This is a genomic window from Methylobacterium sp. E-016 (assembly GCF_022829745.1).
In the GTDB taxonomy this organism is placed as follows: domain Bacteria; phylum Pseudomonadota; class Alphaproteobacteria; order Rhizobiales; family Beijerinckiaceae; genus Methylobacterium.
In genome coordinates, this window is sequence record NZ_JAKSYF010000156.1 from 165,130 (window position 1) to 221,426 (window position 56,297).

Annotated in this window: 53 protein-coding genes, 2 tRNA genes and 1 pseudogene (1 of these 56 running past the window's edge); 41 read left to right on the forward strand and 15 right to left on the reverse strand. The window is 71.3% G+C overall.

What is annotated here, in order from left to right:
• The first annotated feature begins 6 nt into the window (after window positions 1-6).
• Together MKK68_RS23835 and MKK68_RS23840 are read left to right on the forward strand one after the other, a co-directional pair.
• Window positions 7-219: a hypothetical protein gene (locus MKK68_RS23835; RefSeq protein ID WP_147729058.1), complete on the forward strand. Its 213-nt coding sequence runs from the start codon at window positions 7-9 to the stop codon at window positions 217-219.
• A 320-nt stretch (window positions 220-539) separates the two neighbouring features.
• Window positions 540-740: a hypothetical protein gene (locus MKK68_RS23840; RefSeq protein WP_147729057.1), complete on the forward strand. Its 201-nt coding sequence runs from the start codon at window positions 540-542 to the stop codon at window positions 738-740.
• Between the two features lie 363 nt (window positions 741-1,103).
• Here MKK68_RS23840 and MKK68_RS23845 read toward each other — a convergent pair.
• The 9 genes from MKK68_RS23845 to MKK68_RS23885 form a co-directional block, all read right to left on the reverse strand.
• Window positions 1,104-1,178, reverse strand: a tRNA-Thr gene (locus MKK68_RS23845).
• Between the two features lie 118 nt (window positions 1,179-1,296).
• Complete coding sequence (locus MKK68_RS23850; RefSeq protein ID WP_147729062.1) at window positions 1,297-1,755, reverse strand: NUDIX hydrolase; 459 nt, start codon at window positions 1,753-1,755, stop codon at window positions 1,297-1,299.
• A 379-nt stretch (window positions 1,756-2,134) separates the two neighbouring features.
• A complete protein-coding gene (locus tag MKK68_RS23855) occupies window positions 2,135-3,760 on the reverse strand; it encodes a heme biosynthesis protein HemY (protein ID WP_244033103.1) in 1,626 nt (541 codons plus the stop codon).
• Window positions 3,761-3,877: 117 nt separating this feature from the next.
• Window positions 3,878-6,220, reverse strand: coding sequence for a translation initiation factor 2 (locus MKK68_RS23860; protein ID WP_244033104.1), 2,343 nt, complete (start codon window positions 6,218-6,220; stop codon window positions 3,878-3,880).
• Between the two features lie 157 nt (window positions 6,221-6,377).
• Window positions 6,378-7,085 carry a uroporphyrinogen-III synthase gene (locus MKK68_RS23865; RefSeq protein ID WP_147844693.1) on the reverse strand — a complete coding sequence of 236 codons (708 nt, stop codon included), beginning with the start codon at window positions 7,083-7,085 and terminating at the stop codon, window positions 6,378-6,380.
• Between the two features lie 4 nt (window positions 7,086-7,089).
• Window positions 7,090-7,968: an aldose 1-epimerase family protein gene (locus MKK68_RS23870; RefSeq protein WP_244033105.1), complete on the reverse strand. Its 879-nt coding sequence runs from the start codon at window positions 7,966-7,968 to the stop codon at window positions 7,090-7,092.
• 43 nt (window positions 7,969-8,011) lie between these two features.
• Complete coding sequence (locus MKK68_RS23875) at window positions 8,012-9,763, reverse strand: ABC transporter ATP-binding protein (protein WP_244033138.1); 1,752 nt, start codon at window positions 9,761-9,763, stop codon at window positions 8,012-8,014.
• A 195-nt stretch (window positions 9,764-9,958) separates the two neighbouring features.
• The gene (locus MKK68_RS23880) at window positions 9,959-10,231 is read right to left on the reverse strand and encodes a hypothetical protein (RefSeq protein WP_313898894.1); all 273 of its coding nucleotides are present in this window, start codon (window positions 10,229-10,231) and stop codon (window positions 9,959-9,961) included.
• A 177-nt stretch (window positions 10,232-10,408) separates the two neighbouring features.
• Window positions 10,409-11,089 carry a DNA-binding protein gene (locus MKK68_RS23885; RefSeq protein ID WP_244033106.1) on the reverse strand — a complete coding sequence of 227 codons (681 nt, stop codon included), beginning with the start codon at window positions 11,087-11,089 and terminating at the stop codon, window positions 10,409-10,411.
• Between the two features lie 148 nt (window positions 11,090-11,237).
• Here MKK68_RS23885 and MKK68_RS23890 point away from each other — a divergent pair, with 148 nt between their 5' ends.
• Window positions 11,238-11,903: a response regulator transcription factor gene (locus MKK68_RS23890; RefSeq protein WP_147729022.1), complete on the forward strand. Its 666-nt coding sequence runs from the start codon at window positions 11,238-11,240 to the stop codon at window positions 11,901-11,903.
• Window positions 11,903-13,270 carry a sensor histidine kinase gene (locus MKK68_RS23895; protein ID WP_244033107.1) on the forward strand — a complete coding sequence of 456 codons (1,368 nt, stop codon included), beginning with the start codon at window positions 11,903-11,905 and terminating at the stop codon, window positions 13,268-13,270. The genes MKK68_RS23890 and MKK68_RS23895 overlap by 1 nt, the downstream gene beginning before the upstream one ends.
• A 73-nt stretch (window positions 13,271-13,343) precedes the next feature.
• On the opposite strand, the gene MKK68_RS23900 is transcribed toward MKK68_RS23895, so the two are convergent.
• A tRNA-Asp gene (locus MKK68_RS23900) sits at window positions 13,344-13,420 on the reverse strand.
• Window positions 13,421-13,779: 359 nt separating this feature from the next.
• Here MKK68_RS23900 and MKK68_RS23905 point away from each other — a divergent pair.
• The 26 genes and pseudogenes from MKK68_RS23905 (at window position 13,780) to MKK68_RS24030 (ending at window position 39,281) form a co-directional block, all read left to right on the forward strand.
• Window positions 13,780-14,145 (forward strand): NADH-quinone oxidoreductase subunit A, encoded by a 366-nt coding sequence (locus MKK68_RS23905; RefSeq protein WP_147728471.1) that lies wholly within the window; start codon window positions 13,780-13,782, stop codon window positions 14,143-14,145.
• Between the two features lie 39 nt (window positions 14,146-14,184).
• Window positions 14,185-14,772: a NuoB/complex I 20 kDa subunit family protein gene (locus MKK68_RS23910; RefSeq protein WP_147728470.1), complete on the forward strand. Its 588-nt coding sequence runs from the start codon at window positions 14,185-14,187 to the stop codon at window positions 14,770-14,772.
• A 9-nt stretch (window positions 14,773-14,781) separates the two neighbouring features.
• Window positions 14,782-15,429: an NADH-quinone oxidoreductase subunit C gene (locus MKK68_RS23915; protein WP_244033108.1), complete on the forward strand. Its 648-nt coding sequence runs from the start codon at window positions 14,782-14,784 to the stop codon at window positions 15,427-15,429.
• A 95-nt stretch (window positions 15,430-15,524) separates the two neighbouring features.
• Entirely contained in the window at window positions 15,525-15,854 is a 330-nt protein-coding gene (locus tag MKK68_RS23920; protein ID WP_244033139.1) for a four helix bundle protein, read from the forward strand.
• Window positions 15,855-15,932: 78 nt separating this feature from the next.
• The gene (locus MKK68_RS23925) at window positions 15,933-17,123 is read left to right on the forward strand and encodes an NADH-quinone oxidoreductase subunit D (RefSeq protein ID WP_147728467.1); all 1,191 of its coding nucleotides are present in this window, start codon (window positions 15,933-15,935) and stop codon (window positions 17,121-17,123) included.
• A 21-nt stretch (window positions 17,124-17,144) separates the two neighbouring features.
• Window positions 17,145-18,131: pseudogene (gene nuoE, locus MKK68_RS23930) on the forward strand (NADH-quinone oxidoreductase subunit NuoE); the annotation flags it as partial.
• 67 nt (window positions 18,132-18,198) lie between these two features.
• Complete coding sequence (nuoF, locus tag MKK68_RS23935; protein WP_244033110.1) at window positions 18,199-19,500, forward strand: NADH-quinone oxidoreductase subunit NuoF; 1,302 nt, start codon at window positions 18,199-18,201, stop codon at window positions 19,498-19,500.
• A gap of 5 nt (window positions 19,501-19,505) precedes the next feature.
• Entirely contained in the window at window positions 19,506-19,652 is a 147-nt protein-coding gene (locus MKK68_RS23940) for a hypothetical protein (RefSeq protein WP_187275489.1), read from the forward strand.
• A 9-nt stretch (window positions 19,653-19,661) separates the two neighbouring features.
• Window positions 19,662-21,734 (forward strand): NADH-quinone oxidoreductase subunit NuoG, encoded by a 2,073-nt coding sequence (nuoG, locus tag MKK68_RS23945; protein WP_244033111.1) that lies wholly within the window; start codon window positions 19,662-19,664, stop codon window positions 21,732-21,734.
• 9 nt (window positions 21,735-21,743) lie between these two features.
• Entirely contained in the window at window positions 21,744-22,766 is a 1,023-nt protein-coding gene (gene nuoH / locus MKK68_RS23950) for an NADH-quinone oxidoreductase subunit NuoH (protein ID WP_147726109.1), read from the forward strand.
• Window positions 22,767-22,810: 44 nt separating this feature from the next.
• The gene (gene nuoI, locus MKK68_RS23955) at window positions 22,811-23,299 is read left to right on the forward strand and encodes an NADH-quinone oxidoreductase subunit NuoI (RefSeq protein WP_147726108.1); all 489 of its coding nucleotides are present in this window, start codon (window positions 22,811-22,813) and stop codon (window positions 23,297-23,299) included.
• 143 nt (window positions 23,300-23,442) lie between these two features.
• Window positions 23,443-24,063, forward strand: a complete 621-nt coding sequence (locus MKK68_RS23960) for an NADH-quinone oxidoreductase subunit J (protein WP_147726107.1) — start codon at window positions 23,443-23,445, stop codon at window positions 24,061-24,063.
• Between the two features lie 55 nt (window positions 24,064-24,118).
• Window positions 24,119-24,424, forward strand: coding sequence for an NADH-quinone oxidoreductase subunit NuoK (gene nuoK, locus MKK68_RS23965; RefSeq protein ID WP_147726106.1), 306 nt, complete (start codon window positions 24,119-24,121; stop codon window positions 24,422-24,424).
• Between the two features lie 62 nt (window positions 24,425-24,486).
• Entirely contained in the window at window positions 24,487-26,598 is a 2,112-nt protein-coding gene (gene nuoL / locus MKK68_RS23970; protein ID WP_147726105.1) for an NADH-quinone oxidoreductase subunit L, read from the forward strand.
• A gap of 47 nt (window positions 26,599-26,645) precedes the next feature.
• On the forward strand, window positions 26,646-28,166 hold the full coding sequence (locus tag MKK68_RS23975; protein ID WP_244033112.1) for an NADH-quinone oxidoreductase subunit M: 1,521 nt from the start codon (window positions 26,646-26,648) through the stop codon (window positions 28,164-28,166).
• 14 nt (window positions 28,167-28,180) lie between these two features.
• A complete protein-coding gene (nuoN, locus tag MKK68_RS23980) occupies window positions 28,181-29,635 on the forward strand; it encodes an NADH-quinone oxidoreductase subunit NuoN (protein WP_243950771.1) in 1,455 nt (484 codons plus the stop codon).
• A 4-nt stretch (window positions 29,636-29,639) separates the two neighbouring features.
• Window positions 29,640-30,428, forward strand: a complete 789-nt coding sequence (locus MKK68_RS23985) for a biotin--[acetyl-CoA-carboxylase] ligase (protein WP_244033113.1) — start codon at window positions 29,640-29,642, stop codon at window positions 30,426-30,428.
• 16 nt (window positions 30,429-30,444) lie between these two features.
• Window positions 30,445-32,118, forward strand: coding sequence for a ribonuclease J (locus tag MKK68_RS23990; protein ID WP_244033114.1), 1,674 nt, complete (start codon window positions 30,445-30,447; stop codon window positions 32,116-32,118).
• Window positions 32,119-32,289: 171 nt separating this feature from the next.
• Window positions 32,290-32,694 (forward strand): methylmalonyl-CoA epimerase, encoded by a 405-nt coding sequence (mce, locus tag MKK68_RS23995; protein ID WP_147726100.1) that lies wholly within the window; start codon window positions 32,290-32,292, stop codon window positions 32,692-32,694.
• Window positions 32,691-33,035: a DUF1467 family protein gene (locus MKK68_RS24000; RefSeq protein ID WP_147842749.1), complete on the forward strand. Its 345-nt coding sequence runs from the start codon at window positions 32,691-32,693 to the stop codon at window positions 33,033-33,035. Before mce ends, MKK68_RS24000 begins: the two co-directional genes overlap by 4 nt.
• Before the next feature lie 108 nt (window positions 33,036-33,143).
• On the forward strand, window positions 33,144-34,448 hold the full coding sequence (locus MKK68_RS24005) for a sugar MFS transporter (protein WP_244033115.1): 1,305 nt from the start codon (window positions 33,144-33,146) through the stop codon (window positions 34,446-34,448).
• A gap of 427 nt (window positions 34,449-34,875) precedes the next feature.
• Window positions 34,876-36,201, forward strand: a complete 1,326-nt coding sequence (gene proS, locus MKK68_RS24010) for a proline--tRNA ligase (RefSeq protein ID WP_147843822.1) — start codon at window positions 34,876-34,878, stop codon at window positions 36,199-36,201.
• Window positions 36,202-36,208: 7 nt separating this feature from the next.
• Window positions 36,209-37,507, forward strand: a complete 1,299-nt coding sequence (locus tag MKK68_RS24015) for a lipoprotein-releasing ABC transporter permease subunit (RefSeq protein WP_147727873.1) — start codon at window positions 36,209-36,211, stop codon at window positions 37,505-37,507.
• Between the two features lie 11 nt (window positions 37,508-37,518).
• Complete coding sequence (locus tag MKK68_RS24020) at window positions 37,519-38,232, forward strand: ABC transporter ATP-binding protein (protein ID WP_147727874.1); 714 nt, start codon at window positions 37,519-37,521, stop codon at window positions 38,230-38,232.
• Window positions 38,233-38,414: 182 nt separating this feature from the next.
• On the forward strand, window positions 38,415-38,660 hold the full coding sequence (locus MKK68_RS24025) for a hypothetical protein (protein ID WP_147727875.1): 246 nt from the start codon (window positions 38,415-38,417) through the stop codon (window positions 38,658-38,660).
• A gap of 159 nt (window positions 38,661-38,819) precedes the next feature.
• Window positions 38,820-39,281 carry a hypothetical protein gene (locus MKK68_RS24030; protein WP_147843825.1) on the forward strand — a complete coding sequence of 154 codons (462 nt, stop codon included), beginning with the start codon at window positions 38,820-38,822 and terminating at the stop codon, window positions 39,279-39,281.
• Window positions 39,282-39,284: 3 nt separating this feature from the next.
• Here the strand turns inward: MKK68_RS24030 and MKK68_RS24035 are convergent, their stop codons facing one another.
• Window positions 39,285-39,668, reverse strand: a complete 384-nt coding sequence (locus MKK68_RS24035; RefSeq protein WP_244033116.1) for a hypothetical protein — start codon at window positions 39,666-39,668, stop codon at window positions 39,285-39,287.
• Window positions 39,669-39,843: 175 nt separating this feature from the next.
• On the opposite strand from MKK68_RS24035, the gene MKK68_RS24040 reads away from it, so the two are divergent.
• A complete protein-coding gene (locus tag MKK68_RS24040; protein WP_147727878.1) occupies window positions 39,844-40,740 on the forward strand; it encodes a GGDEF domain-containing protein in 897 nt (298 codons plus the stop codon).
• 249 nt (window positions 40,741-40,989) lie between these two features.
• Entirely contained in the window at window positions 40,990-41,685 is a 696-nt protein-coding gene (locus MKK68_RS24045; RefSeq protein ID WP_244033117.1) for a response regulator transcription factor, read from the forward strand.
• A gap of 28 nt (window positions 41,686-41,713) precedes the next feature.
• On the opposite strand, the gene MKK68_RS24050 is transcribed toward MKK68_RS24045, so the two are convergent.
• Window positions 41,714-42,928 carry a DNA topoisomerase IB gene (locus tag MKK68_RS24050; protein WP_244033118.1) on the reverse strand — a complete coding sequence of 405 codons (1,215 nt, stop codon included), beginning with the start codon at window positions 42,926-42,928 and terminating at the stop codon, window positions 41,714-41,716.
• A 114-nt stretch (window positions 42,929-43,042) separates the two neighbouring features.
• Between MKK68_RS24050 and MKK68_RS24055 the strand changes: the two genes are divergently transcribed.
• The 8 genes from MKK68_RS24055 to addB all read left to right on the forward strand — a co-directional run bounded on the left by MKK68_RS24055 (window position 43,043) and on the right by addB (window position 53,003).
• Window positions 43,043-44,200, forward strand: coding sequence for a glycosyltransferase (locus MKK68_RS24055; RefSeq protein ID WP_243988865.1), 1,158 nt, complete (start codon window positions 43,043-43,045; stop codon window positions 44,198-44,200).
• Window positions 44,197-44,856 (forward strand): class I SAM-dependent methyltransferase, encoded by a 660-nt coding sequence (locus MKK68_RS24060; RefSeq protein WP_147858855.1) that lies wholly within the window; start codon window positions 44,197-44,199, stop codon window positions 44,854-44,856. The genes MKK68_RS24055 and MKK68_RS24060 overlap by 4 nt, the downstream gene beginning before the upstream one ends.
• A gap of 244 nt (window positions 44,857-45,100) precedes the next feature.
• Window positions 45,101-46,360 carry an EAL domain-containing protein gene (locus tag MKK68_RS24065; protein WP_244033119.1) on the forward strand — a complete coding sequence of 420 codons (1,260 nt, stop codon included), beginning with the start codon at window positions 45,101-45,103 and terminating at the stop codon, window positions 46,358-46,360.
• Between the two features lie 201 nt (window positions 46,361-46,561).
• Entirely contained in the window at window positions 46,562-48,187 is a 1,626-nt protein-coding gene (gene tsaE, locus MKK68_RS24070; RefSeq protein ID WP_409567312.1) for a tRNA (adenosine(37)-N6)-threonylcarbamoyltransferase complex ATPase subunit type 1 TsaE, read from the forward strand.
• A 35-nt stretch (window positions 48,188-48,222) separates the two neighbouring features.
• Complete coding sequence (locus MKK68_RS24075; RefSeq protein WP_147729627.1) at window positions 48,223-48,984, forward strand: nucleotidyltransferase family protein; 762 nt, start codon at window positions 48,223-48,225, stop codon at window positions 48,982-48,984.
• 82 nt (window positions 48,985-49,066) lie between these two features.
• Complete coding sequence (locus MKK68_RS24080) at window positions 49,067-49,345, forward strand: hypothetical protein (RefSeq protein WP_244033120.1); 279 nt, start codon at window positions 49,067-49,069, stop codon at window positions 49,343-49,345.
• A complete protein-coding gene (locus MKK68_RS24085; protein ID WP_244033121.1) occupies window positions 49,342-49,803 on the forward strand; it encodes a hypothetical protein in 462 nt (153 codons plus the stop codon). Before MKK68_RS24080 ends, MKK68_RS24085 begins: the two co-directional genes overlap by 4 nt.
• Window positions 49,800-53,003, forward strand: coding sequence for a double-strand break repair protein AddB (gene addB, locus MKK68_RS24090; protein ID WP_244033122.1), 3,204 nt, complete (start codon window positions 49,800-49,802; stop codon window positions 53,001-53,003). The genes MKK68_RS24085 and addB overlap by 4 nt, the downstream gene beginning before the upstream one ends.
• 113 nt (window positions 53,004-53,116) lie before the next feature.
• On the opposite strand, the gene MKK68_RS24095 is transcribed toward addB, so the two are convergent.
• Both MKK68_RS24095 and MKK68_RS24100 read right to left on the reverse strand, forming a co-directional pair.
• Window positions 53,117-54,055, reverse strand: a complete 939-nt coding sequence (locus tag MKK68_RS24095; protein WP_244033123.1) for a dihydrodipicolinate synthase family protein — start codon at window positions 54,053-54,055, stop codon at window positions 53,117-53,119.
• A gap of 77 nt (window positions 54,056-54,132) precedes the next feature.
• Window positions 54,133-55,191: a YeiH family protein gene (locus MKK68_RS24100; protein WP_147727893.1), complete on the reverse strand. Its 1,059-nt coding sequence runs from the start codon at window positions 55,189-55,191 to the stop codon at window positions 54,133-54,135.
• A 176-nt stretch (window positions 55,192-55,367) separates the two neighbouring features.
• Between MKK68_RS24100 and MKK68_RS24105 the strand changes: the two genes are divergently transcribed.
• A complete protein-coding gene (locus MKK68_RS24105) occupies window positions 55,368-55,613 on the forward strand; it encodes a hypothetical protein (RefSeq protein WP_244033124.1) in 246 nt (81 codons plus the stop codon).
• Window positions 55,614-55,814: 201 nt separating this feature from the next.
• Here the strand turns inward: MKK68_RS24105 and fghA are convergent, their stop codons facing one another.
• Window positions 55,815-56,297 carry the 3' portion of an S-formylglutathione hydrolase gene (gene fghA / locus MKK68_RS24110; protein WP_244033125.1) on the reverse strand. Its footprint extends 351 nt past the window's final position, so only the last 483 of its 834 coding nucleotides appear in the window; the start codon falls outside the window, past its right edge; its stop codon occupies window positions 55,815-55,817.

Consider the following 56,297-nt stretch of genomic DNA (forward strand, 5'->3'; position numbering starts at 1 on the left):
GCCGCGATGCACCCCCAGCCCCACCAACCGCCTGTGGAGATCCGGCTCACCGAGGCCGAGACGATCGCGCTGGCCTACCGGAGGGCCGCCCGCGGCGATGCCTGGATCGCGCTGGTACAGGTGGTCGAGGACGCGCTCGCAGACCTGGCCGAGGCCGAGCGCCGGTCGCTGCGGCGGGACCGGCTGGTCTCGCGCGGCTACGTCCGCGGGCAGCTCTGACGGAGCGCGGCCACGGCCATCGCGGGCGCCGGATCATCAGGCGGCCGTGGGCGGGCCGGACGGCACGTCTCGGCCGTGCGGGCTTTGCTTCGCCCCGCGATGAGGCCGACGGCGATCCCTTCTCCCGCCCGCTGGCGATCGATCGGCGGCTTTCTCGGGAGCACGGTCGGCGTACGCGAGCCGACACCCGCGCACCGTGCGGCGCGGCCGAGGGTCGCTCCGCGCCGGGCGATCGGAACGGCCGTTTCGACCCGGGGTTTGCTCCCCATGTCCCGAGGCTGCGGCGCAGGCTTCGCGCCGGCCGACCGATTGGAGCACCCATGTCGAACAAGCACCCGAAGACCGATACGCCGACCGATGCCGATCTGAAGGGCAATCCGGGGATCGGCCAGTCCCGAGGCCTGACGGGTCACGACATCGAGGACATCGAGGCGGACTCGACGGTGGAGGGCGACACGGCCAACGAGACGAAGCTCGACGGCGGGATCGATCCGAACCACCAGGGCCGGACCAACAAGTAAGGGTCTTGCGTTCGCGGGGCGCAACACGTGCCCCCCGCCCCTGACCGCCCGCGCATCCGCGCCGATTTTCCGGCCGGCGGCATGGGCGATGGCACGATCGGCATGGGCCGATCCGCGCCCGATCCGCGAGCCGGGGCGCACCGGTCCGTGACCACGCTGCCGAGAGCGATCCGTCGCCTCCGCCGCGGCCCAAGCCGGCACCCAAGCCGACCGGGAACGAGACGGTCCCGACAAGGTGGTGTTCGGGGATGTCGATCGGGCAGGGGGAGCTTGGCTCGCCCGCGTTCTGCCCATGCGAAAAAGCGTGCCCGGGGGACAACGCCCTACCGGTCGATCTCAGTGCTCATCGGAGGCGTGGATTGATGGTGCTGCGAGGGGGGATCGAACCCACGACCTCCTCATTACCAATGAGGTGCTCTACCACTGAGCTACCGCAGCAACGGCGATCCGAGGCCCGCGAGGGGGCGTCTCCGTCCGACCGAGAGGGGCTTTAAGGGATCGACGGCGGCTTGGCAATCGCGCTTGGCGGTCCCGAGGGCGCAATCGACCGGGTGGATCACGTTTTGGGGCGGCCGTCGCGCTTCAGCGCCGCGCGGATGATCGCGGCCAAGCCCGGCTCGGTCACCGCCTCGGCGGCGTCCGCGGGGGTGAACCAGCGCTGCTCGCGCTGGTGCTGCTCCGGCCAGGTCTTGCGGTGCTTGCGCACCTCGAGCGGAAACACCTTCACCTGGCACAGCACCGCGTCGCGGTTCTTCAGGCGCTTCTGGTAGAGGTAGAAGCCGAGCGGCCGCTTGCCGATCTGGCCGATCACGCCGGCCTCCTCGTAGGCCTCGCGGGCCGCCGCCTCGAAGGGCTTGCGCCCCTTCATCGGCCACCCCTTCGGGATCACCCAGCGCCGGCTCTCGCGGGAGGTGACGAGGAGCACGCTGTAGCTGCCGTCGGGCTCGCGCCGGAACGGCAGCGCGCCGACCTGCGGCCGCGCCTCGCGCTCGTCGTCGAGCGGCATCGTCGTCATGCGCGTCGGCGCCATGCGGGCGCTCCGATGCGGTTCCAGCGCTCCGAGGCGTGCGGCCCGATCGCGGAGGGAACGATGCGGTGTGCTGGGCCGGAACGGAACTGGAACAGTGGTGGGGCCTCTCGGAGGAAAAGTTATCCGGCAAATAATCGATCGGACCTGCCCTGGGAAGCGGGCGTACCGCCGATTGCAGCCGTCTTCACCACCAAAGGTTGGTCGTTTCGTGGGTCAAACGCACCGTAGCGCAGAACGGTGCCGCGCGTCGGAGCCTACCACAGGATGTATCTTGCCGTGGCGATATGGCCGTTCGATGAAGCCCGACGCCATGCCCGTGTCGCACCCGCCGGCCGCCCGGCGGGGCCAGGCGGCGCGGGAACGATCAGCCGAAGCGACGGGCCTTGGCCTCGGCGTCCTCGCGTGCCGTTGCGGGCGAACCGGTTGCAGGCGGACCGGCGGGACGCGGCTGCGGCAGCACCACGGGGTTCGCAGCGCCGGCCGGCATCGGCCCGGGTTCGGCGACGGCAGGCTTGTCGGCCTCGGCCGGCACCCGCGCAACGCTCGCCGGCGTGATGCCGGCCGGGATGGTGGTCGTCGGCTTGGGCCCGGCGGCGGGAGCGGGCGCCATCGTGCTCGCGGCCGCAGGCGCGGCGGCGTGGGGCGCCGCGAGGGCGACCGTGTCGGTGTCCGGCGCCGGCGTCTCGAACGGCTCCTGGCCGGCGAGCAGGTTCGGCGGCGCCTGCCAGACGAAGGCGTCGATGCGGCCGGAGACCGGCGAGATCGGCTCCCAGGTCGGCGAGGCGACGCCGTCGGCGATCCAGACGGGATCGCGCGGGGCATGCGCGGCGCGGGCGAGCCATTCGCGGGCGCGGCCCGAGCCGGCGCCGTGCTCGGTCTCCTCGATCCGCGCCATCATCAGGCAGGTGCGCACGCTCGGGCCGTCGTCGAGCAGGGGCCGGATCGCCTCGCGGGCCTTCTCGAAGTCGCGGGCGTCGAACGCGGCCTGCGCCAGGGCGAGGCGCGCCTCGGGGGCCCAGGACGAGAGCTTGGCCAGCGTCTCGGCCCGCGCCAGGCGGTCCCGCACGGAATCGCCGGTGCGCAGGTTGAGGTAGACCTTGGCGAGGTCCGGGTGCGGATTGGCTTTCCACGCGGCCTCGACGATCTTGGCCGCCTTCTTCAGATCGCCGCGGCGGGCGAGCAGGCGCCCGGCGATGCTGGCGGCGGGAACGAGATCGGGCGCGAGCTTGACCGCCTGGAGCGCGCGCTCGGTCGCCGCCTCCGGCTCGCCGGCCTCGCGCACCTGCGCCATCGCGGTGAGCAGGACGGCACGCTGGCGCCGCGCCTCCGCCTTGTCGATCAGCCCGAGGGAGCCGCGGCGCTCGACGATCTCGAGCGCGCCGCCCCAGTCGCCGTCGGCGCATTGCGCCTCCAGCACGGCGTCGTTCGCCCAGGTGACGCTGGGGGCGAGGCGTGCGGCCTCCGCCGCGTAGGCGCGGGCGGAGACGTCGTCCTCGCGTCGGCGCGCTTCGACGAACAGGCCGCGCAGGCCGAGCACCCGCGTCTCGGGGTCGTCGACCATGCGCTGGAACGCGCTCTCGGCCGCCTGCCGATCGCCGGAGATCTGCGCCGCCTGAGCCTTGAGCAGCAGGGTCAGCGGTTCCGCGCCGAGCAGGCGCTCGGCGTCGCCCGCATGGCGGCGGGCGGCGAGGGGATCGCCCGACCCGACCGCGACCATGCCGCGCGACAGGGCGGTGAAGCCCTTGGCCCGGCGGCGCTCGCGCGAGCCGTTCACCAGGGTGTCCGGCAGGGTGATGATGCCGCGGACCACGGCCCAGACGAGGCCGAGCGCGATCGCCGCGATGCCGACGCCGATGAGGGCGATGGCGAGGCTCGTGGCCACCTCGTAGCCGTTCCACACGATGGTGACCGACCCGGGTCGGTCGGCGATCCACACCGCCCCGAAGGCGGCGACGGCAAGCAGGGCCAGGAAGGCGAGAGCGCGCCACATGAGGTCGGGTACTCCTGTCAGCCGCGAGGACGGCGTCGCGTCGCGACGAGGATGTGGGCGGGGGCGATGGCCGCCCCCGTAGGATGGCGTGTCTCTGCGATCACCTCTGGGGGGCGATCACGGCTTGGCGGTCGGCGCGGTCGTCGGCAGACCCTTGAACGCGTCGGAGAGCAGCGCCTGGGCCGCCTGGGCCGCCTGGGCCCGCGCCTTCAGCGTCGCGCCGAAATCGCCGGCCTGCGCCTTCAGATCCTGCGGCATCGCCTCGTAGGCCTGCGACGCCTCGATCAGCGCGCCGCGGTCGAGGGCCGCCTGCACCTTCGCCGTCGGATCGCTGGCGGCAGCCTCCTCGGCGGCCGGCGGCGCATCGACCTTGCGGACCTGCACGATCGAGTCCGCGATGCTGAGGAAGCGGCTCTTGAGGTCGCCGTTGGCGGCGACCTCCTTGGCGGCGGCGGCCTTGCGCGCGGCGGCGACCTTGTCGGCGATCGGGCGGAACGCGGCGGCGAGCTGGTCCGCGGTCGGCGCGCCCTTGTCGGCGAACGGCGCCAGGGCGTCGACGCGGCTCGCGTCGCCGGTCTCGAGCTTGCGCAGGGTCGCCAGCGGCTCGGCATACGGGACGCCGGCCTCCAGCGCGGCGGCGATCCGGTCGGCGGTGACGACCTTCAACGCGGCCTGGACGGTGCTGGCCTCGGCCCGAAGCGCCACCGCCTTGTCGAGGGTGGCGATCTTGTCGGCCTGATCCTGCAGGCGCCGGTCGAGGGCCTTGGTCGCCGACTCGGCCGTGCTCCTGCCGGCCTCGGCCGCCTCGCGGCTCGCCTGCGTTGCCGTCTGCACCGCCTCGGTCGCGGCCTTCACCCGCTCGTCGAGGGTCTTCTGCAGGGCATCGAGGCGCTGGCCGAGGGCCTGGTCGGCCTCGGCGTTCGCCTTGGTGCGCGCCTCGACCTCGCCCTGGAGCGTGGCGAGCTTCGGCGCGAGGTCGACGGCCGGCGCGCGCGCCGCCTTGTCGGGTGCCTTGTCCTCAAGCGCCTTCACGCGCCCGTCGAGGGCGGCGATCTGCTTGGGGTCGCCGCCGGCCTGGGCCACCCCGAGGCGGGAATCGCCAGCCTGGTCGCGGCCCGGCTCCTCCTGCAGGGCGGAGACGCGCTGGTCCAGGCTGTCGAGCCGGGCGGCGATGTCGGCCGGAAGAGCGGCCTGGGCGGCCGCCGCCGGGGTCGTGCCCTGGCCCTCGGCGGGCGCGGCCGTCGCGCCGGAGGCACGGTCCAGCGCCTGCCTGGCCGCGGCCTCCGCCGCCTTCACCGCGTCGGGCAGCGGCTTCAGCGTCGCCTCGTTGGCGGCGACGCGCTTGTCGAGGGCGGCGACCGCGTCGCGTGGGCTCAACGATGCCATGCGCTGGTCGAGGCCGGTGAGCTGGCCGGAGATGCGCTGGTCGAGGGCGTTCAGGCGGGCGTCGTCGCCGGCATTGCCGAGGATGCCGGCGCGCTCCACCGCGAAGAGCAGGCCGGCGCCGATCACGCCGCCGAGAAGTCCGGCGGTCGCCACCGAGCCGAAGCCCGGCCCGCGGGCGGCGGGCGCCTCGGCCGGGCCGACCCGCGGCGGGGTGCTGCCGGAGCCCGCCGGCTTGGCGCCGGCCTTGGCGTCGGACGCTGCCTTGCCGTCGGAAGCAGGCTTGGGACCGGACGCCGCCATGCCGGCCGCGACCCCCGCGGCTCCCGCCGCGGCGGCCTTGGCGTCGCCGCGGACGTCGCCCTTGTTCGCCCCGGCGTCCTCGACGCGCTTGGCCTTGAGGTCGATGATCGGTCCATCGGTGAGGGCGCCGGAGGGCCGCGGCCCGCCCGCCGTGGCGCCGCTGGCGGATCTCGGCGGCTCGGCGGCGGTACCGGCCCCGGACCGGCCGAACTCGGGCTTCGCCGGGTCCGGCTTGCCCGGCTCGGCTTTCCCCACCTCCTTCGCCGCGGACGGGCCGCCCGGCGCGCCGGCGATCCCGGGCTTGGCCGCCTCTGTCGCGGGCTTGCTCGGGAACGCTGCAGAGGCGGCGCCCGCCCCGCCGGCAGGCCTGGCGTCGAGCTTCGCCGGATCGGCGGAGGGCTGGGCCGGGCGGCCGGGCTCGGCTTTCGTCGGCCCGGCGGTGATCGGAGGATCGGCGCGGCCGGCCTCCGGCTTCGGCGCCTGGGCCGAGGACGACGGAACGGCGGCCTTGGCCGTATCGGGCTTGATGGTGTCGGGCTTGGCCGTATCGTTCTTGGCCGTATCGGGCTTGCCGGTCTCGGATTTGGCCGGCTCCGACTTGACGTGGACGCCCGGCGGCAGGGTCTCGGGCGGACGGCCCTGCGGCGTCGACGCCGTTCCGGGCTTGCCGCCCTGGGTCTGGGGGGCGGTCGAGCTCGGGGCACCGTTCTTCGCGGCACCCGGAGCCTGGGAGCCGGAATTCGGACGGTCGGCGTCGTTGGATGGTGGCTTCACGGCCGTTGTCTCTCCCGTCTCGACGTCCCGGGCGCGGCGGCTGTGCCGCGCGCCCCGATCCTAACGTTCCTCACGACCCGCGCCGGTGCGGGCGGCGCCTACCTATCACCGCCGCTTCCGCCCGGGCGAGACCCGATCTGACGGCGGCGCGGCGATGTTAGGACAGGCCGGCGAGGAGGTCGTCCTCGCGCGGTCGCCCAGCGACGAAATGGGCCGCGACCCCGGCTTGGTCCAGGGCTGCGGCCACGTCGTCCGACAGGCAGTAATGCCTCAACGCGCGGAAAGCTCCGCCGTGTCCGGCCGCTTCCGACAATCGATGCGCCACGCGCGCGCTGCGGCGGGAATAGTGCAGGGCGGCGTCGAGCCCTCCGGGGACGGCGGCGAAGGCCGCGAAGACCGGGTCCGGCAGGTGCGCCACCGCCTCGGCCGCGTAGGCGACGTGCGTCGCGATCCGGTAGCCGGCGGCCGTCAGCCGGGCGGCGGGTTCCGCCTTGCGCTCCGCGCCGGCCACGTGGAGCAGGGATGCCCCCGGCGCGACGGATCCCTGCACGATCGCTGCGAGCGCGGCGGCGTCGCCCGTCCCCGCCGTCACCGCGCCGAGCCGCGCTTCGGCGAGCGCCGCCGTCCGCGGGCCGACGGCGAAGACCGGGATTCCGCGCAGGGTGGCCGCCTCGGTCGTCGCGAGCAGCGCGTCGAGGGCGTTCGCGCTGGTGAGGATCAGCCCGTCGAACGGGCCCGGCGGCAGGGCTGCGCCGGTGGGGCGCACCACCAGCACCGGCGCCACCAGGGGCAGGTGGCCGAGCGCCGCCAGGCGTTCGCCGGTGCGTGCGGCGCCGGGCTCCGGCCGCGCCACCCAGACCCGCACGGCCTCACCCCTCCAGGGTGAGGCGGATGCCGTGATCGGCGGTGGCGCCGGGCGCCAGCAGGCGCTGCGCATCGCGCTCGGCGAGTTCGCCCGAGAATCCGGCCCAGTCGGCATGCCCGGTCCAGGCTTCGAGCGACAGGAACGGCGCGGTCGGCTTCGTCCACACGGCGAGGTGCGGAAAATCCTCGACCGCCATCCGGATCGCCCGCCCGCCCGGCCCGGTGAATCGCATCGTGCGGCTCAGCGCGTCGCGGAACACCAGCGCCTCGGTGAAGAGCGCCGGATCGAGGGGCAGGACGTTGCCCTCGAGGCGGATCGGGCGCTCCTCGCGCAGCAGCAGGCCGCCGGGGCCGACCTCGGGGACGCTGGCGCGCTCGGCCCGCTCAAACGCGACCGCGTAGCCGCCGCCGGCCGCGCGCGTCCCGCCCGCGAACGGCCAGGGGAAGGCCGGGTGGAAGCCGAGCCCATAGGGCAGGGCGGTCTCGCCCGGATTGTGGACCGCGATGGCGAAGTCGAGCCCGGCGGGGCGCACCCGCGCGGTGATGTCGAGGCGGAAGCGGAAGGGATAGTGCGCCAGCGTCTCGGCCGTTTCGGTCAGGCGCAGGGTGACGGCCTCGTCCGTCCGCTCCACCACCGCGAAGGGCAGGTCGCGGGCGAAGCCGTGCTGGGCCATTGGATAGGTCCGGCCGTCGACCCGGACCATCCCGCCGGCGGAGGCGCCGACCACCGGGAAGAGCCAGGGCGCGTGCCGGTTCCAGTGCTCAGGATCGCCGCTCCAGAGGTATTCGGTGCCGCCCACCCGCCACGACACCGGCTCGGCGCCGGCGAGCGTCAGGGTCGCGGTGGTGCCGTCGGCGGCCTTCAGGTGGATCGGATCGGGCATGGGGCATCGGCTCCGGATCGGGGTGGGTTCGTCGGCGCCCGGCTCACGCGGCCGCCCCGACATGCTGCGTCACCGCGTGAAGCGGGCCCGACGCCACGAGGCGGCCGCCGTCGAGCACGTGGACCGTGTCGGCCGCTTCCAGGCTGGTGAGGCGGTGGGCGATCATGATCAGCGTGCGCTGGCCGGCGAGCGCGTCGAGCGCGGCCATCACCGCGCCCTCGGTCTCGCCGTCCAGCGCCGAGGTCGCCTCGTCGAACACGATCACGTCGGGGTCGTGGTAGAGCGCGCGGGCGATGCCGATGCGCTGGCGCTGGCCGCCGGAGAGGCGCGCGCCGCGCTCGCCGACGCGGGCGTCGTAGCCCTCGGGCAGGGCGGCGACGAAGTCGTGCGCGCCGGCGAGCCGCGCCGCCCGCTCCACCGCCGCGCGGTCGACCGGCTCGAGGCCCAGCGCGATGTTCTCGGCCACCGTCCCGTCCACGAGGAACACGTCCTGCGGGACGTAGCCGATCCGGTTCTGCCAGGCCGGCAGGGCCTGTGAATCCAAGGGCGTGCCGTCGACGGTGATGCGGCCGGCATCCGGCGGCAGGATGCCGAGGATCAGGCCGACCAGGGTCGACTTGCCCGAGCCGGTGCGCCCGACGAGGCCGACGGTGGTGTTGGCCCGGATCGTCAGGCTCACGTCCGCGAGCGCCGCCCGCCCGGGCGCGTAGGCGAAGCCGACCCGCTCCAGGCGGATCGCGTCGCGGAACGGCAGCCGTGCGTCGGTCCGCGGCGAACTCTCGCTCTCGCCGTCGAGGTCGTCGACGATCACCCGCACCGCCGGCAGGTAGAAGCGCAGCAGAGCCAGCGAGTTGAAGATGTTCTGGAAGGCCGGCAGCATCCGGTATCCGGCGAAGGCGAACAGCCCGAGCAGCGGCAGGATGCCGGCGGTGTCGAGCCCCTGGGCGAGGGCGAACAGCACCACCACGATGACGCCGCCGAAGGCCAGGGCCTCGATGACGAAGCGCGGCATCTGCCCCGTCAGCAGGCTCTCGGCGGTGGCCTTGGCATAGGCGCGGGCCGGGGCGTCGAATTTGCCGGCGAAGGCGTCCGCCCGGCCGTAGAGCTTGAGCTCGGTGAGCGCGCCCAGGGTCTCCTGCACCACGCGGTAGCGCTGGGCGTTGTCGGCGACCGAGCGGGCGCCGAGCGAGGCGAGGCGCGCGCGCATCACTAGGTAGATGCCGACGTAGAGCCCGCCGAAGCCGCCGCCGAGGATCAGCGCCAGGCGCGGCGCGTAGACCAGCAGGAAGCCGATCACCGCGAGGGCCGAGATCGCGCGGGAGGCGACGACGGTGGCCGGCGTCAGCACGCCGACGACCAGGCGGTCGGTCTCCGAGAGCACGTTCTTGGCAAGCTCCGCGCTGTTGCCCTGGGTGAAGAACAGCTTTTCGCGGGCGAGGTAGCGGAACAGCAGCCGTCGGGCGAAGCCGTAGCCGGTGAGATGGGTGAACAAGAGCTGCGCGTAGGTCAGCGCGGCGTTGACCACCGCGGTCACGAGGATCGCGAGCAGCGCCGCCATCCCGGCCGCGATCAGGAAGCTGCGGTCGTCCGACAGCCCGAGCGTGTCGCGGATCTGCGCGAGGTAGGGCAGGCGGGTGGCGGCCGCGGGATCGCCGACCAGCGTCAGGAACGGGATCACCGAGGCGACGCCGACCACCTCGAGCAGCCCTGCGCCGGCCAGCCCCAGGGCGATCAGCGCGAGCCGGCGCCGGTCGCGGGCCCGCATCGCGCGCACGAGATCGATCAGCGTGCGCAACGGGGTGTCCTCGGGATCGGCGGAACGCACCTCTCCCTCTCCCCTTTGCGGGGAAGGGTACCCTGCGGAGCAGGGGGGCAGGGAAAGGCGCCCGGCGCGGTTCTCTCTGTGAAGCGCACGTTCATGTGGGCCGAGCGCATAGAGGCCCGGCGCCGGGCTGTCCACGCAGGCGGGCCGAAGCCCGCCCGCCCGCGATCAATCGACCTTCTTCAGCGAGCCGAGGTCGACGTCGCCGTTCTGGCTGGTGAAGGTCAGCGACTTGGATCCGCCGTCCTGCTGCGAGACGCCGCCGATCTTGTGGTCGCCGCTGTCGTAGGTCGTGGTCTTGCCGTCCTGCTCGATCAGCAGGCGGTGCTTCTCGGGGAAGAAGGCGTACTTCATCCCGTTCTGCGCCCCGCTGGTCGAGGGCTGGCCGAGGTCCTCCGGCCACCAGGGCTCCATGCCCTTCATCGGCTTCATGGGTTCCATGGGCTTCATCGGTTCCATCGGCTTCATCGGTTCCATCTGGGGCAGGCTCCTTGCGGGTGTCTCGCGTGCGGTCCGTCTCTCGCCAAGACGCGGCAGGGCGGGATCGGTTGCATCGCGCCGGGCCCGTCGAGGCGAGGATCGTGCCGCGCCGCCGGATCGGCGGCGCGGCCGACGACCTCAGAACACGCGCTTCTCGCGGATCTGACCGTCGAAGCCGACATGGAGCTGGCGCTCGCGCCCGTCCTGGCCCTTGGCGGCGACCTCGAGGTGGCGCGGGCCGCGGCCGGTGACGCGGACGTCCGAGTAGCCGGCCGCCTGCACCGAGGCGGTCAGCGCCGGCACGTCGGGGTTGGGCCCGAGCCCGACCTTGTCCTTCGCCCAGTCGAGGGTGCCGGGGGGCGGGCCGCCGGCCGGGCCGAGCAGCACGCGGTTGCCGTCGCCGTGGGTCAGCACCGCCGCGTGCAGGAACCCGTTCTCGAAGCGCCCCTGCACGGTGACGGTCTCGCCCTTGGCGACGAGCTTGCCGTCTTCGCCCTGGCGCCCGGTCTCGACCAGCGCCCGCCCGGTGCCGTCCTGCAGCACGAACTTGTTGCCGAAGATCTCGGCGACCTCGCCCTTGGCGGCGATGCCGCCCGACGGCACCAGCGCCGAGATCGCCACCGGGGCGATCGGCGTGGTCGAGGGCGCGCCGTTCTGCGCCAGGGAGAGGCCGACGGCGCCGAGCGCCAGCGGCGCGGCGATCGCCCCGACGACGAGGGTGCGGCGGGGCAGGCGGCGTGCGGGTCTCGATGCGGCTCCCTCGGCGGCGGCCTGGCGAACCTCGGTGGCGGTGCCGTCGATGACCTGTTCGTTGCTCATGATGAAACGTGACCTGTTCGGTTGGGCCCTTTCGGGTTGACGGCGTTCTAGGAGAGGCCCGCCAATCCACCCTGAACCGCGCGGTTCAGCCCCGGTTAAACCAGCCGGCCTAACCCCCGACGCCCGTTCCCCGAAGGTGCCGAGAACCATGAAAGTCCTGTTGGTCGAGGACGATGCCGCGCTCGGCGCCGAGATCGCGAAGGCCCTGCGCGCGGAAAGCTTCGCCCTCGACCACGCGCGCGACGGCGAGGACGCGCAGCATCTCGGCGAGACCGAGGATTACGACGCGGTGGTGCTCGACCTCGGCCTGCCCAAGCGCGACGGCGTCTCCGTGCTGCAGGCGTGGCGCGCCGCGGGGCGCACGCTCCCGGTGCTGATCCTCACCGCCCGCGACGGCTGGAGCGACAAGGTCGCGGGCTTCAAGGCCGGCGCCGACGACTATCTCGTCAAGCCGTTCCGCACCGAGGAACTGGTGATCCGCCTGCGGGCGCTGGTGCGCCGCGCCCAGGCCAGCGGCGCGAGCCGGCTCGTCTGCGGGCCGCTGAGCTTCGACCCCGGGCTGGGCGCCTTCGAGCGCGACGGCCTGCCCCTGAAGCTCACCGGGCTCGAATGGCGGGTGCTGTCCTGCCTGATGCTGCGCAAGGACGCGGTGGTGCCCCGCCTGCAACTGATCGAGCGGGTCTATGACGGCGACGCCGACGTCGACTCGAACTCGGTCGAGGTCATCATCACGCGCCTGCGCCGCAAGATCGCGCCGGCCCAGATCGAGGCGGTGCGCGGCCACGGCTGGCGCCTGCACGCGGACGCCGCCTGATGGCGCACGAATCCCGGCTAGTAGGCGCACCGCGCACGGGCTCGCTGGCGCGCCGCCTGCTCGCGGCCGCCTTCGTCCTCGTCACCGTCGCGCTGGTCGTGGCGGGCATCGCGATCGGCTTCATCCTCCACCGTTTCGTGCGGGGGCAGATCGACGGCCGGCTCGACGCGCAGATCGTGGCGATCCGCTCCGGGCTGGAGCAGGGCCCCGACGGTCCGCGCCTCGCCCGCGACTTCGACGCGCCGCCCTTCGACCGCGCGGGCTCGGGCTGGGCCTGGCAGGTGCGGCGCGGCGGGACGCGCCTGCGCTCCGCCTCGCTCGGCAGCGACGTGCTGCCCGTGCCGGCCGGCCCCCGTCCCGACGACGGGTCGGAGCGGCCGCAGCCCGCCGACGCGACCGATGCGAACGGACGCGGCCTGATCCTGCGCGTCCTGACGCTGCCGGCGGAGGACGGCGGCGCGCCGACCGTCATCGCCGCCTCCGCGCCCGCCGCGGCGTTGCGCGGGCCGCTGCGCGAGGCCCTGACCACGCTGGCGCTGGCGCTCGCGGTGCTCGGCCTCTGCCTGATCGGCGGGGTGCTGGCGCAGGTGCGCCTCGGCCTCGCGCCGCTGCAGCGCCTGCGCGCGGACCTCGCCGAGGTGCGTGCCGGGCGGCGCGAGCGGGTGCCGGTGGCGCAGCCGACGGAGATCCGGCCGCTGGTCGCCGAGCTCAACGCGCTGCTGGACCAGAACGCGGCCAACCTCGAGCGGGCCCGCACCCATGTCGCGAACCTCGCCCACGGCCTCAAGACGCCGCTCGCCACCCTGACCCTGGCGCTCGCCGACCCGGCCCGCGACGCCGACGGCACCTTGAGCGACCTCGTCGGCTCGATGGATCGGCAGGTCCGCCACCACCTGCGCCGGCCGCGCGCCGCGGCGCTGGAAGGCACGGCCCGCGGCCGGATCGACCTCGCGAGCCCTGTCGGGGACCTCGCCGCGACGCTGGGGCGGCTGCATGCGGCCAAGGGCGTGCGGATCCAGGCAAACCTCGCCGAGGGGTTGGCCGTGGGATGCGAGGCGCAGGACCTCGACGAGATGCTCGGGAACCTGATGGACAACGCCTGCCAGTGGTGCCGCGGCGAGGTCCGCGTCTCGGCGGCCCCGGCCGAGGGGGCGGTGGCGATTCGCGTCGAGGACGACGGGCCGGGCCTCGATCCGGCCGAGGCGGCGTCCGTCCTGCGCCGCGGGCAGCGGCTCGACGAGAGCGTGCCGGGCAACGGCTTCGGCCTGTCGATCACCCTGGAGCTGGCCGAGCTCTACGGCGGCGGCCTGACGCTCGACCGGTCCGGCCTCGGCGGCCTGCGCGCGACCCTTGTTCTGCCGGGCTAGAGCCGAACGCGGAAAGCCCTCGACGGCACGAAGCCGGAGGGCTGATTCGGTCTGGATGGGGAGGGAGGAAACGTGGCGCGGGCGACGGGACTCGAACCCGCGACCTCCGGCGTGACAGGCCGGCACTCTAACCAACTGAGCTACGCCCGCACGGCGCATCCGCTCGAAGGCCCGGTGGGCCTCGGCGACGAGCGGGGGTTTATGTGGGGGGGCAGGGAGTGTCAAGCGCGAGCTTGCCACGCGGAGCGCGATTGTCCGCATGGCCCGATCCCGGTGCCGCCGGGCCGGCTCGGACCTTGCCGGGCCTGCGCCGATCTGCCGTGTTGGCGAAGGCCTGACACAGCGCCACCTGTCTGTCTCAAGCCGCGATTGTGCGACGCGCAAACGGCTTGTTTCACCGGGTCGGCTCGACTAAGCCTCGGCCCGCGCGCACTCTGGCATTGGAGCAATTCCATATCGCCGTTCGGTGAAACTCAGGGCGGCGCAGTCCAGCGCGTGAGAGGTGTCGCATGACCGGTCTCCTGGCGGATTACCTGCCGCTCATCGTGTTCCTCGGCGTATCGCTGTTCATCGCGGCGGCTCTCCTGGTGGCCCCGTTCCTGGTGGCCTATTCGAGCCCGGATCCGGAAAAGCTCTCGGCCTACGAGTGCGGCTTCAACGCCTTCGACGACGCCCGCATGAAGTTCGACGTGCGGTTCTACCTCGTCGCCATCCTGTTCATCATCTTCGACCTCGAAGTCGCCTTCCTGTTCCCCTGGGCCATCACGTTCGGGGATCTCGGCTGGTTCGGCATGTGGTCGATGATGGCCTTCCTCGGGGTCCTCACCGTCGGCTTCGTCTACGAGTGGCGCAAGGGCGCCCTCGAATGGGATTAGCCCGCGTCGTCGCCCCGCCCGTCCGCTCCTGAGGCATCCATGGCCTTCACTCCCGAACTGTCCCGCGCCCCGGCGATCGCGCCGCAGGCCAAGGGGCTCGTCGACCCGAACACTGGACGTCCGATCGGCGCGGACGACCCGACCTTTCTGACGATCAGCGCCGAGCTCGCCGACCGCGGGTTCCTGATCACCTCCACCGACGACCTGATCAACTGGGCCCGCACCGGCTCGCTGATGTGGATGACGTTCGGGCTGGCCTGCTGCGCCGTCGAAATGATGCAGATGTCGATGCCGCGCTACGATTGCGAGCGCTTCGGCTTTGCCCCGCGCGGTTCGCCCCGCCAGTCCGACGTGATGATCGTCGCCGGCACGCTGACCAACAAGATGGCCCCGGCGCTGCGCAAGGTCTACGACCAGATGCCGGAGCCGCGCTACGTGATCTCGATGGGGTCCTGCGCCAACGGCGGCGGCTACTACCACTATTCGTATTCGGTGGTGCGCGGCTGCGACCGGGTCGTGCCGGTCGACATCTACGTTCCAGGCTGCCCGCCGACGGCGGAAGCGCTGCTCTACGGCGTGCTGCTCCTGCAGAAGAAGATCCGCCGCACCGGCACGATCGAGCGCTGAGGTGACGCGATGACCAACGGCATCTCGATCCTCGCCCACACCCAGCCGGTCTCTGGCGACGCGGCGCTGCAGGCGCTGTCGGACCACGTCGCCGGGGCGCTCGGCCCGGCGGTGGTCGAGCGCGCCATCGCGCTCGGCGAGCTGACGCTGATCGTCCAGGCCTCGGACATCGTCTTCGCGCTGACGTTCCTGCGCGACGACCCGGCCTGCGCCTTCCGGAACTTCATCGACATCTGCGGCGCCGACTATCCGAGCCGCGGCGAGCGCTTCGATGTGGTCTACCACCTGCTCAGCCTGCGCCACAATTGCCGCATCCGGGTCAAGGTGCGCACCGACGAGGTCACGCCGGTCCCTTCCGTGATCGAGGTGTTCCCGGCGGCCAACTGGTACGAGCGCGAGACCTACGACCTCTACGGCATCCTGTTCTCGGGCCACCCGGACCTGCGCCGGCTGCTCACCGATTACGGCTTCGAGGGCCACCCCCTGCGCAAGGACTTCCCGCTCACCGGCTTCGTCGAGGTCCGCTACGACCAGGACGAGGCGCGGGTGGTCTACGAGCCGGTGAAGCTGACCCAGGAATTCCGGAACTTCGACTTCCTGTCGCCGTGGGAGGGCACCGAATACGTGCTTCCCGGCGACGAGAAGAAGACGGCTTGAGCGCGAATAGCGAATAGGGAGTGGCGAATAGGGGGTGGGTCGTGGACCGTGCGACGATCAACTCCTATCGGGATCTGAAGGTTTGGCAGGACGCAATGACGCTGGCTGAAGCATGCTACGGTGAGACGCGGTCGTTCCCGCGTGAGGAGACGTTCGGCCTGACGTCACAGATCCGTCGCGCTGCCGCATCCATCGCGGCCAACATCGCCGAAGGGCATGGCCGCGAGACCCCGGGGGCGTTCGTCCAGTTCCTGCGCGTGGCACAGGGATCGCTGAAGGAACTCGAGACCCACGTGATACCCTCGAGCCGCGTCGGTCACATGAAGGCGCCATCCGCCGCCGGTCTGCTCGCGCGCTGCGACGACCTCGGCAAAATGGTGCGTGCGCTGATCCGCTCCCTTCAGAAATCGCCGGACGGCAGGTAGGGCCTCAATCATGACGACGAACCCCTATTCGCTATTGGCTATTCGCTATTCGCCCTTCGGCAGCGCCGGAGTTCAGGCATGACCGAGCATAACATCCGCAACTTCGCGATCAATTTCGGTCCGCAGCATCCGGCGGCGCACGGCGTGCTGCGCCTCGTGCTGGAGCTCGACGGCGAGGTGGTCGAGCGCGTCGATCCGCATATCGGCCTGCTCCATCGCGGCACCGAGAAGCTGATCGAGTACAAGACCTACCTCCAGGTCACGCCGTATTTCGACCGGCTCGACTACGTCTCGCCGATGAACCAGGAGCACGCCTTCTGCCTGGCGATCGAGAAGCTCGCCGGCATCGAGGTTCCGCGGCGGGCCCAGCTCATCCGCACCCTGTTCTGCGAGATCGGCCGGCTGCTCTCCCATCTCCTCAACGTCACGACGCAGGCGATGGATGTCGGCGCGCTGACGCCCCCGCTCTGGGGCTTCGAGGAGCGCGAGAAGCTGATGATCTTCTACGAGCGGGCCTCGGGCGCCCGGCTCCATGCCAACTACTTCCGTCCCGGCGGCGTGCACCAGGACCTGCCGCCCGCGCTGATCGACGACATCGAGGCGTTCTGCGACCCGTTCCTGCAGGTAGTGCAGGACCTCGACGACCTCGTCATGTCCAACCGCATCTTCAAGCAGCGCAACGTCGACATCGGCATCGTCTCGGTGGACGAGGCGATGGCCTGGGGCTTCTCCGGCCCGATGGTGCGCGGCTCCGGCATCCCGTGGGACCTGCGCAAGTCGCAGCCCTACGAGTGCTACGAGGAGATGGAGTTCGACATCCCCGTGGGGAAGAACGGCGACACATACGATCGCCAGGTGATCCGCATGGAGGAGATGCGGGAATCCGTGAAGATCATGCGGCAATGCTGCGTCAAGCTGCGCGAGCCGGCGGGGCAGGGGCCGATCGCCTCGATCGACGGCAAGTTCGCGCCGCCGCCGCGCCGGGAGATGAAGCGCTCGATGGAAGCGCTCATCCACCACTTCAAGCTCTACACGGAAGGGTTCCACGTGCCCGCCGGCGAGGTCTACGCCGCGGTCGAGGCGCCTAAGGGCGAGTTCGGCGTCTACCTCGTCTCCGACGGCACCAACAAGCCGTATCGCTGCAAGATTCGCGCTCCGGGCTTCGCCCACCTCCAGGCGATGGACTGGATGTGCCGCGGGCACCTGCTCGCCGACGTGTCCTGCGTGCTCGGCACGCTCGACATCGTCTTCGGCGAGGTGGACCGGTGAGCTGGAAGGGCCAGAACTGATATGTCGAACCGCAGGCTCGCCCCCGCCGCCGAGCAGCCCGAGAGCTTCGCGTTCACGCCGGAGAACGCGGACTGGGCCAAGGGCCAGATCGAGAAGTACCCGGAGGGCCGCCAGGCCTCCGCCGTGATCCCCCTGCTGTGGAAGGCGCAGGAGCAGAACGGAGGCTGGCTGCCGCGCCGCGCAATCGAGGCGGTGGCCGACGAGCTCGGCATGCCGCACATCCGCGTGCTCGAGGTCGCGACCTTCTACACGATGTTCGCGCTGGAGCCGGTGGGCCGGTTCTGGATCCAGCTCTGCGGCACGGTGCCGTGCGATTCCTGCGGCGCGCGTGAGCTGAAGGACATGCTGCACGCCCGCCTCGGCGCGCCGGGGCACGTGTCCGCCGATGGCAACTTCTCCTGGCTCGAGGTCGAGTGCCTCGGTGCCTGCTGCAATGCGCCGATGGTGCAGATCAACCAGGACTACTACGAGGACCTGACGCCCGAGAGCCTCGGCCGGCTGATGGACGACCTCGCCGCCGGCCGTCCGGTCAAGGTCGGCTCGCAGACCGGCCGCGTCTCGTCGGAGCCGCAGGGCGGCGCCGCGACGCTGACCGACGCGACGCTGTTCGACGGGTCGCGCGTCGGCGCCTGGCGCCAGCGCTTCGAGGACAAGAGCAAGGCCGAGGGCGAGGAGGCCCGGGGCAAGGACGAAGCCGCCTCGACCGAGGCGCGCGCGGCGAGCGAGCCGAAGATCGCCAAGCCCGATGCCGGCCGCGCCGTCGAGCGCCCGGCCGCCGACGCCCCGGCCCAGCGCGCCGCGGACGGCGATGCGCCGACCAAGGCCGGCGACAAGGCCGACGCCGACGTCCTGGATTCGCCGGCCAAGCGCGTCCTCGAGGGCGAGCCCGCCGGCGCCGAGGCGGGCGCGCAGTCCGACCTGCCGCGCGACGCGGTGCCGCCGCAGCCGGAAGCCTCGGGCGCGAGCGGGGACGCGCCCGCCGCGGAGCCATCGAAGCCCGACGCGGCGCCGTCCAAGACCGACCCGGCCACCTGAGACACGGAAAGCCAAAGCCATGCTGGCCGATCAGGATCGTATCTTCACCAACCTGTACGGGTTGCACTCGCCGGGCCTCGAGGCCGCGCAGAAGCGCGGCGCGTGGGACGGCACCAAATACCTTCTCGAGATGGGCCGCGACTGGATCATCGACGAGATGAAGGCCTCGGGCCTGCGCGGCCGCGGCGGCGCCGGCTTCCCGACCGGCCTCAAGTGGTCGTTCATGCCCAAGAAGTCGGACGGGCGGCCGCACTACCTCGTGGTCAACGCCGACGAGTCCGAGCCCGGCACCTGCAAGGACCGGGAGATCATGCGGCACGATCCGCACCTCCTGATCGAGGGCTGCATGCTGGCCTCGTTCGCGATGGCGGCGCATGCCTGCTACATCTACATCCGCGGCGAGTACGTCGCCGAGAAGCACGCGCTGCAGCGGGCGGTCGACGAGGCCTACGCCGCCCGGCTCGTCGGGCAGGACAACGTCCACGGCTACCCGTTCGACATCTACGTCCACCACGGCGCCGGGGCCTACATCTGCGGCGAGGAGACGGCGCTGCTGGAAAGCCTCGAGGGCAAGAAGGGGATGCCGCGCCTCAAGCCGCCGTTCCCGGCCAACATGGGCCTCTACGGCTGCCCGACGACGGTGAACAATGTCGAGTCGATCGCGGTCGCCGGCACGATCCTGCGCCGCGGCGGCGCGTGGTTCGCGGGCTTGGGCGGCAAGAACAACACCGGCACCAAGCTGTTCTGCGTCTCCGGCCACGTCAACAAGCCGTGCAACGTCGAGGAGGAGCTCGGGATCACCTTCCGCGAGCTCGTCGACAAGCATTGCGGCGGCATGCGCGGCGGCTGGGACAACCTGCTGTGCTCGATCCCCGGCGGCTCCTCGGTGCCGCTGGTGCCGGCCGAGCAGATCATCGACGCGAAAATGGACTTCGACACCCTGCGCAACCTCGGCTCCGGCCTCGGCACGGCGGCGGTGATCGTGCTCGACCGCTCGACCGACATCGTCCAGGCGATCGCCCGCATCGCGTACTTCTACAAGCACGAGTCCTGCGGGCAGTGCACGCCCTGCCGCGAGGGCACCGGCTGGATGTGGCGGGTGATGCTGCGCATGGCGGAAGGCCGCGCTCAGAAGCGCGAGATCGACATGCTGCTCGACGTCACCAAGCAGATCGAGGGTCACACGATCTGCGCGCTCGGCGACGCGGCGGCCTGGCCGATCCAGGGCCTGATCCGCCATTTCCGCCCCGAGATCGAGAAGCGGATCGACCGCTACAGCGCCAACCCGCATTCCGATGCGGTGCCGATGGCCGCGGAGTGAAGCCGATGACCGACCAGCCCGACAACCCGAGGCTCGTGTACCTCCGTCGCATCGAAGAGAATCTGGCGGGCGTCCATCGCCGGATCGACCGTCTCGAACTTCCGGTCGAGCGGATCGAGCGCAGGCTCGATCTCGCCGACACGACGCACTGAGAAGCGCGCATGACCAAAATCCTCGTCGACGGCATCGAGGTCGATGTTCCGGCCGAATTCACCCTGCTGCAGGCCTGCGAGATGGCGGGCGCGGAGATCCCGCGCTTCTGCTTCCACGAGCGGCTGTCGATCGCCGGCAATTGCCGGATGTGCCTGGTCGAGCTGAAGGGCGCGCCCAAGCCGGTGGCCTCCTGCGCCTACGCGGTCAAGGATTGCCGGCCCGGCCCGAACGGCGAGCCGCCGGAGGTCCTCACGCGCTCTGGAACGACGAAGAAGGCGCGCGAGGGGGTGATGGAGTTCCTCCTCATCAACCACCCGCTCGATTGCCCGATCTGCGACCAGGGCGGCCATTGCGATCTGCAGGACCAGGCGATGGCCTACGGCGTCGACTCGACCCGCTACGGCGAGAACAAGCGCGCGGTCGAGGAGAAGTACATCGGCCCGCTGGTGCGGACCGCGATGAACCGCTGCATCCACTGCACCCGCTGCGTCCGCTTCCTCGCCGAGGTCGCCGGCGTGCCGGATCTCGGCGCGATCGGCCGCGGCGAGGACATGGAGATCACGAGCTACCTCGAGGAGGCGATGGGCTCGGAGCTGCAGGGCAACGTCGCCGACCTCTGCCCGGTCGGCGCCCTCGTGCCCAAGCCGCAGAGCTACAACATCCGCCCGTGGGAGCTGTCGAAGACCGAATCGGTCGACGTGATGGACGCGGTCGGCTCGGCGATCCGCGTCGACGCCCGCGGCCGCGAGGTCATGCAGATCGAGCCTCGGGTCAACGAGGACATCAACGAGGAGTGGATCTCGGACAAGACCCGCCACCCCGTCGACGGCCTGCGCGTCCAGCGCCTCGACCGGCCGTACCTGCGCGAGAACGGCCGCCTGCGCCCCGCCTCCTGGGGCGAGGCCTTCGCCGCGATCGCGGCCAGGGTGAAGGGCACCGATCCCAAGCGCATCGGCGCGCTGGTCGGCGATCTCGCCGGGGTCGAGGAGACCTACGCGCTCAAGAGCCTGATGACCGCGCTCGGCGTCGCCAACCGCGATTGCCGCCAGGGCGGCGAGCGGCTCGATCCGGCCTGGGGCCGCGCCGCCTACGTGTTCAACCCGACGATCCCCGGCATCGAGGCGGCGGACGCGATCCTGCTCGTAGGTGCCAACCCGCGGACCGAGGCGTCGCTCCTCAACGTCCGCATCCGCAAGCGCTGGCGGATGGGGCCGCTCGCGGTCGGCCTGATCGGCGAGGCCACCGACCTCACCTATCCCCACACCTATCTCGGCGCCGGCACCGACACGCTGACGGCTTTGGCCAAGGGCGAGCACAGCTTCCTCGAGGTCCTGAAGGGCGCCGAGCGTCCGCTGGTGATCGTCGGTGCCGCGGCGCTCGCCGACCCGGCGGTGCTCGCCGCCGCCGCCGCGCTCGCCAAGGACGTCGGCGCCGTCACGCCGGCGTGGAACGGCTTCGGCGTTCTGCACACCGCGGCCGCCCGCGTCGGGGGGCTGGATCTGGGCTTCGTGCCGGGGGAGGGCGGCCTCGACTTCGCCGGCATGATCGCGCCCGGCGCCCTCGACGTGGTGTTCAACCTCGGTGCCGACGAGTGCACGGTCGGGGCCGGCGCCTTCGTGATCTACCAGGGGACCCACGGCGACCGCGGCGCCTCCCGCGCCGACGTGGTGCTGCCGGGCGCCGCCTACACCGAGAAGAGCGCGACCTACGTCAACCTCGAGGGCCGGGTTCAGCAGGCCAACCGCGCCGGCTTCCCGCCGGGCGACGCCCGCGAGGACTGGGCCATCCTGCGCGCGCTCTCGGACGTGCTCGGCCACCGCCTGCCTTTCGATTCGCTGGTGGCCCTGCGCCGGGCGCTCTACGCCGAGCACCCCCACATGGCCGCCATCGGCAGCGTCGAGCCGGGCGACACGGTCGCGGCGGTCGATCGCCTGGCCGGCCTCGGCGGCGAGGTCGCGAAGGCGACCTTCGCCTCGCCGGTGCTCGACTTCTACCTCACCAATCCGATCGCGCGCGCCTCGCGCGTGCTCGCCGAATGTTCGAGCCTCGCCCGCGGGCGCGCCCTCGAAGCCGCCGAGTAAGGGGCCGCCATGACACCTTGGGAAACCGTGGGCCTCGTGCTGCTGCTGGCGCTGAAGAGCTTCCTGCTGCTCGCCTGCCTGCTCGTCTTCATCGCCTACGCGCTGCTTGCCGACCGCAAGATCTGGGCGGCGGTGCAGCTGCGACGCGGGCCGAACGTGGTCGGCCCGTTCGGCCTGTTCCAGTCCTTCGCCGACCTCTTGAAGTTCGTGCTGAAGGAGCCGGTGATTCCCGCCGGCGCCAACAAGGCGCTGTTCCTGCTGGCGCCCCTGGTCTTCGCGACGCTGGCGCTCGCGGCCTGGGCCGTGATCCCGCTCGCGGAGGGCTGGGCGCTCGCCGACCTCAACGTCGGCATGACCTACATCTTCGCGATCTCGTCGCTGGGCGTCTACGGCGTGCTGATGGGCGGCTGGGCCTCGAACTCGAAATACGCTTTCCTCGGTGCGCTGCGCTCGGCGGCGCAGATGATCTCCTACGAGGTCTCGCTCGGCTTCGTGATCATCTGCGTGCTGCTCTGCGCCGGCTCGCTCAACCTGTCGAAGATCGTCATCGCGCAGGACACCTCGCTCGGCATCCTCGGCTGGTACTGGCTGTGGCTGTTCCCGATGTTCGTCGTGTTCTTCATCTCGGCGCTCGCCGAGACCAACCGTCCGCCCTTCGACCTGCCCGAGGCCGAATCGGAGCTCGTCGCCGGCTACATGGTCGAGTACTCCTCGACGCCGTACCTACTGTTCATGCTCGGCGAGTACGTGGCGATCATGACCATGTGCGCGCTCGGCACGGTGCTGTTCCTCGGCGGCTGGCTCTCGCCGATCCCGTTCGCGCCCTTCACCTGGGTGCCGGGGCTGATCTGGTTCGCGCTCAAGGCCAGCTTCCTGTTCTTCATGATCGCCATGGTGAAGGCCATGGTGCCGCGCTACCGCTACGACCAGCTCATGCGGCTGGGCTGGAAGGTTTTCCTGCCCCTTTCGCTCGCCTCGGTCGTCGTCGTCGCCTTCGTGCTCAAGCTGACCGGCCTCGCTCCAGGTGCATGAGTGACGTCGTGCGTGAGCCTCACCCAGGAATCGGAGATCGCGGCATGAAGCTCGATCAGGTCGCCAAGGGCCTTCTGCTGAAGGAGTTCGTCTCGGGGTTCGTCCTCGCGATGAAGTATTTCTTCAAGCCGAAGGCGACGATCAACTACCCCTTCGAGATGGGCCATCGCGGGCCGCGCTTCCGCGGCGAGCACGCGCTTCGCCGCTACCCGAACGGGGAGGAGCGCTGCATCGCGTGCAAGCTGTGCGAGGCGATCTGCCCGGCGCAGGCGATCACCATCGAGGCCGGCCCGCGCCGCAACGACGGCACGCGCCGCACCACGCGCTACGACATCGACATGGTGAAGTGCATCTACTGCGGCATGTGCCAGGAGGCCTGCCCGGTCGACGCCATCGTCGAGGGGCCGAACTTCGAGTTCTCGGTCGAGACCCGCGAGGAGCTGCTCTACGACAAGGAGAAGCTTCTCCTGAACGGCGACCGCTGGGAGCGCGAGATCGCGCGAAACCTCGCGATGGACGCCCCCTACCGCTGACATCCCCGCCCCGTCGCCGGCGCCGCGGGTTGTGCGGCGCGGGAGCGGGTTCTATAGACGGCCGGCCGGGTCCGGACCGTTTTTGCGGACCGTTTTCTCATGAGGCAGAAGGGGCCGCTCCGGCGGCCGATCCCGACAAGCGCATGACCGCAGCCGCCGCCTTCTTCTACCTGTTCGCGGGCCTCACCATCGCCTCGGGCTTCATGGTGATCGCGTCCCGCAATCCCATCGCCTCGGTGCTGTTCCTGATCCTGGCCTTCGTCAACGCGGCCGGCCTGTTCGTGCTGATGGGCGCCGAGTTCCTGGCGATGATCCTGGTCGTGGTCTACGTCGGCGCGGTCGCGGTGCTGTTCCTGTTCGTCGTGATGATGCTCGACGTGGATTTCGCCCAGCTCCGGCAGGGGTTCCAGCAGTATCTCCCGGTCGGCGCGATGATCGGCGCGGTGTTCCTGATCGAGCTTCTGCTCGTCGTCGGCTCGTGGACGATCGATCCCGGCCTGGTGCAGGCGCCGCTCGGCAACGTGGCGGCGGGCGAGCACACCAGCAACACGGTGATCCTCGGCCGGGTGCTGTACACGGAATACGTCTACTTCTTCCAGATCGCCGGCCTGATCCTGCTCGTCGCGATGATCGGCGCCATCGTGCTGACCCTGCGTGACCGCCCCGGCGTGAAGCGGCAGAACATCGCCCTGCAGAACGCGCGGACCCAAGGGGACGCGGTCGAGACCCGGAAGGTGCCCTCGCGCCAGGGCGTCGAGGTCTGATGGCCGCGGCTCGGACGGCTTGGGCGACCCTGAAGACTTGGGCGGAGACAGCACGATGATCGGCCTCAGCCACTACCTCACGGTCGCCGCGATCCTGTTCACGCTCGGCGTGCTGGGGATCTTCATCAACCGCAAGAACGTCATCGTCATCCTGATGTCGATCGAGCTGATCCTGCTCGCGGTCAACATCAACTTCGTCGCGTTCTCGACCTACCTGAACGACATCACCGGCCAGGTCTTCGCCCTGTTCGTCCTGACCGTCGCCGCGGCCGAGGCCGCGATCGGGCTCGCCATCCTCGTGGTGTTCTTCCGCAACCGCGGCTCCATCGCGGTCGAGGACATCAGCATGATGAAGGGCTGAGCGGGGACCCCCGCGACGTCCTTCCGCCAGAAACCCGCTGCCCCGCGAGGCCGGACCGCACGATGTATCACGCGATCGTCTTCTTCCCGCTCATCGGCGCGCTGATCGCCGGGCTGTTCGGGCGCTTCCTCGGCGCGCGGGTCTGCGAGTACGTCACCACCGCCTGCCTCGCCTTCTCGGCGCTCCTGTCCTGGGGCGTGTTCATCGAGGGCGACCACGCCACGCGGGTGCAGGTCGCGACCTGGTTCACGGCCGGCGACCTCACCGTCGACTGGGCCTTCCGCATCGACACGCTGACCCGGGTGATGCTCGTCGTCGTCACCACCGTCTCGACGCTCGTGCACCTCTACTCCGTCGGCTACATGGAGGAGGATCCGCACCGGCCGCGCTTCTTCGCCTACCTGTCGCTCTTCACCTTCGCCATGCTGATGCTGGTGACGGCCGACAACCTCGTGCAGATGTTCTTCGGCTGGGAGGGCGTCGGCCTCGCCTCCTACCTGCTGATCGGGTTCTGGTACGAGAAGCCCTCTGCGAACGCGGCCGCGATGAAGGCCTTCATCGTCAACCGCGTCGGCGATTTCGGCTTCTCGCTCGGCATCTTCCTGGTCTTCGTGCTGTTCGGCTCGGTCGCCTTCGACGGCATCTTCCCGCGGGTGAACGAGCTCAAGGACGCGCATTTCCACTTCCTCGGCCAGGACTGGCACGCGCTCACCCTGACCTGCCTGCTGCTGTTCATGGGCGCGATGGGCAAGTCGGCGCAGTTCCTGCTCCACACCTGGCTGCCGGACGCGATGGAAGGCCCGACCCCGGTCTCGGCCCTGATCCATGCCGCGACCATGGTCACCGCCGGCGTCTTCATGGTGGCGCGCCTGTCGCCGCTGTTCGAGCTCGCGCCCGACGCGCTGGTCTTCGTCACGGTCATCGGCGGCATCACCGCCTTCTTCGCCGCCACCGTGGGCCTGGTGCAGAACGACATCAAGCGGGTGATCGCGTACTCGACCTGCTCGCAGCTCGGCTACATGTTCGTCGCGCTCGGCGTCGGCGCCTATTCCGCCGGCATCTTCCACCTGTTCACCCATGCCTTCTTCAAGGCGCTGCTGTTCCTCGGCGCCGGCTCGGTCATCCACGCGATGCACCACGAGCAGGACATGCGGAACATGGGGTCCTTGCGCCGCTACATCCCGTTCACCACGGCGATGATGGCGATCGGCACCCTCGCGCTCATCGGCTTCCCCTTCACCGCCGGCTACTATTCCAAGGACGCGATCATCGAGGCGGCCTATGCCTCGACGCGTCCCGGGCACACCCTGGCCTTCCTCGCCACCGTGATCGCGGCGTTCTTCACCTCGTTCTACTCCTGGCGCCTGTTCTTCCTCACCTTCGAGGGGCCGGCCCGCTGGGGGGCGCATGCCCACCACGACGACCACGCGGCGCCGGCCGTCGCCCACGCGTCCGCGGCCCACGAGGCCGACGGCGCGCCCGGCCATACCGAGGGCGTCGCCCACGACGATCGCGGCCACGACGTCGAGCCGGCGCACAGGAGCGACCTCGTCGCCGACGACCATCACGGGCATGGCCATCACGGCGATCACACGCCGCACGAATCGCCCCTGGTGATGACGATCCCGCTCGGCGTGCTCGCCTTCGGCGCGCTCTTCGCCGGCCTGATCTTCAAGGACCGCTTCATCGGCGAGGGCATGGAGGCGTTCTGGGGCCACGCGCTGGCGCACGGCCCCGACAACCACATCATGCACGACATCCACCACGTGCCGGCGCTCGTCTCCTACGCCCCGTTCATCATGCTGGTGCTCGGCTTCGTGCTGGCCTTCGTGATGTACATCCGCCGGCCGAAGCTGCCGGCCGAGCTCGCCGCCCAGCAGCCGGTGCTGTACCGGTTCCTGCTCAACAAGTGGTACGTCGACGAGCTCTACGACCGGATCTTCGTGCGCCCGGCCAAGGATTTCGGCCTGTTCCTGTGGAAGCAGGTCGACGGCCGCGCCATCGACGGCGCCGGCCCGGACGGGATCGCGGCCCGCGTCGTCGACGTGACCCGCGGCGTCGTCCGCTTCCAGACCGGCTACGTCTACCACTACGCCTTCGTGATGCTGATCGGCGTCGCGGGCATCCTGAGCTGGTACCTGATGGCCGGCCTGCCGAAGCCGGGGGGGCACTGATGGGCCTCGCGTCGCAAGCCGCCCTCACGAACGGGATGGATCGCTAGATGTTCGGCTTAGGGCTCCTCTCCGGGCTGCTGATCGTGCCGCTCTGCGGCGCGGCCTTCATCCTGACCTTGTCGGGCGACGAGAAGGCGGTGGCGAAGAACGCCCGCTGGGCGGCGCTCGCCACCACGGTCGTCACCTTCCTGCTCTCGCTGGTGGCCTGGAACCGCTACGACGCGACCTCGGCGAGCTTCCAGCTGGTCGAGAGCCATGCCTGGCTCGCCGAGACGATCCGGTTCAAGCTCGGCGTCGACGGCTTCTCGATGCCGCTGGTGCTGCTGACGACGTTCCTGATGCCGTTCTGCATCGGCGCCTCGTGGCATTCCATCGAGACGCGGGTGAAGGAGTACTTCGTCGCCTTCCTCGTGCTCGAGACGACGATGATCGGCGTGTTCCAGGCGCTCGACCTGGTGCTGTTCTACCTGTTCTTCGAGGCCGGCCTGATCCCGATGTTCCTGATCATCGGCATCTGGGGCGGCAAGCGGCGCATCTACGCCAGCTTCAAGTTCTTCCTCTACACGCTGCTCGGCTCGGTGCTGATGCTGCTCGCCATCATGGCGATGTACTGGCAGGCCGGCACGACCGACATCCCGACCCTGCTCCAGACCCGCTTCCCCGTGGGCATGCAATGGTGGCTGTGGCTGGCCTTCTTCGCGAGCTTCGCGGTGAAGATGCCGATGTGGCCGGTCCACACCTGGCTCCCCGACGCGCACGTCGAGGCGCCCACCGCCGGCTCGGTGATCCTGGCCGGCATCCTGCTCAAGATGGGCGGCTACGGCTTCATCCGGATCTCGCTGCCGATGCTGCCGGATGCGAGCCACACCTTCGCGCCGCTCGTCTTCGCGCTGTCGGTGATCGCGATCATCTTCACCTCGCTCACCGCGCTGATGCAGACCGACATCAAGAAGCTGATCGCCTACTCCTCCGTGGCGCATATGGGCTTCGTCACCCTCGGCCTGTTCACCCTCAACGAGCAGGGCATCCAGGGCGCGCTGTTCCTGATGATCTCCCACGGCATCGTCTCCGGCGCGCTCTTCCTCGGCGTCGGCGTGGTCTACGACCGGATGCACACCCGCGAGATCGCCGCCTATGGCGGCCTCGTGAAGCGGATGCCGCTCTACGCGGTGGCGATGATGGTGTTCACCATGGCCAATGTCGGCCTGCCCGGCACCTCCGGCTTCGTCGGCGAGTTCCTGGCGATGATGGGGGCGTTCAAGGCCAACCCGACGGTGGCGTTCTTCTCGGTCTTCGGCATCATCCTGTCGGCCGGCTACGCCCTGTGGCTCTACGCCCGCGTGATCTACGGCAAGCTCGAGAAGCCCAACCTCCAGGGCATCCTGGACCTCGACAACCGCGAGAAGCTGATCCTCGCGCCGCTCGTCGCGCTGACGATCTACTACGGCGTCCACCCGGCCCCGATCCTCGACATCTTCGCCCCCTCCACCGAGGCGCTGATGACGAGCATGAAGGCCGCCCTCTCGAACACGCAGACCGCGGCCGCCGCGCTGCCCCTCGCGCGCTGAAGGCAGGGCCAGAGATGCCGACCGTCCAGACCGTGCAGACCGTCCTGCCCTCGCTCACCCCGCTGCTGCCCGAGCTGATCCTCGGCATCGGCGTGATGGTGCTGATCCTCTACGGCGCCTTCCGCGGCGAGCGCTCCGTCGAGACCGTCAACGTCGGCGCCCTCGCGCTGCTCTTGGTGGCCCTGTTCGTGGTGATGTCGCAGCCGGCCGGCACCAAGGTGACCACGCTGTCCGGCAGCTTCATCCAGGACGGCTTCTCGAAGGTGATGAAGGCCCTGGTGCTGCTGGGCTCGGCCGCGACGATCCTGCTCTCGCGCGACTACTTCCAGCGCGAGCGCATCGACCGGTTCGAGTTCCCGATCCTGATCGTGCTGTGCACGATCGGCATGCTGATCATGGTCTCGGCCAACGACCTGATCGCGCTCTATCTCGGGCTCGAGCTGCAGTCGCTCGCCGCCTACGTCATCGCCGCGTTCCACCGCGACGACCTGAAATCCACCGAGGCCGGCCTCAAGTACTTCGTCCTCGGCGCGCTCTCCTCGGGCATGCTGCTCTACGGCGCCTCGCTGGTCTACGGCTTCACCGGCACGGTGTCGTTCCCGGGCATCGTCTCGGCGCTGCACGAGGATGCCGGCTTCGGCATCGTGCTCGGCATCGTGTTCGTCGCGGCCGGCGTCTCGTTCAAGCTGGCGGCGGTGCCGTTCCACATGTGGACGCCCGACGTCTACGAGGGCTCGCCGACCCCGGTGACGGCGTTCTTCGCCTCCGCCCCGAAGATGGCGGCGATGGCGATGACGGTCCGCGTCTTCATCGGCGCCTTCCCCGACGTGACCGCGATCTGGCAGCAGATCATCGTGTTCATCGCCATCGCCTCGATGACGCTGGGCTCGTTCGCGGCGATCGGCCAGCGCAGCCTCAAGCGCCTGATGGCCTACTCGTCGATCGGCAACGTCGGCTACGCGCTGATCGGGCTGGCCGCCGGCACCGAGGAGGGCATCCGCGGCGTGGTGGTCTACATGATCATCTACCTCGCGATGACGCTCGGCGCCTTCGCGATCATCCTCTCGCTCCGCCGCCGGAACGAGATGTTCGAGACGATCGAGGACCTGTCGGGCCTGTCGCGCACCCATCCGTGGATCGCGTTCTGCCTTGCGATGATGATGTTCTCGCTGGCCGGCATCCCGCCGCTCGCGGGGTTCTTCGGCAAGTTCTACGTCTTCGCCGCCGCGATCCAGGCCAACCTGGTGGCGCTGGCCGTCATCGGCGTGGTCACCAGCGTGGTCGGGGCGTACTACTACATCCGCGTGGTCAAGATCATGTACTTCGACGAGGCCAAGGCGCCCTACGAGGCGATGGCGCCGGGCCTGCGCATCGTTCTCGCCCTGTCGAGCGTCGTCGTGATCCTGTTCTGGCTGCTGCCGGCACCGCTCGTCGGGGCGGCGGGCGCGGCAGCCAAGTCGCTGTTCTAGGGCCTTGGACTTCCGTCTCGGCGAGGGTGCGCGGGCGGCCGGGCACCGCCTTCACGTCCACGACCGCCTCGGCTCGACCAACACCGAGGCGCTCGACCAGGCCCGCGCCGGCGCGACCGGGCCGCTCTGGATCGCGGCGCGTGCCCAGGAGGCCGGCCGCGGCCGGCGCGGCAACGTCTGGGCCTCGATCCCGGGGAACCTGACCGCGAGCGTGCTTTGGCCGGTGGCCGGTGTCGAGCCGGAGCGGGTCGCCGGCCTCGGCTTCGTCGCCGGCATCGCGCTGGTCGAGGCCCTGGAGGCGGCCTGCGGCCCCGACTCGGCCGGGACGTTCGGCCTCAAATGGCCGAACGACGTGCTCGCGGGCGGGGCCAAGCTCGCCGGCATCCTGCTCGAGGCGGAGACGCTGCGGGGCGGCCGGCGGGCGGTGGCGATCGGGTTCGGCGTCAATGTCGCAGACGTCCCGCAGGCGTTTTCGGCCTCCGCCACCTCTCTGGCGGGGCTCGGATACCCACTTGATGCCGGCATGGTGTTGGCGGATCTGACGAATAAGCTTGCCGTGGCGGCCCGTATCTGGGATCGCGGACGGGGATTTCCTGAGATTCGCGAGCGTTGGCTCGCACGGGCCTCCGGCCTCGGATCGCGCATCGCGGTCCGCAGCGGGACGGAGACCCTGGTCGGCGATTTCGAAGACATCGACGAGGGGGGGCGGCTCGTGATCCTCGCCCCCGATGGAACGCGGCGGACCGTGACGGCGGGCGAGGTGCATTTTGGGACGGCCGCGACGGCGGCATGAGATGGATTCTGGATTTATGACAACGGGACAGGACGAGCTCGTCTTCCTGCCGCTCGGCGGCGTGGGCGAGATCGGGATGAACGCGGCGCTCTACGGCTTCGGGCCGGAGAAGGGCCGCAAGTGGATCATGGTCGATTGCGGGATGGGGTTCGCGAGCGAGGAGGCGATGCCCGGCGTCGACCTCATGTTCCCGGACCTCTCCTACATCGAGGAGCGCAAGAAGGACCTTCTCGGGATCTTCATCACCCACGCGCACGAGGACCATATCGGCGCGATCAGCGAGCTGTGGCCGCGCCTCAAGGTGCCGGTCTACGCGACCCGCTTCGCCAAGAGCCTGCTCGAGACCCGGCGCCTGTCGGAGCCGGGCGCGCCGAAGGTCGACCTGCGCGAGATCAAGCCGGGCCGGCGCGTGACGCTCGGGCCGTTCGAGATCGACTACGTGGCGGTCTCGCACTCGATCCCGGAATCGAATGCGGTGGCGATCCGCACCTCGGCCGGCCTCGTGCTGCACACCGGCGACTGGAAGATCGACCCGACGCCGATCCTCGGCGACGTGACCTCGGCCGAGGCCTTCCGCGCCATGGGCGACGAGGGCATCCTGGCGCTGGTCTGCGATTCGACCAACGTCGTCCGCGAGGGCTTCTCGCCGAGCGAGGCCGAGGTCGCCTCGACCCTGGCCAAGCTGATCGCGGCCGCGCCCCAGCGCGTGGCGGTGACGACCTTCGCCTCGAACGTCGCCCGCATCCGCGCGGTGGCCGAAGCCGCCAAGGCCTGCGGGCGCGAGGTGGTCGCGGTCGGCCGCGCCATGGACCGGGTCATCGACGTCGCCCGCGAATGCGGCTTCCTCGACGGGCTGCAGGAGTTCCGCCGCGCCGATTCGTGGCGCGACCTGCCGCGCGACAAGGTCGTGGCGCTGCTCACCGGCTCGCAGGGCGAGCCCCGGGCGGCGCTCGCCCGCGTCTCCCGCAAGGACCATCCGGACATCGCGCTCGCCGCCGGCGACCAGGTGATCTTCTCCTCGCGCGCCATCCCCGGCAACGAGCGCGACGTCGGCGCGATCATCAACGACCTGATCGAGCAGGGTGTCGAGGTCATCACCGACCGGACCGAGCTGGTCCACGTCTCCGGCCACCCGCGCCGCGACGAGATGGCCGAGATGTACGCCTGGACCCGGCCGCAGACGGCGATCCCCGTCCACGGCGAGGCGCTTCACCTCGACGAGCACGCGCGCTTCGCCCGCGCCCACGGCGTCGACAACGTGGTCAAGGCCCGCAACGGCACCCTGATCCGCCTGAGCCCCGGCAAGCCGGAGATCATCGACCACGTGAAGTCGGGCCGCCTGTTCAAGGACGGCAACGTCCTGATCGACGGGAAGGACCGCGCGATCCCCGAGCGGCGCAAGCTCGCCCAGGCCGGCCTCGTCTCGGTGGCAATCGCCATCGACGAGAGCGGCGAGGTGTTGGGCGAGCCGGCGGTCGACATCATCGGCCTGCCCAACCGCGGCCGCGGCGGCGCGCCGTTGATCGACACCGTGGTCGATTCGGTCTCGCGCACCCTGTCGGGCATGTCGAAGGGCAAGCGCCGCGACTCGGAGGCCGTCGAGAAGGCGGTCGACCGTGCCGTGCGCTCGGCCGTCAACGAGGTCTGGGGCAAGAAGCCCGCCTGCCACGTGCAGGTGGTCGAGGTCTGATTTCTACCTTCCCCCCGCTGGGGGGAGGGCGCCTCGCGAATGCAAGGCGGGAGAGGGGCCGGCACGGGTCTTTCCGGAACTGTCGCTCCCCTCTCCCGACCCACTCCGTGGGCCACCCTCCCCCGCAGAGGGGGGAGGGAGAAATCCGTCGCGGAATTCAGGGAGAAACCAATGATCGGCCGGCTCAACCACGTCGCCATCGCGGTGCGCGATCTCGACGCCGCCTGCAAGGTCTATCGCGAGACGCTGGGCGCGACGCTGACCGCGCCGCTGCCGCAGCCCGAGCACGGCGTCACCGTCGTGTTCGTCGAATTGCCCAACAGCAAGATCGAGCTGATGGCGCCGCTCGGCGCGGATTCGCCGATCGCCAGCTTCGTCGAGCGCAACCCGGGCGGCGGCGTCCACCACGTCTGCTACGAGGTCGACGACATCATCGCCGCCCGCGACCGGCTCAAGGCCGAGGGCGCCCGCGTGCTCGGCACCGGCGAGCCCCGCATCGGCGCGCACGGCAAGCCGGTGCTGTTCCTGCACCCGAAGGACTTCCTCGGGACGCTGACCGAGCTGGAGCAGGTCTGATCCGGGTGAACGCGCTCCTGAAGGCCGTGGCGCGCACGACGCCGCGGACGCTCGGCGTCGTGCTGGTTCTGGTGGCCGCCTTCGTCGCGGTGGCGGTTCTGCAGTTCCGTCTCACGGTGTTCGGCGCGAGCGCGTTGTACTTCGTGGTGTGGTGGACGCTGCTCTTCGCGATCCTGCCGATCCGCAACCAGGCCGAGACCGACCCGGCCCGCGTGGTGCCGGGCCAGGATCCCGGCGCGCCGGCCGCGCCGCGGCTCCGCGAGAAGGCGATCTGGACGACGCTCGCCGCCGGCGCGGCCTTCCTGGTCGCGCTCGCCGCGTTCCCCCTGACGGGCCTCTAGGCGCCTTCCGCTCCCGGATGTCGCGTTGACAGCCCGTCGACGTCTGGCGAAAGCTTCGCCGTGGCGCGGCGCTCGACCGCCCGTCATCCCAGGACGACGGAGGATCGCATGCTGGCGCCGGGCGCAACGCCGGAGGGCGAGGCCGCCGCCGGTGCGGCGGCACGGCGGCTCCTGCCGATCGTCCTGGCGCTGTTCTTCACCTGGGGGCTCGCCACCGTTCTCGTCGACATCGTCACCCCGAAGCTCAAGAGCCTGTTCGCGCTGAGCTACGCCGAGGCGACGCTGACGCAGTTCGCGTTCTTCATCGCCTACGCGGTGGTCTCCCTGCCGGCCGGTCTCCTCGTCTCCCGCATCGGCTACATGCGCGGGCTGGTGCTCGGGCCCCTGGTGATGACGGCCGGCTGCGTGCTGTTCGCGCCCGCCGCGCGGGCCGGCGTGTTCCCGCTGTTCCTCCTTGCCCTGTTCGTGATGGCGTCCGGTATCGCGGTGCTGCAGGTCGCGGCGAACCCGCTGGTCGCGCGGCTCGGTGCGCCCGAGCGGGCGTCGAGCCGGCTGACGCTGGCGCAGACCTTCAACGCGCTCGGCACCACCGTCGGCCCGGCGGTCGGCGCCTGGGCGATCCTCGGCCGCGACGCTCCGGCGCCGGCCGATGCGGCGACCGCCTCGCCCGCCATGCTCGCCGCCGCGCGGCAGGCCGAGGCGGCGGTGCTGCAGGGGCCGTTCCTCGCCATCGCGGCCGGCCTCTTCGCGCTGGCGATCCTGTTCTGGTCGCTTCGCGGCAGCGTCCGGGAGACGCCGACGGCGGCGGTCGCGGGCTTCGGCCTCGATCTGCTCGCCCGGCCGCGCCTCGCCCTCGGCGCCCTGGCCTTGTTCCTCTACGTCGGGGCGGAAGTCTCGATCGGCACGCTGATGGTCAGCTACCTCGAGGAGCCGCGCGTCCTCGGGGCGGATCCGGCCACCGCCGGCCATCTGCTCAGCGTCTACTGGGGCGGCGCGCTGGCCGGGCGCATCGTCGGCAGCCTCGCGCTGAGCCATGTCCGGGCCGGCGCGGCGCTCGCGGCCTGCGCCGTCGCGGCCGGCCTCCTCGTCACGGTGTCGGCCCTGTCCCACGGGTCGGTCGCCGCCTGGACGCTGCTCACGGTCGGCCTCGCCAACGCGATCCTGTTCCCGACGATCTTCGCGATGGCGATCGAGGGCCTGGGCGATCGCACGGCGCAGGGGTCGGGGATCGTCTGCGTGGCGATCGTCGGCGGAGCGATCGTGCCGGTGATCACCGGAACCCTCGCCGACCATGCCGGGCTCGGGACCGCCCTCGGGGTGCCGGTGCTGTGCTACCTCTGCGTGGCGGGCTACGGGCTGGCCAACCTGCGCACCGCTCGAGACGTGCCGGCCACCGGGCCGCTGCCGGCCTGAGCGTTCACGGGCGTACGAAACAAAAAAGCAAGGCCCGAGGCCTTGCTTTTCAAGCAGTCAATCTGGTTCGACCTTTGGTTGTCCTACGCATTGACTGCGTGGCGGTCGATTTTCCTCCCGAGACCCGGACCTTTGCGTTCCCTCTGAGGGGCTACGCAACCATCGCGGGCTGCTTATAGGAACAACATTTCGTCCTGTCACCGGGTCGAAGGGACAAATCTGCGTTTTTTCGCCGAGAAATTGCAGGGAACCGTCTCCGGGGCCGTCGGCGGGTGGCGAAGCGACGAAACCGGGCTCCGGCCGGCCCCGAAGACCCAAGCCGCTTGTGTTTTCCGGTTGCAATGTGTTGTGTGCCCCCGGCAACGGGATCGGCGTCCGCGCGCGCCGCCAGACCCGAACCGACCGCCGGATCCGTCAAAGAAGCCTCATGCGTCTGTCCCGCTACTTCCTGCCGACCTTGCGCGAGACGCCCAAGGAAGCCGAGATCGTCTCGCACCGGTTGATGCTGCGCGCCGGCCTCGTGCGCCAGGAATCGGCCGGCATCTACGCGTGGCTGCCGCTCGGCCTGCGGGTGCTGAACAAGGTCTGCGACGTGATCCGCACCGAGCAGGACCGGGCCGGGGCGGTCGAGCTGCTGCTGCCGACGATCCAGTCCGCAGAGCCGTGGCGGGAATCGGGCCGCTACGACGCCTACGGCAAGGAGATGCTGCGCATCAAGGACCGGCACGACCGCGAGATGCTGTACGGCCCCACCGCCGAGGAGGTCGTGACCGGGATCTTCCGGGCGAGCGTGCGCTCCTACAAGGACCTGCCGAAGAACCTCTACCAGATCTCCTGGAAGTTCCGCGACGAGGTGCGCCCGCGCTTCGGCACGATGCGCTCGCGTGAGTTCCTGATGAAGGACGCCTACTCCTTCGACTTCGACCAGGCCGGCGCCCGCCACGCCTACAACCGGATGTTCGTGGCCTACCTGCGCACCTTCGCGGGCCTCGGCCTCAAGGCGATCCCGATGCGGGCCGATACCGGGCCGATCGGCGGCGACCTCAGCCACGAGTTCATCATCCTCGCCCAGACCGGCGAGAGCGAGGTGTTCTGCGACCGCGCCTATCTCGACTTCGAGATCCCGCCCGCGACCGTGGATTTCGAGGACGTCGCCGGCCTGCAGGGCCTCGTCGACGCCTGGACCTCGCACTACGCCGCCACCGACGAGATGCACGAGGCCGACGCCTTCGCCGAGGTGCCGGAGGAGAACCGCATGTCGGCCCGCGGCATCGAGGTCGGGCACATCTTCTACTTCGGCACGAAGTATTCCGAGCCGATGGGCGCCAAGGTTGCCGGCCCGGACGGGATCGAGCGCCCGGTCCACATGGGCTCCTACGGCATCGGCCCGAGCCGCCTGGTCGCCGCGATCATCGAGGCGTCGCACGACGAGGCCGGCATCATCTGGCCGGATGCGGTCGCGCCGTTCGACGTCGCGCTGATCAACCTGAAGACCGGCGACGCCGCGACCGACGCCGCCTGCGCCGAGATCCAGGGGACGCTCGAGGCCGCCGGCCTCAGCGTGCTCTACGACGATCGCGACGAGCGGCCGGGCGCGAAGTTCGCCACCGCGGACCTGATCGGCCTGCCCTGGCAGGTGGTGGTCGGTCCCAAGAGCCTGGCCGAGGGCAAGGTCGAGCTGAAGCGCCGCGCCGGCGGCGAGCGCGAGACCCTGGCGCCGGTGGACCTGATCACCCGAATCCGGCGTGCCTGAGGCTCCGATGGCGGTCGAAGCCGGCACCGAGGCGAGCACGCGGAAGCCGGCATGGCTGCGCGGGGCGACCGCGCCGTTCGCGGCCTTCGAGTGGATCATCGCCGGACGCTACCTGCGCGCGCGCCGCCGCGGCGGCGGCGTCTCGGTGGTGGCGTTCTTCTCGGTGCTCGGCATCGCACTCGGCGTCGCGACGCTGATCATCGTGCTCTCGGTGATGAACGGCTTCCGGACCGAGCTGCTGTCGAAGATCGTCGGCATCAACGGCCACATCTTCGTCACCCCGATCGATCGGACCTTCACCGATTTCGCCGACCTGTCCGAGCGCCTGTCGAAGGTGGCGGGCGTGCGGGCCGCGATCCCGCTGGTCGAGGGCCAGGCCTTCGCCTCGTCGCCCTACGGCGGCAGCGGCGTGCTGGTCCGCGGCGTGCGCGGCGACGACCTCGGGGCGATCGGCGGCATCGCCAAGTCGCTTCGCGGCGGCACGCTAGAGGGCTTCGACGACGGCTCGGGGGTGCTGATCGGCCGCCGGCTCGCCGACAGCCTGGCGATCCAGGCCGGCGATACCATCACGCTCTCGACGCCGAAGGGCGCGACCACGGCCTTCGGCACCGCGCCGCGGACCAAGAGCTACACGGTCAAGGCGATCTTCGAGATCGGCATGACCGAGTTCGACTCGACCTTCGTGTTCATGCCGCTCGCGGAATCGCAGGCGTTCTTCAACCGCGAGGGCGACGTCAGCCTGATCGAGATCTACATCGACAACCCCGACGCGGTCGCCGCCATGCGCGAGCCGCTGGAGCTGGCGGCCGAGCGGCCGGTGCTGCTCACCGATTGGCGCCAGCGCAACCGAACCTTCTTCGGGGCGCTCGAGGTCGAGCGCAACGTGATGTTCCTGATCCTGAGCCTCATCGTCGTCGTGGCGACCTTGAACATCGTCTCCGGCCTGATCCTGCTGGTGCGCGACAAGTCGAGCGACATCGCCATCCTGCGCACCATGGGCGCGACCCCCGGCACGGTGATGCGCGTTTTCCTGATCAACGGCGCGCTGATCGGCCTCGTCGGCACCCTGTCGGGCCTCGGGCTCGGCATCCTGATCACGCTGAACATCAAGCCGATCCAGCGCGTGCTGTTTCCCGGCGCCTGGGACCCGACGGTGCGGTTCCTCGCCGAAATCCCGGCCGAGATGAACCCCACCGAGATCACGGTCGTGGTGCTGACCTCGTTCCTGCTCGCGCTCGCCGCGACGGTCTATCCCTCCTGGCGCGCGGCCCGGCTCGATCCGGTGCAGGCGCTGCGCTACGGCTGAGCGGCAGTTCCATGAGCGGCACCTCCGAGAGCGCCGGCATCCCGCCGGTGCCGGCCCTGTTCTTTTCCCGCGTCGAGCGGCGCTATGCGCAGGGCGACCGGTCGCTCGACATCCTGCGCGGGGCCGACCTCGCGATCTGGCCGGGCGAGCTGGTCGCGCTGGTCGCGCCGTCGGGCGCCGGCAAGTCGACCCTGCTGCACCTCGCCGGTTTGCTGGAGCGGCCGGACGGCGGCGAGGTCTACGTCGGCGGCCAGCCGACCGCGGCGATGAAGGATGCCGAGCGCACGCGCTTCCGCCGTGAGGAGATGGGCTTCGTCTACCAGTTCCATCACCTGCTGCCGGAGTTCTCGGCGCTGGAGAACGTGGTGATGCCCCAGCTCATCCGCGGGCTCGGGCGGGGCGAGGCGAAGGCGCGCGCCACCGAGCTCCTGAGCTTCCTCGGCCTCAAGGACCGCCTCGTCCACCGGCCGGCGGAGCTGTCGGGCGGCGAGCAGCAGCGCGTCGCGATCGCGCGCGCCGTCGCCAACGGCCCGCGCCTGCTGCTCGCCGACGAGCCCACCGGCAACCTCGACCCCTCGACCGCGGGGCACGTCTTCTCGATCCTGCTCTCGCTGGTGCGCGCTTCCGGCCTCGCCGCCCTCATCGCCACCCACAACATGGAGCTCGCCGCCCGCATGGACCGCCGGGTCACGATCCGCGACGGGCTGATCCAGCAGCTGGACTGAGGGCGCACGGCGCGGTTCGGGATCCGCGCTCCATCCGTGCCGAATCGGAGCATTCGTCGCGAGATCCGCGCAGGCGTTGCAACCGAAACGAAGGGTCGCGGATTACCCGTTCGGACACGCACGAAGCGTCTCCGCTCCGGCGCCGGCGCGCCGGCCAAGCTGCCCAGGCGAGACCCAGATCCATGTCGACGACGTCCGTTGCTCCCGTCCTCGCGCTCGTCGCGCTCCTCGGCTTCGCCGCCCCCACGACGGCGTCGGCGGCCCCCGCCACCGCGACCGTGACCAAGGTCGCCGAGGTGACGCCCCCCGTCCGTCCGGTCTCGGCCACCGAGGGCGAGGACGACGGCGGCACCTGCAGCCGGATCCGCCGCCGTCTCTGGGTCGAGGGCGAAGGGTGGATCGTTCGCCGTATCACCACTTGCCGTTGAGCGGGATCGACTTCGGCGCCGCGCGCAATTCTGTGAGCAACAGCGCTCGCCGCGCGGTTTAAGCAGTCTTCGCCCGTGGCTTGGGCGGGCCGACCGGAACGAGATCGGCGAGACCGGGGTTTGCCCCGCATGTCAGCGTCCCGACCGGAGTTGCGATCCATGACCCGTCACCATCCGTCCCGCTCGCGGATCGCCGCCCGGTTCGCGCTCGCCGCCGCCCTGTCGCTCGGCGTCGGGGCCGCGCACGCCGAGACCGTGCGCGTCGCACCCTACGGCTACGGCTCGGCCTATGGCGGTCCGGTCGGGTACGGCTTCGCCGACGAGGCGGTGCGCGGTGCGTATATCGGCGCGCCCTTCAGCAGCGTGCCCTCGCCGAACCGCATCGTCCCGGCCCCCTGGAGCTACGGCACCTACGGCATCCCGACGATCTCGGGCCTGCGCGAGGCACCGGTGGCGGCGCCGAGCCTGACCGTGATCAACCCCGGCCTTCACCCGGCCTCCCGCCGCGGGCAGGGGCCGCGCATCCTGTCGCGCGGACGCGATGGCGCCTGGACCTCGGGCGGGCAGGTCCAGTCCGGGAACGGCGTCTCGGTCGTCACGGTCTCCGTGCCGCGGCGCTGAGCGTCAGCGGCGTTTGGGCTCGGTGAGCGCCGCGTACCACGCGGCATAGGGCGTGTTGCGCGGATGGCGCCCGCCCTGGTCCTCTGCTCCATCCGTCCACCAGACCGGCCCGCGCTCGCCGAGGGCTTCCTTGGCGGCCTGCACGGCGCCGCGCGCCGACCGCAGCAGCGCCGGAGCCTGAGGGTCGCCCTTCCGTTCGGCGCGCTTGGCCGCCCCGACGGCGCGGCGCGCATCCATCAGCGCGTCGACGTGGCGTTGCCGGGCCTCTTCCGGCAGTCGCGGGTCGGTGCAGCGCCAGAGCCGCTCCCCGACGACGAAGTAGCGCCCGTCCGGCGTGCGCGGGTACGGTGCCGCCTCCGCCCCCTCCGACCTTCCTGTCGCGGTCACGCTCGCCTCCCGCACCCGCAATCGGGGTTCCCGCTCGTCCTCGGCGCCGCGTCGGCGCCGACCGGCGTTCGTACGATTCCGTCGCCGATCATCCACGTGTGCGCGAGCCGAGACTGCATCTTAAGGTTTTTAAGGCCTGGTTGCATCAGAACCCTTTCCATCGGTATCGCGCGCCATGCACATCGTCATCGTCGATTCGAGCCGCGTCGTCCTCAAGATCATCACCGGGCTGCTGGAACCGCGCGGGCACGTCGTGAGCGCCTTCACGGACTCAGCCGCCGCCCGCGATTTCCTGGAGGAGACCCCGAGCGTCCGGGTGCTGATCACCAGCCTCGAGGTCCGGCCGGTGACGGGACTGGAGCTGTGCTGGTCGGCCCGGCTCCTCGCCGAGGCGCGCCGCCCCCTCTACGTCGTCACGATGTCGTCGGCGCGCAACGCGCGGAACCTCGCCGAGGCCTTGGACAGCGGCGCCGACGACTTCATCGAGAAGCCGCCGAGCGCCGAGGAGCTGCATGCGCGCCTGCGCGCGGCCGAGCGCCTGACCACGATGCAGAACGAGCTGATCCGGCTCGCCGAGACCGACCCGCTCACCGGCCTGCTCAACCGCCGCGCCTTCTTCGCCCGGGTCGGCGCGGCGACCGAGCGCGCCGGCAACCACGGGGCGCTCTCGGCCGTGCTCGCCGACATCGACCATTTCAAGCGCATCAACGACGAGCACGGCCACGACGTCGGCGATGCCGCGATCAAGGCCGTGGCCGAGCTTCTGGGTGCCCAGGGGATCGTCGGGCGCCTCGGCGGCGAGGAGTTCGCGGTGGTGCTGCCCGGACTTTCCCTCGCGGAGGCCGAGGCCGTCGCCGGGCGGCTCCGCCTGCAGGTGAGGGACCTCCGCATCCGCGGATCGCGCGGCCCCGTGCGCATGACGTGCAGCTTCGGCGTCAGCACCTGGTGCGAGGGCGACAGCGTCACCGCGCTGACCAAGCGCGCCGACATCGCCCTCTACGAGGCCAAGACCTCCGGGCGCGACCGCGTCGTCTCGGCCGAGAACGACCTCGTCCTCGCCCGCGCCGGCTGAAGCCCGGTCCGCTTCGCCGGCACGGGGACCCGCCGCCCTGCGTCGCTCGGTCGTCGCGGAGACGGAGGGACGTTAAGGTTGATCGCGCTGTGCCTGCGCGAGACACGCGTTAAGTATAAGCCCGGCGCCGTATCTGATTTCGACACAAGTCGACTGCGAAAGACCGCAGGATTCGTCTGGAACGAGTCTTGAAACACTTCTTCCGACCCCGGCCGAATTGTGCCATGCCGGGAAAGAAGGGTGCGCGGTATGAGTACGGCCGTAGACGTCCTGGTGTTCGACGAGCCCCAGGAGCTGAATCCCGCCTTCCGCGCGACGCTGGAGCACATGCCGGCGCTCCATACGATCGGCGAGGCCGACCTCGATCAGGTCGACCCGGCCAACACCGTCGCGCTGATCTTCCTGGACGAGACCCGGCTGCAGGTCGGGCTCAGCCACCTCGTGGACCTCAAGGCGCGCCTGCCGGCGCTGCGGACGCTGGTGGCGTTCCAGGCGCTGAACGCGGCCGACGTCGACGCGCTGCGGGAGGCCGGGGCGGACGCCTTCGTGGCCCGCTCCGCCACGCCGCGGGACCTCTGCAACGCCGTGCTGGCCCTTGCCGAGGGCGCCCCGCGGCTGATCGCCCGGAGCGAGGTCGAGGCGAGCACGGCCCCGTCCGCGGAGCCGGCCGACAGCCTCGGGCTGACGCCGCGCGAGGCCGAGGTCCTGCGCTTCCTCAGCGCCGGCTTCAGCAACAAGGAGGTCGCGCGCCGCCTGATGCTGTCGGTTCGCACGGTGGAGACCCACCGCCTCAACCTGCGGCGCAAGACCCAGACCGGACGGTTAAAGGATCTGGTTTCGCTCGCCCGTCAGCTCGGCCTCGCGCCGGTGCTCGACACCGAGCAGGGCCGTCGCGGGGCCGAATCGGCGCGGGCCAGCACGGGCGAGGGTCCGGCGCGCCATTGAGCGCGCCGCGACCCGGCCGGGCGGGCGTTCAGGCACGCGCGGCCTCCGCGCCCTTGGCGGCCTTCGCCGCGGGCTTGCGCGGCGTGTTCGTCTTCGCCGCCTTGCCGGCCCGAGCCGTCCGGCGCGCGGCCTTCGCCGTGCCGGTCGAGGGCGCGTCTCCGGCGAGCCGGGTCTGCAGCAGGCTCAGCACCGCCGCCTCCTCCGGGCGCAGGCGGCCGAGATCCTCGACCAGCTCGCTCTCGACCGCGTCCTTCACCTGGAGCAGCAGGGCGCCTTCGAGGTAGCAGTCGATGATCTGCGGGTGGATGTAGCACTTGCGGCAGATGGTCGGCGTGTTGCCGAGCCGGGCCGATACGTTCTCGATCGCCGCGCGGACGTTCTTCTTGGCGCCGGCCTCGCCGTCGAAGGTCTCGAACTCGCGAAGCGCCAGCGCCGCCAGCACCGTGCCGGCCCAGGTGCGGAAGTCCTTCGCCGTGATGTCCTGCCCCGAGATCTCGCGCAGGTACGCGTTGACGTCCGACGAGGTCACGTCGCGCTGCTCGCCGGCCTCGTCGATGTACTGGAACAGCTCCTGGCCCGGCAGGTCCTGGCAGGCCTTGACGATCTTGGCCACGCGCCGGTCCTTCACCGACAGGTTCCAGGTCTTGCCGCTCTTGCCCTTGAAGCGGAAGGTCATCGCCGCGCCCTCGACCGTCACGTGCGGGTCGCGCAGCGTCGTCAGGCCGTAGCTCTTGTTGGCCTTGGCGTAGTCGTCGTTGCCGACGCGGATCAGCGTTGTCTCGAGGAGATGCACCACGGTGGCGAGCACCTTCTCGCGCGACAGGCCCCTGCGCCGCATGTCCGCGTCGATCCGCGTGCGGATGCCCGGCAGCGCGTCGGCGAAGGCCATGATGTGGCTGAACTTCGTCGAGTCCCGCGCCGCGCGGAAATCGGGATGGTAGCGGTACTGCTTGCGCCCCTTGGCATCGCGCCCGGTGGCCTGGATGTGGCCGTTCTTGCGCGGGCAGATCCACACGTCGGTGTAGGCCGGCGGGATCGCCAGGGACTTGATCCGCTGGACCTGCGCCTTGTCGCGGACGGGCGCGCCCTTGGCGTCGACGAAGCGGAAGCCCTTGGCGGTCTTCTTCCGGGTCAGGCCCGGCATCGTGTCGTCGACGTAGGCGAGCCCGGCCTCGGCGGCCGCGTCGCGCGGGTCGACGACGGTGCCGGCGGTCTCGTCCGAGGACACGAGATCCGATGCCATGAGCGCTGCTCCTCGCTTGCGAAAGCCTGCCCTCAACCGGTCGCCGCGCGGCCGTGTTCCGGCGTCTGCGTATCCGCCGTACACGGATGCGCGCCCGTGTTAGAGGCTCGTGCGATGGACGCCGCCCCTTCCGCCCCCGCCGCGCCGATGCGGCGCCTCGCCTTCGTCGTCACCGAGGATTGGTTCTTCGCCTCGCATTTCCTGCCGATGGCGCGGGCGGCGGTGGCGATGGGCCTGTCGGTCGCCGTGGTGACGCGGGTGCGCGACCACCGCGCGGTGGTCGAGGCGACGGGCGCCCGGGTGATCGCTTTGGAGGCGGAGCGCTCCAGCCTCAACCCGATGGCCGCCGGCTACGCCGCGGGGCAGCTCGCCGCGATCCTGAAGGCCTGGAAGCCCGATATCGTCCACTGCATCGCGCTGCGCGGGATCCTGGTCGGCGGCACGGCGGCGGCGATGGCCGGCATCCCGGCGCGCGTCTACGCGCTCACCGGCCTCGGGCTGATCGGCGCGCGCGCCGACGCGGCCGGACGCCTCTCGCGGACCGCTCTGCGCCACCTGATCCGCGGGCCGCTGGCCTCGAAGCGCACCCGCTTCCTGTTCGAGAACCCGGACGATGCCGCCGCCCTCGGCCTCGACCCGGCCGACACCGCGGTGACGATCGTCGGCGGTGCCGGCGTCGACCCGGACGCGTTCGTGCCGCGGCCGCTGCCGCCGCATCCGCCGCTCCGGGTCGCGATCGTGGCGCGGATGCTGTGGTCGAAGGGGATCGACGTCGCCGTCGAGGCGGTGCGGCTCGCCCGCGCGCAGGGCGCTGCGGTCGAGCTTGCGCTGCACGGCGCGCCCGATCCCTCGAACCGCCGGGCGATCCCCGAGGCAACGCTGCGCGACTGGTCCCGCGACGGGGTCGCCTGGCTCGGGCCGACGCGGGACGCGGCCGCGGCCTTCGCCGGCGCCCATGTCGGCTGCCTGCCCTCCCGCGGCGGCGAGGGCCTGCCGCGCACCCTGCTGGAGGCCGCCGCCTGCGGCCGGGCGCTGCTCACCACCGACGTGCCGGGCTGCCGCGCCCTGGTGCGCGACGGCATCGAGGGCCTCGTCGTCCCCCCCGGCGACGCGCCGGCTCTGGCCGCCGCCCTGGTCCGGCTCGCGGGCGATCCGGATCGCGTGGCCGCCCTCGGCGCGGCGGCCCGCAGGCGCATCGTCGAGGACGGGTTCTCGGAGCACGCGGTGGTGCAGGCCGTGTGCGGCCTCTATCGCGAGTTGCTCGGGCCATGATCACGCCGGAGAACGCCGCCGCCTTCATCCGCGCGAACACCCGCCTGCTGCCGGTGGCGCATGCGCCGGAGATCGTGCTCCACGTCGCCGACGAGGCGACGGAGCTGTGGCAGAAGACCGAGGACGAGCTCGCCGAGATCGGCCTGCCGCCGCCGTTCTGGGCCTTCGCCTGGGCCGGCGGGCAAGCCCTCGCCCGCTACCTCCTCGACAACCCGGAAATCGCCGCCGGCCGGCGCGTGCTCGACTTCGCCTCCGGCTCCGGCCTCGTGGCGATCGCGGCGGCGCGGTCCGGCGCCGCCTCGGTGCTCGCCAGCGACCTCGATGCCTTCGCGATCGCGGCGATCCCGCTGAACGCCGCCGCCAACGGCGTCTCCGGGCGCATCGCCACCTCCTCCGCCGACCTGATCGGCACGGTGCCCGACGTCGACCTCGTGCTCGCCGCCGACATCTTCTACGAGCGCGACCTCGCCGGCGCGGTCGGCGACTGGCTCGGCCGCCTGCACGCGGCCGGCACCACGGTGCTCATCGGCGATCCCGGCCGCAGCTACCTGCCGCGCGCCCGCCTCGAGGCGATCGCCAGCTACGCCGTGCCGGTGACGCGGGCGCTGGAGGATGCCGAGATCAAGCAGAGCCACGTCTGGCGCTTCGTCGCGTGATCGCGCCGCCGAAGGCCGCCGGTGATGGCCGGCGATGCGGATTTCTATCGAAGATAGTATTCGCCTGACCATCCAGTGGTTGTATACGCCGCAACGTCATCGATCGTTTTTCGCTGCCGCAGCATTCGTTCGCGGCGGTATGTATTGCGCGGCTTGGGATCGAACGAATTGTAGGTTGATTAATGTCCGTCGGGCAAAGTTCGCTCCAGGCCACCTGAGGTTTCGGTGGGACATGGACCGGACGATGAACGATCCCAACGCTACGATCACGCTGCCCGCCGGCAGCGCGATCTTCGAGGAAGGCGAGCCCGGAACCGTGGCCTACCTGATCGTCGCCGGACGGGCCGCGATCTTCCTGCGCCGCGACGGCATCGAGCAACCGCTCGCCGAGCGCGGCCCCGGCGAGATCTTCGGCGAGATGGCGATCCTCGATTCGGGCCCGCGCCCCACCTCGGCGCGGGCGATCGAGGACTGCGTCCTCGTCCCGATCTCCGAGGCGCAGATCGAGAATCGCCTCCTGCAGGCGGACCCGATCCTGCGCCTGTGCTTCGGCGTGGTCATGGCCCGCTATCGCGACGCGATTGCGCTGCTGAAGCCGCATGCCCCGGCCGTGACGGCGCGCCCCGTCGCCGTCGAGCCCTCGCCGGCGCTCAAGGCGGATTTCCAGGCCGCGATTTCCGTGGTGATGATGGAGCGCGCCCTGCGCCGGGCGCTCGACCGCGACGAGTTCGAGCTGTTCCTCCAGCCGATCGTGCGGCTCGGCACCGAAACGCTGGCCGGCTTCGAGGCGCTGATCCGCTGGCGCCACCCCGAGCAGGGCCTGGTGCCGCCGATGACGTTCATCCCCGTGGCCGAATCGAGCGGGCTGATCGTCGAGATCACCGAATGGGTCGTCTCCGAGGTCGGCCGGATCATGCCGGAGATCGTGATGGCGGCCCTGCAGAACCCGGGCGCCGCCGACGGGCCGCTGTTCCTCTCGATCAACGTCACCGGTTACGACCTCGCCCGCGCGAGCTTCCCGGCGATGGTCGCCGAGATGCTGCGCTCCACCGGCATCGCCCCCGCGACGCTGAAGCTGGAGATTACCGAGAGCACGGTGATGCGCGATCCCGCGGGCGCCACCGAGGCCCTCAGCGTGTGCCGCGAGGCGGGCATGGGCATCGCCATCGACGATTTCGGCACCGGCTACTCGTCGCTGAGCTACCTGTCGAAGCTGCCGATCACGACCCTGAAGGTGGACCGCGCCTTCGTCCGGGCGATGCTGACCACCCCGTGCAACCGCAAGATCATCCAGACCATCCTCGTGCTCGCCGACGAGCTCGGCATCCCCGTGGTGGCCGAGGGCATCGAGGCGCCGGCCGAGGCGGCGGCGCTCGCCGAGATGGGCTGCGCCTACGGCCAGGGGTACCTCTATGGCTGCCCGGTGCCGCTGGCCGACACCCTCGCCCTGATCCGGAGCTGGAAGGCCGCCGGCGGCGACGCGCCGCAGATCGCCGCGGCGTGACCGGCCGCGGATGGGCCGAGCTGTCCCGCACGCCCGGCCGATCTCATCGCGACGACCGGCTTCGACCACGCCGCGCCGGCCGCGACCGGTGCCGCCCCGTGCGGGGATGCGCGTTTTTCGCGAAGTTCGGTTAAGGATCCTCCGATAGACCGGTACGGTTGCAAGGCCGCGCCGCGCATCGGCGCTCGGAGGTTGACGGTTTTGGGCGAGGACGATCCCGATCACGACCGGCAGGGTGCCGTCTCGGGCGCAGCCCCCTCGCCGGGCACGCCCCCCGCGGACGCGCAGCCGCCGGCCTGGGAGATCGTCCTGCCGGAGGAGGGCGCGACCGAGGATCTCGGGTTGTTCCTGGCCGAGTTCCTGATGCCGGGCGACCTCGTCGCGCTTTCGGGCGGCCTCGGCGGCGGCAAGACCACGCTGGCGCGCGCGCTGATCCGCGAGCTTGCCGACGATCCGAGCCTCGAGGTCCCGAGCCCGACCTTCACGCTGATCCAGCCCTACGAGGGTCGCCTCGGCGCGATCGTCCATGCCGACCTCTACCGGCTGCGCAGCGCCGACGAGCTGGTCGAGCTCGGTTTCGACGAGATGACCGAGGCCGCGATCACGCTGGTCGAGTGGCCCGAGCGGCTTCCGCCGCGCGAGGGGCCGGTCCTGTCGATCGACCTGTCGCTGCGGCCCGAGTTCGGCGAGGGCTCGCGCTTCGCCCGCATCTCCGGCACCGAGGGCATGCGCGCCCGCCTCGACCGGGCGCGCGCGGTCCGCGCCCTTCTCGCCCGCAGCGGCTGGGACGAGGCGACCCGCACCCTGATGCAGGGCGACGCGTCGTCGCGCGCCTACGAGCGCCTGACGCATCCCGACGGCCGCTCGGCGGTGCTGATGATCTCGCCGCCGCGCGCCGACGGGCCGCCGGTGCGCGACGGAAAGCCCTACAGCGCGATCGTCAAGCTCGCCGAGAGCGTCCACGCCTTCGTCGCGATCGACCGGGGCCTGCGGGCGCTCGGCTTCTCGGCGCCGCGCATCTACGGCGAGGACCTCGACACCGGGCTGCTGATCCTCGAGGACCTCGGCACCGAGCCGGTGGTCGACGCCGCCGGCCCGCGGCCCGAGCGCTACGCCGAGGCGACGCGCCTGCTCGCCAAGCTCCACGCGGTCGAGCTGCCGGGCGTGCTGCCGGTGGCGGACGGCATCGACCACGTGATCCCGGCCTACGATGCCGAGGCGCTGCTGTTCGAGACCGAGCTGCTGCCGGACTGGTATGCCCCGGCGCTGCGCGGCGTCACGCTCCCGCCCGAGGCGCGGGACGCGTTCGGCGCGCTCTGGGCCGAGGTGCTGGAGGGCGCCGTGCCCGCCCGCCCGACCTGGACGCTGCGCGACTACCATTCCCCCAACCTGATCTGGCTCCCCGAGCGCGACGGGCTGGAGCGCATCGGCGTGATCGACTTCCAGGACGCGGTGCTCGGCCACCCGGCCTACGACGTCGCCTCGCTGCTGCAGGACGCCCGCGTCGACGCCAACGCCGAGTTCGAGCTCAGATTGCTCGGGCTCTACGCCCGCGAGCGCCGCGCCCGCGATCCGGCCTTCGACGTGCAGGGCTTCGCCACCGCCTACGCCATCCTGGCGGCGCAGCGCGCCACCAAGATCCTCGGCATCTTCGCCCGGCTGAACCTGCGCGACGGAAAGCCGGCCTACCTCGCCCACATCCCGCGGATCGAGGGCTACCTCGCCCGCAACCTCGCCCACCCGGCGCTGGCGTCCCTGCGGGACTGGCACCTGCAGCACCTTCCGGGGTTGCTCGGACGCGCCGAGCCGCCGGCCGAGCCCGCCTGAACCGCCGTCCGACCTCTCCTTCGCGAGCCCCGCGCATGAGCGACACCCCCGCCTCGCCGCCGACCGCGCAAGCCGCGATCACCCGCGCCTTCGTCCTCGCCGCGGGCCTGGGCAAGCGCATGCGCCCGGTCACCGCCACGGTGCCGAAGCCCCTGGTGGAGGTCGCGGGCAAGGCGCTGATCGACCACGCCCTCGACCGGGCGGCGGAGGGCGGGATCGAGACGGCGGTGGTCAACGTCCACTACCTGCCGGACCTGATCGAGGGGCACCTGGCCAAGCGCGTCGGCCTTCCGAAGATCGTCGTGTCCGACGAGCGCGAGACCCTGCTCGAGACCGGCGGCGGCGTGAAGAAGGCGCTCGCTCTGGTCGGCGCGGACCCCTTCGTGGTGTTCAACTCGGATTCGTTCTGGCTGGAGGGCCCGACCCCGAACCTCGCCCGGCTCATCGAGGCCTGGGACGCGGCGCGGATGGACATCCTGCTCCTGGTGGCGCCGACCACCACGAGCCTCGGCTACGAGGGCTCGGGCGACTTCGTCATGGACGCCGACGGCCGGCTGGAGCGGCGCGGCGAGCGCCGGGTGGCCCCCTTCATCTACGCGGGCGTCGCCATCGTGAAGCCGGAGCTGTTCGCCGACACGCCGGACGGCGCGTTCTCGCTCAACCTGCTGTTCGACCGGGCGATCGCGGCGGGCCGCCTGTCCGGGCTGCGGCTCGACGGCCAATGGCTCCACGTCGGCACGCCCGACGCGATCCGCGCCGCCGAGGAGCGCGTGCGGGTGAGCGCGCAGGAGGGGTGAGCCGCGATTCCGTTTGAGGAACGGATGCGGAACCTCTAGATTGCTCGCATCGAGGATGGCCCTGGTCGCTGCGGAGGTCCCGGTGGACGTGAAGGAAGCGGTTTCCAAGGCGAAGGAATACGTCGCCGCGGTCTTCGATGCCGAGCAGCCGACGAACATCGGTCTCGAGGAGGTCCGGTTCGACGACGCGCTGGACCAGCGGCTCATCACCGTCGGGTTTTCGCGGCCCTGGGACGCGTCCAAGCCGCTCGTGACCGCTCTCGGGCGCGATCTCGATCCGAAACGATCCTACAAGGTGGTGCACCTCAAGGACGATGACGGCCGCGTCGTCTCCGTCACCGACCGCCGGGTCGAACCTTGAGTGCCGGACGCCTGCTCGTCGACACGAACCTGCTTCTGCTGCTCTTCGTCGGGACCGTCTCCCGATCATACATCGCCGCGCATCGGCGCACGCGCATCCACACGATCGACGACTTCGTGCTGCTGAAGCTCCGGATCGGGGATGCGGCGATCTTCGCCACCATGCCGAACGTCCTTGCCGAGACCGCGTGCCAGATCCGACAATTCGACCAGGGCCGCCTGGCCCCGGTTCTCGAGGCGTTCCGTTCCTACGCGGAGGCGGCGACGTATGCGCCGAGCGCGGATGCCGTCGGTTCCGTCGACTTCGACAGGCTGGGCCCCAACGACGTCTCGATCCCGAACGCGCGGGAGCCGGACGTCACCCTGATCACCGACGACCTCCACCTCTACCGCACCAGCGCGATGTCGGGCAGGAAGGTGCTCAACTTCTCGCACGAGCGCGAACGGATCCTCGGTTGACCCAGATCGACCCGACCGACCCACACGCCCACGTCTTCACCATCACCCGCGGCGCGCCGTTCCTGCCGACGCTGGTCGATGCACTGCTCGACGGGCGCCTCGTCGGCGATCTCGGGCGCGACCCGCTCGCGCTCGCCGCCGTCACGATCTACCTGCCGACGCCGGGCGTGGCGAAGGAGCTGGCCAAGCGCCTGGCGGCGCGGCTGGGCGAGGCGGCCCTGCTGCCGCGGATGATCCCGCTCGGCGAGGCGGACGAGGCCGAGCTGGATCTCGCCGCGATGCCGCTGGTCGCGAACGCCGCCGTCGGCCTCGACCCGGAGATGCAGAAGCTCGAGCGCCGGCTGATCCTCGCCCGGCTGGTGCAGTCCTGGGCGCAGGCGGTCGACCGCTCGCTGCTGCCGATCGACGAGGAGGTGCCGTTCCTGGTGCCGGCCTCGCCCGCCGACGCGGTGGCGCTCGCCGCCGACCTCGAAGGGCTGATGGACGCGCTGACCGTCGAGGGCCTGCCCTGGTCCGAGATCGCGGGTGCCGTCGAGACCGAGTACTCGCGCTATTTCGGCCTGACCCTCGATTTCGTCCGGATCGCCGCGGAGAACTGGCCGCGGATCCTGGCCGAGCGCGGCCTCACCGATCCGGTCTCGCGGGCGCGCGACCTCGTGCTGGCGGAGGCCGCCCGCCTCACCCGCGAGCGTCCGCGCGACCCGGTGGTGATCGCCGGCTCGACCGGCTCGGTGCCGGCCACCGCCAAGCTCATCGCCGCGGTGGCGGGCCTGCCGCACGGCGCGGTGGTGCTCCCCGGCCTCGACCTGGATCTCGACGCGGCCGGCTGGGACGCGATCGAGACCGGCGCAGGCTTCGAGCGCGAGATCGCCCACGGCCACCCGCAGGCCGTGCTGCATCGGCTGCTCGGCCCCGGCTGCCTCGGCGTCGCGCGGGACGCGGTCGTCGACCTCGGCGGCCACGATCCCGAGGTGACCGCCCGCGCCGCGCTGCTGTCGCAGGCCCTGCGCCCGGCCGAGACCACGGATGCCTGGGCGCGCCTCGACGGGACGGCGCGCGAGACCCTCGGCCGGCAGGGTCTGGCGGGGCTCGCCGTCGCCGAGGCGGCCGACGAGCGCGACGAGGCACTGATGGCCGCCGTCGCCCTGCGCGAGGCGCTCGCCGCGCCGGGCCGGACCGCCGCGCTGATCACGCCCGACCGGGCGCTCGCCATGCGGGTCGCCGCCGAGCTCGCCCGCTGGGACATCGTCGCCGAGGACGGCGCCGGTCTCGCTCTCAGCCGCAGCGCGGCGGGCCGGATGGCGCGCCTCTCGGCGGAACTCGCCGTCGACCTCCACCGAGAGCAGGGCGACGCGATCCCGGCGCGGATCATCGCGCTCCTGGCCCATCCGCTGGTCGGCCTCGGCCTCCCGCGCGGCGACGTCGTGCGCGGCGCGGCGGCCCTGGAGATCGGCGTGCTGCGCGGCCCGGCGCCGGCCGGCAGCTTCCAGGGGCTCAAGGATGCGCTCGCCGTCCAACGCGCCGCCCCGCACAGGCACCAGCCCCGGGCCAAGCAGCGCCTCGGCGACCGCGATTGGGACCTGGCGGCGACGATCCTCGATCAGCTCGAGGCCGCGTTCGCACCGCTCGCCGCGTTCGCCGGCCCCTGCGGCGCCGAGGCGGCCGCCTGCGATCTCGTCGAGGCGGCGCGCCTCCATGCCGAGGTGTGCGAGGCGCTGCTGGCGCGGCCGGCGGAGGTGGCCGAGCCGATCGCCGATGCCTCGCTGAACTGCCTCGACACGCTGTTCGACGACGTGCGGAACCTCGTCGGCCACCGCGCCGAGGCCGACGCGGCGCTGCTGCCGGGGAGCTTCGACGACTACCCCGCCTTTCTCACCACGCTCGCCGCCGACCGCACCGTGCCCTGCGCCGGGCCGGCGCCGCATCCGCGCCTGAGCATCCTCGATCCGCTCGGATCGCGCCTGATGCACTACGACCGCGTCGTGCTCGGGGGGCTCGACGAGGGCGTCTGGCCCGGCAAGACCACCACGGATTCCTTCCTCAACCGGCCGATGCGCGAACGCATCGGCCTCAACCCGCCCGAGCGCCAGCTCGGCCAGGCGGCGCACGACTTCGTCCAGGCCCTCGGCTGCCGCGACGCGGTGATCACCCGCGCGGCCAAGCGCGAGGGCTCGCCGACCGTGCCGTCGCGCTTCCTCCAGCGCATCCGCGCCTTCGCCGGTGAGGCGGCCTGGGCGGCCACCCTCGACGCCGGCCGGCGCTTTGCCGGCTACGCGCGCGTGCTCGACACGGCGCCCGCGCAGCCGCGCCTGACCCAGCCGAAGCCCAAGCCCGACCCGGCCCTGTTCCCGCGCAGCCTCAGCGTCACCGAGATCGAGACGCTGGTGCGCGACCCCTACGCCGTCTTCGCCCGCCACGTGCTCGGGCTCGATCCGCTCGAGGCGGTGGCCGAGCGGCCCGGCGCGGGGGACCGCGGCACCATGATCCACGCGATCTTCGGCCGATTCGCCGAGCGCTATCCCGATGCGCTGCCCGATCCCGCAATCGCCTGGGAACGGCTCAACCAGATCGCGGTCGAGGCCTTCGCCGGCACCGCCGACACCTACCCCGAGCTCTACGCCGAGTGGTGGCCGCGCTACGAGCGCATGGCCGCCGTCTACCTCCCCTGGGAGATCGCGCGGCGGGCGACCCTCGCGCGGGTCGAGCCCGAGATCTTCGGACGGTGGGCGATCCCGCTCGGGCCTGAGACCTTCACGCTCCGGGCGCGCGCCGACCGGATCGAGCGCGGGGCGGACGGCGCCTGCATCGTCGACTTCAAGACCGGCGCGCCGCCCTCGGCCCGCGAGATCTTTGCCGGCTTCTCACCGCAGCTCACCCTGGAGGCGGCGATGCTGATGCACGGCGCGTTCGACGGGTTCCCGGCGACGAACGCGACGCCGGACCTGCTCTACGTCCACGCCTCGGGCGGGCGGAAGCCGTTCGTGCCGCTGGCCGTCAAGCCGCCCAAGGGCGATCCGCGCACCGTGGCGGAGATCGTCGAGGAGCACGCCACCCGCCTGAGGGGGCTCGTCGCCCGCTTCATGACCGGGCAGGCCGCCTACACCTCGCGGCCCTACGCGAAGTACGCCAAGTCCTACGGCGACTACGACCACCTCGCCCGCGTCGGCGAATGGTCACTCGGGGGAGATGGCGAGGGCTGATCCGGTTGCCTCCGGTCGATCGGAGCGGATGCACGCGTCTCCCTCCCCCCGCAGTGGGGGGAGGGAAAGGCGCGAGAGCAGCCTCCGAATCGATCCGTCGGCGAACCGAGGCTTCAGACCGGCGCCAGCGCCGCGCGGGGATCGTGGCGGGCGAGCCGGCCGAGCAGGTACTCGACCTCGGCGACCGCCTTCGGGCCCAGCGTGCCGCCGGGCTTGCGCTGGGCGGCGGAGGCGATCAGCCCGCGGCGCGCCATGACGTATTTGCGCACCGCCAGCCCGATGCCGGGCTGCTGCTCGTAGCGCAGCAGCGGCAGATGGGCGTCGAACAGGTCGTGGGCGGCGTCGCGCTCGCCGGCGGCCGAGAGGCGGACCACGTCGGCGAGCATGTCGGGGAAGGCGTAGCCGGTCATCGCCCCGTCGGCGCCGCGCTCGGTCTCGAAATCGAGGAACAGGCCGCCGTTGCCGCACAGGATCGAAATGTGCCGCATCGAGCCCTCCGCCTCGAAGCCGCGCAAAGCCGAGATCTTCTCGAGCCCCGGCCAGTCCTCGTGCTTGAGCATCCGGCAGGCCGAGTTGTCGTTGACGATCCGGCGGATCACGCCCGGCGTCATCACCACGGTGAAGGTGAGGGGATAGTCCTGGATCACGAACGGCACGTCGGCGCCGATCGCCTCGGCGGCCTGCGCGTAGTAGGCGACGATCTGGTCGTCCGTGCGCAGGGAACTGGGCGGCGCGATCATCACCCCGGCCGCGCCCTCATCCATCGCGCTGCGGGCCAGCGACGCCATCGCGGCGAAGCCCGGCGCCGAGACGCCGACCATCACCGGCAGGCCCTTCGCCCGCACGATGAAGCGTCGGGCGACGTCGAGCGCCTCGCCCTGGTCGAGCTTGGGCGCCTCGCCCATCACCCCGAGCACGGTGAGGCCGGTGGCGCCGTTCGCGGCGTAGAAGTCGGTCAGCCGGTCGATCGAGTCGTGGTCGATGCGGCCGTCCGGGTGGAACGGCGTCGGGGCGATCGGGAAGACGCCGCGTTCGGAGGCATCGAGGCGCATGGGGTTTGATCCTTCGTGACGGCGTCGGGCTGAGGAACGCGGACGATAGACCGACTCGGCGGTGGCGTCGCAGCCGCTCAGGCGATGCCGAGGGCCCGGATCAGCACGAGGCTGATACCGATGAGCACGAGGAGCGAGCCGGTGACGGCGGCGGTGACGCGTCCGCCGACGCGCGCGAGGATGCGCACGTCGACGCCGAGGCCGAGCGCGGCCATCGAGACGATGGTGAGGATGCCGGCGAGCCTCGTCAGCGGAAGCGCGGCCGCGTCGGGGATCAGGCCGAGGGAGCGCAGGCTCGCCAGCACCAGGAAGCCGACGATGAACCACGGCACGAGCTTGGTCAGGCTCAGGCGCCCGGGCCGGGCCGCCGCGCCGCCCTCGGCCGGCAGCCGGCGGGCGATCAGCGAGAAGGCGAGCACCACCGGGCCGAGCATCAGCACGCGCACCAGCTTGACCAGGGTGCCGACCTGGGTGCTGGCGAGGCTCACCGGCACGGTGGCGGCCAGCACCTGCGGCACCGCGTAGACGGTGAGCCCGGCGAGCACGCCGTACTGGTTGTCGGACAGGTGGGCCAACGGCACGAACAGCGGCAGGCCGAGCACCATCAGCACGCCGAGCACGGCGGTAAAGGCGATCGCGGCGGCGATGTCCTTGTTGTCGGCCCCGATCACCGGGGCGACGGCGGCGATCGCCGAGTTGCCGCAGATCGCGTTGCCGCAGGCGACGAGGATCGCCATCCGCGCCGGCAGCGCCAGCAGGCGGCAGATGCCGTAGCTCGCCGCGATCGTCAGGATCACCGTGCCGACGATGCCGGTGAGCAGCGCCGGGCCGGAGGCGACGATCGCCCCGAGGCTGAGGGAGGCGCCGAGCAGCGTCACGGCGAGCTCGAGCAGCTGCTTGGCGCTGAAGGCGATGCCGCTGCGGAAGCGCGCCCCCGGCACCCACGCGCTGCGGAGCGCGATGCCGAGCAGGATCGCGATCACCAGCGCCTCGATATACGGATGGTCGAGCGCGCGCTCCTCGACCGCCTGCACGCCCATCGCGATCCCGGTGATCGCGACGCAGACGAGGATGCCCGGCAGCAGCGCGAACGGGCCGGCGGCGACCGTGGGCGCGGCGTGCGCGGGCGGGGTCATCGGCTTCGAGTCTGCGGTCACGCGGCCTCTCGCTCGGCGGATTCCGCATCCGGGGATGCGTCGAGGAATGAACTTCCACACCGGCGATCCAGCGGAGAAGAAGCCTCTCTTTGTCAAGGAATCTTCGGAAGACGCAACCATTGATCCGGCGGCGGCCAAGCGCGACATCTCCCATCATGACCGCCCAGTTCGACCAGCGCACGACCGCCTACGATCCCTTCGGCGAGCCGATGGAGATGCCGCGCGCCTGCGTCGATGCGAAGGCCGTGGGCGCAGCCGGCAGCTACCGCGAGACGCGCCGTGCGGCCCTGGTGTTCTGGGCTCTGGCGCTTCTGTTCGTCGGCGGCCGGATCTACCTGGCGGATCAGGCCCCGTCGCAGGTCGCGGACGTGGCGCCCGTGCAGGTCACGGCCCTGCGCTGATTTCAGGCCGGCCGCCGGGGGGACACCGCGACGCGGTCCATCCCTCTCGTCCTGCACGTCGAGGCCCGACGTCCGCCGAAGGCCTCATGGATGGGACGACCGCGATCGTCGTTCGACGCGTGCCGTCGCGGCGTGAGCCGTTGTGACGACGCCGAAAGCAAAAACCCTCCCGCGATCGCCCGATCGCGGGAGGGTTTTTTGTTACTTCAGCCGGGCGACGGCCCAGGCGATGTGGTCGTCCATGAAGCTGGAGATGAAGAAGTAGGAGTGGTCGTAGCCCTCGCGCATGTTGAGGGTCAGCGCGATGCCGGCCTTCTTGCAGGCCTCTTCCAGCAGCCACGGCCGCAGCCCGTCCTGAAGGAAGCTGTCGGCGGTGCCCTGGTCGACGAGGAACTCGGGGAAGCGGTGCCCGTCCTCGATCAGCGCGGTGGCGTCGTGGGCGCGCCAGGCCGCCGCGTCCGTGCCGAGATACTTCTCGAAGGCCGGCTTCGACCAGCCCGCCGTGGAGGGCTGGGCGATCGGCGCGAAGGCCGAGCAGGACTTGAAGCGGTCGGGATAGGTCAGCGCGATGGTGAGCGCGCCGTGCCCGCCCATCGAGTGGCCGAAGATGCCCTGGCGGCTCATGTCGGCGGGGAAGTTCTTCGCGACCAGCGCCGGAAGCTCCTCGGTGACGTAGCTCCACAT

Bases quoted from the DNA above. Each gene is read 5' to 3' on its own strand.
- MKK68_RS23835 (WP_147729058.1), top strand. From the start codon at position 7: ATGCACCCCCAGCCCCACCAACCGCCTGTGGAGATCCGGCTCACCGAG.
- MKK68_RS23840 (WP_147729057.1), top strand. From the start codon at position 540: ATGTCGAACAAGCACCCGAAGACCGATACGCCGACCGATGCCGATCTG.
- MKK68_RS23850 (WP_147729062.1), bottom strand. From the start codon at position 1,755: ATGACGACGATGCCGCTCGACGACGAGCGCGAGGCGCGGCCGCAGGTC.
- MKK68_RS23855 (WP_244033103.1), bottom strand. From the start codon at position 3,760: ATGTGGCGCGCTCTCGCCTTCCTGGCCCTGCTTGCCGTCGCCGCCTTC.
- MKK68_RS23870 (WP_244033105.1), bottom strand. From the start codon at position 7,968: ATGCCCGATCCGATCCACCTGAAGGCCGCCGACGGCACCACCGCGACC.
- MKK68_RS23880 (WP_313898894.1), bottom strand. From the start codon at position 10,231: ATGGAACCCATGAAGCCGATGAAGGGCATGGAGCCCTGGTGGCCGGAG.
- MKK68_RS23885 (WP_244033106.1), bottom strand. From the start codon at position 11,089: ATGAGCAACGAACAGGTCATCGACGGCACCGCCACCGAGGTTCGCCAG.
- MKK68_RS23890 (WP_147729022.1), top strand. From the start codon at position 11,238: ATGAAAGTCCTGTTGGTCGAGGACGATGCCGCGCTCGGCGCCGAGATC.
- MKK68_RS23895 (WP_244033107.1), top strand. From the start codon at position 11,903: ATGGCGCACGAATCCCGGCTAGTAGGCGCACCGCGCACGGGCTCGCTG.
- MKK68_RS23905 (WP_147728471.1), top strand. From the start codon at position 13,780: ATGACCGGTCTCCTGGCGGATTACCTGCCGCTCATCGTGTTCCTCGGC.
- MKK68_RS23910 (WP_147728470.1), top strand. From the start codon at position 14,185: ATGGCCTTCACTCCCGAACTGTCCCGCGCCCCGGCGATCGCGCCGCAG.
- MKK68_RS23915 (WP_244033108.1), top strand. From the start codon at position 14,782: ATGACCAACGGCATCTCGATCCTCGCCCACACCCAGCCGGTCTCTGGC.
- MKK68_RS23920 (WP_244033139.1), top strand. From the start codon at position 15,525: ATGACGCTGGCTGAAGCATGCTACGGTGAGACGCGGTCGTTCCCGCGT.
- MKK68_RS23925 (WP_147728467.1), top strand. From the start codon at position 15,933: ATGACCGAGCATAACATCCGCAACTTCGCGATCAATTTCGGTCCGCAG.
- nuoF (WP_244033110.1), top strand. From the start codon at position 18,199: ATGCTGGCCGATCAGGATCGTATCTTCACCAACCTGTACGGGTTGCAC.
- MKK68_RS23940 (WP_187275489.1), top strand. From the start codon at position 19,506: ATGACCGACCAGCCCGACAACCCGAGGCTCGTGTACCTCCGTCGCATC.
- nuoG (WP_244033111.1), top strand. From the start codon at position 19,662: ATGACCAAAATCCTCGTCGACGGCATCGAGGTCGATGTTCCGGCCGAA.
- nuoH (WP_147726109.1), top strand. From the start codon at position 21,744: ATGACACCTTGGGAAACCGTGGGCCTCGTGCTGCTGCTGGCGCTGAAG.
- nuoI (WP_147726108.1), top strand. From the start codon at position 22,811: ATGAAGCTCGATCAGGTCGCCAAGGGCCTTCTGCTGAAGGAGTTCGTC.
- MKK68_RS23960 (WP_147726107.1), top strand. From the start codon at position 23,443: ATGACCGCAGCCGCCGCCTTCTTCTACCTGTTCGCGGGCCTCACCATC.
- nuoK (WP_147726106.1), top strand. From the start codon at position 24,119: ATGATCGGCCTCAGCCACTACCTCACGGTCGCCGCGATCCTGTTCACG.
- nuoL (WP_147726105.1), top strand. From the start codon at position 24,487: ATGTATCACGCGATCGTCTTCTTCCCGCTCATCGGCGCGCTGATCGCC.
- MKK68_RS23975 (WP_244033112.1), top strand. From the start codon at position 26,646: ATGTTCGGCTTAGGGCTCCTCTCCGGGCTGCTGATCGTGCCGCTCTGC.
- nuoN (WP_243950771.1), top strand. From the start codon at position 28,181: ATGCCGACCGTCCAGACCGTGCAGACCGTCCTGCCCTCGCTCACCCCG.
- MKK68_RS23990 (WP_244033114.1), top strand. From the start codon at position 30,445: ATGACAACGGGACAGGACGAGCTCGTCTTCCTGCCGCTCGGCGGCGTG.
- mce (WP_147726100.1), top strand. From the start codon at position 32,290: ATGATCGGCCGGCTCAACCACGTCGCCATCGCGGTGCGCGATCTCGAC.
- MKK68_RS24005 (WP_244033115.1), top strand. From the start codon at position 33,144: ATGCTGGCGCCGGGCGCAACGCCGGAGGGCGAGGCCGCCGCCGGTGCG.
- proS (WP_147843822.1), top strand. From the start codon at position 34,876: ATGCGTCTGTCCCGCTACTTCCTGCCGACCTTGCGCGAGACGCCCAAG.
- MKK68_RS24015 (WP_147727873.1), top strand. From the start codon at position 36,209: ATGGCGGTCGAAGCCGGCACCGAGGCGAGCACGCGGAAGCCGGCATGG.
- MKK68_RS24020 (WP_147727874.1), top strand. From the start codon at position 37,519: ATGAGCGGCACCTCCGAGAGCGCCGGCATCCCGCCGGTGCCGGCCCTG.
- MKK68_RS24025 (WP_147727875.1), top strand. From the start codon at position 38,415: ATGTCGACGACGTCCGTTGCTCCCGTCCTCGCGCTCGTCGCGCTCCTC.
- MKK68_RS24030 (WP_147843825.1), top strand. From the start codon at position 38,820: ATGACCCGTCACCATCCGTCCCGCTCGCGGATCGCCGCCCGGTTCGCG.
- MKK68_RS24040 (WP_147727878.1), top strand. From the start codon at position 39,844: ATGCACATCGTCATCGTCGATTCGAGCCGCGTCGTCCTCAAGATCATC.
- MKK68_RS24045 (WP_244033117.1), top strand. From the start codon at position 40,990: ATGAGTACGGCCGTAGACGTCCTGGTGTTCGACGAGCCCCAGGAGCTG.
- MKK68_RS24050 (WP_244033118.1), bottom strand. From the start codon at position 42,928: ATGGCATCGGATCTCGTGTCCTCGGACGAGACCGCCGGCACCGTCGTC.
- MKK68_RS24055 (WP_243988865.1), top strand. From the start codon at position 43,043: ATGGACGCCGCCCCTTCCGCCCCCGCCGCGCCGATGCGGCGCCTCGCC.
- MKK68_RS24060 (WP_147858855.1), top strand. From the start codon at position 44,197: ATGATCACGCCGGAGAACGCCGCCGCCTTCATCCGCGCGAACACCCGC.
- MKK68_RS24065 (WP_244033119.1), top strand. From the start codon at position 45,101: ATGAACGATCCCAACGCTACGATCACGCTGCCCGCCGGCAGCGCGATC.
- MKK68_RS24075 (WP_147729627.1), top strand. From the start codon at position 48,223: ATGAGCGACACCCCCGCCTCGCCGCCGACCGCGCAAGCCGCGATCACC.
- MKK68_RS24095 (WP_244033123.1), bottom strand. From the start codon at position 54,055: ATGCGCCTCGATGCCTCCGAACGCGGCGTCTTCCCGATCGCCCCGACG.
- MKK68_RS24100 (WP_147727893.1), bottom strand. From the start codon at position 55,191: ATGACCCCGCCCGCGCACGCCGCGCCCACGGTCGCCGCCGGCCCGTTC.
- MKK68_RS24105 (WP_244033124.1), top strand. From the start codon at position 55,368: ATGACCGCCCAGTTCGACCAGCGCACGACCGCCTACGATCCCTTCGGC.